The sequence below is a fragment of the Modicisalibacter coralii genome, assembly GCF_004117855.1.
Lineage (GTDB): Bacteria > Pseudomonadota > Gammaproteobacteria > Pseudomonadales > Halomonadaceae > Modicisalibacter > Modicisalibacter coralii.
Genome location: NZ_QWBW01000015.1, coordinates 56,374 through 113,394, shown reverse-complemented (window position 1 = coordinate 113,394; position 57,021 = coordinate 56,374). Strand labels below are relative to the sequence as shown.

Here is a 57,021-nt window from a genome sequence, read left to right as displayed (position 1 = left end):
TGGCAGCCCAATTGGAGCGACAACCAGAGAATCACGTCGTCATCTGGCCCCAATACGCGCTATGACTGCTATTCCATAGCAGAAATAGCAAAAATCAGGTTCTGATGACCAGAAAAAAGAGCAGGTCTCTGCCATAGACTCTCCTTGATGTCAATGGCTTTGCATGATTTAACCCTGGCTTTTAGCAAGGCCCTCCAAGGATGTTGGCATGGGGTCCACTCTTGGCCAGGCACGGCGACTGATAGCCCGTGCAAACACACAGCCATAAGGAGCCAGGAGATGCACAACCCGTTCAGACTCAAACGCCCCCTTCTGCCGGGGCCCGGGGAGTTCGATGCTGCAGTTATGGAAGGGTCGCTGTTTTGGGAAGCCACTCAAGAGCTGAGCCGCAATATACAGGTACCACCTGATATGGCTGGTCTCACTTTTCTTGGTGCTTTGGCTACCGCCTGTCAAGGCACACATGACGTGCGCATGCCCTATGGCAACCTGAAGCCACTTTCTCTGGCGATCAATATCATCGCACCACCTGGAGAGCGAAAGTCAGCACTATTAAACCGGGTGATGTCGCCTATTAATGATCTGGAACGCCAGCAGAGAAGTGAATATGCGAAGAATCTGGAGCTATACCAGGCCGAGCAAAGTCAGTGGCTTGCAGAGAAAAAATCGTTAACAGAACAAATCTATCGGAACAAAACGAAAGGCTCTCGTACCGATAAGCAAAGTCTCGAACTTAAAGAACTATACGAAAGGAAGCCGGAGAGGCCAAAGGAAATGGCGATGGTCTATGAAGATGCAACACCCGAAGCTGTTTTCAAAGGTCTTCATGAGGATTTCTCCTCAGCTAGCGTCGTTACCGATGAAGGTCATACGGCCATGAAGAGTGCTTTGTTTAGAGAGTTGGGTAAACTGAACACGCTATGGAGTGGTGGTACCATTACGACTGCGCGTGCTACATCTGGTGGTGTGACTCTGGATAACGCACGGTTAAGCATAATGATGCTGGTGCAACCAGGGGTAATGCAATCTCACTTGGAGCAGCATGGTCAGCGTGAGCGAGAATCCGGTCTATGGGGACGGTTTCTCGTGTGTTGCCCGGCTTCCCTGCAGGGGTCTCGGTTTATGGATGCGCATCATCAGGTGAGTTGGGATGCTTGGGAAATGGCTCGACAACGTCTCGCAAGCTTGGTGCTGGAAAACTTAGTTTTGACTGAGAACATTCCACATGAACGTCGTGCCCTCGAATTTTCAGCTGAGGCCCATGAGTGCTGGGTTAAGGTCCATAATGAAATTGAGGCTCAGCTCGCTTTTGGGGAGCGGTTTTTCTTAGTGCCTGATCATGCTAACAAGCTTGCGGAGAATATTGCCCGTGTCGCCGCACTTCTCCATCTTCTAGAGGAGGATGAGGAGGGGGGCGACGAGGAAGGCAAGATTGGAATTCGTTCTTTGCGGCAAGCGATAGAGCTCTGTAGCTGGTACTCAAACTACTTTCAGCAGATCTTTGTTCCACCTCCGCAAGAGGAGTTAGATGCTCAGTTGCTGAGCGAGTACTTGAATGAAGTCCGGCAGTGCCGATACCAAGTCATTCGCTACAATGACGTTCGCCAGCGTGGTCCCAATCCAATTCGCAATAAAAAGCGATTACAGGCAGCTATAGAGGTGTTGATGTCGTATGGGGAAGTAGATCTCTTCATGCAAGGTAAAACCAAGTTTATTAACCTATATCCTCAGGTACAGCCGATTCCTAGTGCCAGAGGTTTTTGAGGATTTTATTACAAAGCGCCGCTAGCAGCGGCGCTTTTTGCCGTATGGTGTCTTGGTTATTGGTCAAATGTTACGTTCATCTTAGTGATTTTGGCGAACTTGACTTTCTTGTTGGCGTTATCTTGAAAATCCTTGAGGACGTGCTCGTTTTTGAGGATGAGCTGGTGTATCTTGTCCATCAGCTTGTCCCGGTCAGTAGGCAGGGGGAAATCCTGATCTTGAATCAACGGAATTAAGTCGTCGGCGATGGTTGTGGCAGTCTCTACCGGTTCAGGCCAGCCGTTGGGCGGGCGCTTCTTCAGTTTGCTGCGTACTAAAGAGCGGAGCAGTATCGACACTTCATCCTCTTTCGCTCGCTTGGCCTCATGGGCTTTTTTAGAGCGCTGGGAATAGTCCTTATCCCGGACTTGTGTGAGAATATGAAAAGCTGACCAGTATCGATTAGCCCACTCCAAAGCGGTAAGCATCTCGCGTCCTTTTTCTTTTATCTTCTCTTCCTTCACCCTTCCGCTGTCATTGGACTCTATTAAGTCGATGTCTCGTTCGTACAAGATGCTGACATAAACTGCTTGGCAGAGGGCAGCATCGTAATACTTATCAACTAGCTGGTCTAGAGTTTCTTGTTTCTGGCTTGCGCGAAGCTCTTCTTCCCAATCTTTTTTAGGATCTATCTGACCAGTCGCCATACGCTTGACCATATCTTGCATGTTCGCCATGAAGTCGAGATGATCCATGTTGGAATGGCTTCGGCGAATCTCGGTCAATAAATCCTTACTACGACGATAGATGGTGAGAATTAGATCGTCCATGAAGGAATTCCTCTTCTATGTTGCTTGAAATGCTTGGGCTTTATGATGGGAGTCACAATTGGAAAAGTGAATCAAGCCGCATTTCAAAATTACCATGTAGAGGTGCTGTGTTTCCATGCTCGTAGGGTCTTTTGACAAGGGCGTTCCTATGACTGCGGCTATTCCGTCATCCATGTTTTTAATGGAATGTCAATGCCTTTGCTTGATGGAGCGGCGATTTTTAGCAGCCGTGCAGAGAGAGCCTCGCCGTCCTGGGATGATCTGATTGTCATCCAGCGAAGCCGCATGATGCTGGAAAATTCAACCAGGTCACCTCTGAAGTAAGGAAAGCGCAATGGCACAGCAAGCAATCAACACCCAAACCAATAGGGCTATGGCATCGGGGCATGATGTGCCGCATAGGCCAAAAAAAGTATTGAGAATCAGTGAGTTGATCCTTCGTACAGGGCTGTCGAGATCGACTATTTACAGCAAGCTGGACCCAGGGTCAGCGGCATTCGACCCCACATTTCCGAAGCAGATCAAGCTGGGCAGCCGAGCCGTGGCATGGCTAGAAGAGGAGGTTGATGCGTGGTTGTGTCAGCAAGCCGGTCAGCGGCATTGATGCCAGCGAAGCAGTGCTTGTCCGCCGAGGTGGTATGGCTCGGCAGGGCGAGTGTTAGCTGCTACTATGCTGCCTATCACTATTTGTTAGGTTGTGCCTGCTTGGGCACAGTCGCCGCCAAGGAGGCCCGCGGGTGCCCAACGCATCACACCAGCCCATCTCGCTGGCGTCGCTCTCCACGCCGCAGCGGGAGCGTCTCGCCCATATCGACTTCACCCTCATGTTCAAGGGTGAGGCGGGGCGCGGTGACCTGATGGAGCGCTTCGCCATCGCGCCGACGCAGGCCACCAAGGACTTCGCGCTCTATCACGAGTTGGCGCCGGCCAACATCGTTTATGACAAGTCCAAGCGGCTGCATGTGAGAGCTCGCTCCTTCACGCCGCTGTTCGACTACGACACCACCCGCACCCTGGCTACCCTCTGCCAGGGACATGGTGATGGCTTCCTGGGAACGCTGCCGACCTCGGTGTGCTGCGAGATGGCCGATCAGCTCAATCAGCCGGATCTGGTCCTGGTAGCGGCGGTCAGCGAGGCCATGCACAAGAGCTGTGCGCTCTCGATTCGCTATGTGTCGCTCTCTAGTGGTGAGACAGAGCGCGAGATCGTGCCGCACACCTTGGTCGACAACGGCTTACGTTGGCACGTGCGGGCCTTCGATCGTCACTCCGGTGAGTTTCGCGACTTCGTGCTCACCCGCCTTCTGACAGTGTCTGTGCTCGAGCAGAGTGCTGCTCAGGAGCATGAGAGCCTCCTGCATGACCGTCAGTGGAATCGTTTCGTGGAGTTGGAACTGGTGCCTCACCCTGGGATTCGTCATCCCCAGGCCATCGAGCGCGACTACGGCATGCAGCAAGGCAAGCTGACTGTGGAGCTGCGAGCTGCGTTGGCCGGCTACCTGCTGCGGCGTTGGAACGTCGACTGCTCGTCCGATCACTCGCTGCAAGGGGCGGAGTACCAGCTGGCCCTGGCCAACGCCCCGGCCCTGTATGGGGTTAAGAATCTTCAGCTGGCCCCTGGTTACGATCAGGCCGAGCCGGTATAACGCGCCTTCGTGCGGAGGGAACTGCATGCTGAAGCTGGAAGACATCAAGCAGGACGCTCAGGTCCGCGGTATTAGGCCCGATGAGGTGGTCCGAGTCGTGGCGGTGGTACCGGTGGGTACCGATGCGCTGACTGTCTACTTCAAGGACAGTCAGGGCGCCGTTCACGAACAGATGCTGTTCCGTGACAATGAGCCCAACCTCTCACTGGCCGAAGCCGGCCGCCCCTGGGCCTTCGATGCCCCCGGCGCCGACTTCAAGCTGGGCCTCGAAGCCTATCGCATCAGTCAGGCGGCGTTGTTCGACCCCATGATGGCGGTGCACACCTCCAACGTGGAGCCGCTGCCCCACCAGATCTCTGCCGTCTACGAGGCCATGCTGCCCCGCCAGCCGTTGCGCTTCGTGCTGGCCGATGACCCCGGCGCCGGCAAGACCATCATGGCCGGCCTGCTGATCCGTGAGCTGCTGATGCGCGCCGACGCAAAGCGCATCCTGATCGTCTCCCCAGGCGGGCTCACCGACCAGTGGCAGGATGAGCTGCTGGAGAAGTTCGGCGTGCAGTTCGAGATCTTCAGCCGCGAGAAACAGGAGCAGTGCGCCTCCGGCAACTACTTCGACGAGCAGGATCAGCTGATCTGCCGCCTGGACCAGCTTTCCCGCAATGAGCAGCTCCAGGAGAAGCTGGCCAACACCGAGTGGGACCTGATCATCGTTGACGAGGCCCATAAGCTGTCGGCCAACTACTTCGGTAACAAGATCAACAAGACCAAGCGCTTCCAGCTCGGCGAGCTGCTCGGGTCGATCACCCGCCACTTCCTGCTGATGACCGCCACGCCCCACAACGGCAAGGAAGAGGACTTCCAGATCTGGCTGTCGCTGATCGACAGCGACCGCTTCTACGGCAAGTTTCGCGAAGGCGCGCACAAGGTTGACGTCTCCGACATGATGCGGCGCATGGTCAAGGAAGAGCTGCTCAAGTTCGACGGCACCCCGTTGTTTCCCGAACGTCGCGCCTACACCGCCAACTACGACCTCTCCGACGCCGAGGCCGAGCTCTACGAGCAGGTCACCGACTACGTGCGCAACGAGATGAACCGTGCCGATGAGCTGTCGGGCAAGCGCAAGGGCACCGTGGGGTTCGCGCTGACCCAGCTGCAGCGGCGATTGGCATCAAGCCCCGAGGCGATCTACCAATCGCTCAAGCGCCGCCGGCGCAAGCTGGAAGACAAGCTCAACGAGATGAATCTGATGGCCCGCGGCCAGTCGGTCCGCGAAGGCAAGATCGCTTCCACCCTGGGCACCTATGCCGTCCAGAAGCAGATCGATCTGCCTGACAACATGGATGAGTTGGACGAGGAGCTGAGCGCCGAGGAGTACGAACTCTTCGCCGAGCAAGTGGTAGACCAGGCCACTGCTGCCGAGACCGTCCCCGAGCTGGAGGCCGAGATCCTCATCCTTAAGGACCTGGAAGAGCAGGCCCTAACGCTGGTGGATTCTGGCAATGTGAATCGCCCCAGATCTTCTAGACACCCGTCAGGCTCTGGGTATAACGCCGTTCGTCTTCTATGGATGACAAGTCATCGCTCGGACTGGTCACAAAAACCGCTCGACTACGCGACCTTGTCGAGGCAGGCGGCTTGACCTTTGGGTTGCACAAGGGTTCTAGGTTATAAGCTTAGCCAGGGTCATGGCCGAAGCGCCTGGCCGTGTATGCCGCATGCGCGAATTCCTCTCAGGCACTGAAGGAGGTGAATGCCCTTGAGTAGCGTTGCGTCAACGTCTTCCGTACAGCACAAGAAGGCCCGTATCTACCGTATGAAGACGGATGAGCACCTCTGTCCGTTTGGCCTGAAGACCGTGGATCTTCTCAAGCGCAAGGGCTATCGGGTCGAAGATCACACCCTCGCCTCGCGGGACGCGATCGAGGAGTTCAAGGAGCAGGCCGGTGTCGATACCACGCCCCAGGTCTATATCGGCGAGAAGCGTGTGGGGGGCTATGAGGAGGTTCGTGCTCACCTGGGCCTGAGTGTGCCCGGCGAGAAGGAGACCACCTATCAGCCGGTCATCGCCATCTTCGCGACTTCCCTGCTGATCGGCCTAGCGGTGAGCTGGGCGGCCAGTGGCACTCTCGTGTCGATGCGCATGCCGGAATATGCGATTGCCACCGCCATGACCCTGCTGGGGCTTCAGAAGCTGCAGGATGTCGAAAGCTTCAGCACCATGTTCCTCAACTATGACATGCTCGCCCAGCGCTATGTCCCTTACGGCTATGTCTACCCCTTCGCCGAGGCCCTGGCCGGTATCCTGATGCTGGCGGGTGCCCTGACCTGGCTGTCAGCTCCCCTGGCGCTGTTTGTCGGCACGGTAGGGGCCGTTTCGGTCTTCAAGGCCGTCTATATCGACAAGCGGGAGCTCAAGTGCGCTTGCGTGGGCGGCAACAGCAACGTGCCCCTGGGCTTCGTCTCCTTGACCGAGAACCTTGTCATGATGGGCATGGGGCTATGGATGCCGCTGAAACAGCTCATCGTATGACGATACGGAGGCATGGATGACCGATTCATCGGATCGTACACCCGAATACGAGGAGGGTAGCCTGACCCTGGTGGGCGCGGTTGCCTTGGGCACGGGGGTCATGATCGGGGCTGGTATCTTTGCCCTGACCGGCCAGATGGCACAGATGACGGGGTGGTTGTTCCCGCTGGCGTTTCTGTCGGCGGCCCTGATCGTCTCCTTCAGTGCCTACTCCTATATCCGAATATCCAGCACCTATCCCTCCGCCGGGGGGATCGGCATGTATTTGCAGAAGGCCTATGGCTCGACATTGCCGACCGCCTTTCATGCCTTGCTGATGTACTGCTCCATGGTGATCGCCCAGAGCTTTCTGGCCAGAACCTTCGGGTCCTATACCCTGCAGCTGTTCGACGTCGAGAACCGCTCCCTGCTTGTCCCGCTACTGGGGGTGGGGCTGCTGTTGGCGGCCTTCCTGATCAACCTGTCGGCCAATCGGCTGATCGAGGGTGTCGCCTCCGTGCTGGGGGTCATCAAGATCGGGGGGATCATCGTGTTTGGCGTGGTCGGGGTATTCGTCGCCGACTCGCTGAAGATGGACGTTTCATCGACAGCGCCCCAGGCTTCCCTGTCGGGCTTTCTGGGGGCCACAGCCCTGGGCATATTGGCTTTCAAGGGGTTCACCACCATCACCAACAGCGGGTCGGAGCTCCAGGACCCCCACCGCAATGTGGGCAGGGCGATCATGATCTCGATTGCCCTGTGCGTGGTGATCTACGCACTGGTGGGCTTTGCCGTCGCCAGCAACCTGTCGCTTCAGGAGATCATCAAGACCCGGGATTATTCCCTGGCGGCTGCCGCCAGGCCGGCACTGGGCGAGGCGGCGGTCTGGTTTACCGTCATCTTGGCAATGCTGGCGACGGCGGGCGGTATCATCGCCAGTGTCTTCGCCGTATCCCGCATGCTGGCCATGCTGACCGAAATGCGGCTGGTGCCTCACCGCCATTTTCATATGCCCGGCAGTATCCAGAAGCACACACTGGTCTACACGATCGTGTTTGGCTTGCTGCTGACCGCGTTCTTCGACCTCAGCCGCATCGCCGCACTGGGCATCATCTTCTACCTGATCATGGATATCGCGATTCACTGGGGCGTATTTCGCCACCTCAGGCACAAGGTCAGCGCCAGGCCCGCGATACCGATCATTGCCATCCTGCTGGATATCGTCGTGTTGGGTGGCTTCGTCTGGGTGAAGGCCACCTCCGACCCGCTGGTATTGATCGTCGCCGCCGTGGTGATGGCACTTATCCTGATCGGTGAGTGGCTGTTTCTATCGAAACGTGAAGCGCTGCCCGGCGATGATCACTCGCACACTCATTGACCCCGATCGGACATGCCTTTTCGCATGCTGGCGCATGTCGTCGTCCCGTTCGGGGACGGTCACTGGCAGGGCATGATGCCGGGTCGATGCTATCCACCACCATGCCCGGGCCGTTTTGTCTGCCCGTCATGCCGGGGCCTTCCGCTGTACGGCTACAGGTCTCGAGCCCGGTTGGATTGATGAGCCAGCCGCATCGCCTCATGCTCCTCGAGCTTGAGGAGTTCGCGAACCAGTTCGCGTGCCTCGGGGATCTCGGCCCGCCCATCCAGGTAGCGGTACAGGTCGATGACCTGATCATGCAGGGAGAAGACTTCCCGACAGATATCCTCGAAGCTCATCTCGGCATAGGGAGCGCTGCATGCCTGGTGGGGGGTGATCGGATTATGGGACAGATAGTCGTAGACCCGAGTGTGTAAGGCCTTGGGGTCGGCCTGCTTCTCAAAGCTGGCCACGGTGCGCTCCAGGGTCGCCTCGTGCGCCGCGAGGTACTCCAACAACCATTTTCCCAGGTCTTCTTCATGCTGGGAGGCACAGTGGCCGAAGCACTCCGCCAGATGGGCATGCAGCTGGCGGGTCCAGTCGATCAGGTCCTTAAAGGTTTCGATCTTCATCTACGGTTCTCCTCTTGACGGGGAGTGCTTCCCGTCCTTGCTGGAAAGTGTGCCGGTTTCAGCTCGGTCTCTCGTCTTCAGCCGGCAGGTCCCAGCCATAGAGGGCGCGAAAACCCATCTCGCACAGGCTGTCGCGGGTCGTGCCGGCAACCGACAGCGCCGCTGAGATCGTCTCGCCGATGAGCCCCTCCCACTGCCGAAAAGGATTGTCGTCGTTGAGCGGCTCCCGGGCGGGGCCTGCGACATCGGCCAGCCACTTCACGCCGCTCATCCAGGGCGCGAAACGCTCCGAGAACATCAGCCGGCTGGTGCGTGCCGGATGCAGCTGGCGCAGCGTCTCGGCTGTCCACGGATTGGTGGCCATACGGACCCAGGGCCCGGCGAAGGTCTCGTAGAGGGCCACGTTGTGCTCGGAGAGGGTGCGTACCCGGTCGAAGGCTGAGGTCTGCTTCGGATAGTTCAGATCCTCCACGCAGCGCTCCTCGAAGTGCACCTGGAACTGTGGCTTGTGACACTCGGGGTCACCGGTGGGGTTATCGATGCGCAGCTCGTAGAGGCCGGGGGCCAGGTCATTCAGCTCCCGGACGCTCTCGAGGATGGCTCGATGCTCGAGGCGCGCAACTCGGGAGGAGACGAATAGCCCCAGATGGCCGACATGGGCATTGAGCAGGTAGACGATGCGCTGGCCGGCGGCCTTGATCGCTGCCGTGTCCGGGTAGACCGCGGGGATCCAGTTGAGCGCCTGATGAGGCGGGGTGATGTTGTCGCCGCCGGAGGCGAAGATCACCAGCGGATTGCGGATCCGCTTCAGGTCGATGGTGCAGCCATGACAGACCGTGAGCTCGCCGCGTTCGAGCCGGTTGCCGACGAAGAGGTTATCGACGATGGCGGTGATCTCTTCCTTGCTCAGCGTGTAGAAGCCCGTCCACCAGCGCTCGAAGTCCAGGAAGCGTTCGCGCTGGCCGTCGATGTCGGCAAACAGCTGGTAGTCCTTCTGCCACAGGGTATTAGCCGGCTTGAGGGCCTCGAAATTGGCGACCAGATGGGCGCCATCGAAGCGGCCGTCCCCCAGGTCGGCGAGCAGGTGGGTGAGCCAGGTGCCGCCCAGCAGGCCACCGGCCAGGCGCATGGGATTGACGCCGGATTCGCCCGACCAGTAGGAGAGCGGCGATCCGTTGAGTACCGCCGGCCCCACCAGACCCTGACAGTCGGCGGAGAGCAGGGCGATGGCCCAACCCGCCTGACAGTTGCCGTAGAGCACCGGCGGCATGTCGGGATGCCGCTCGGCCACCGTTTCGACGAAGTGGCGCAGGACGTGCAGCACGTCCGCGAGGGTCTGGCCCGGCAGGGGCTCCGGGAAGAAGCTCACGAAGTAGACCGGATGGCCCTCGTGGAGCGCCATGCCAACCTCGGAATCGCGTTTGAAGCCGCCGATGCCCGGGCCGTGGCCGGCGCGGGGGTCGACGATCATGACCGGGGGCTTGCTGGCGTCGAGGCAGTCCTCCAGGCAGTCATCCCCGACCCGAGTGATGTGCAGAAGAGCATAGTTAGCGGGGCGCGACAGCCGGCGGCCATCGAGCATCATCTCGTAGTCGAAATCCAACAGTGGCGGTTTACCGGCTCGCTCGTGCTCGAGCATGTTCTCCGCGCGCTGGCGCAGGGTATCCAGATAGCGCACGCTGCGTTGCCACAGGTCGAACTGATAGGCGAGCAGCTCCGTTGCTGGATGCCCCAGGGCGTCGGCCCCGGGGGGTGACGATGAGGCGGTCGACGCGTGGCTACTCATCGCGCCCGTCCTTGTGGTCATCATGCCCGCCGCGAGATCCGTGCCCGCCATGCCTGCCGTGCATGACCAGGTGCATCAGCGGGCAGGCCAGCAGGATCAGCCAGGGCAGGGCGCCGAGCAGATGCTCCTCGTGCTCCTCCCAGAGCCAAAAGCCCATCACCGCCAGGGCGATCGCCACCATCAGCCAGAAGGTGCCCTTGCTCGGTCTGCTGTCCAGCCAATTTTTCTCGTCATGCATGGTCAGATCCTCACTCGGCGCAAGCGCAGTGAATTCATCACCACCGACAGCGACGAGGCGCTCATCGCGAAGGCGGCGAACATCGGGCCGATCAAAAGGCCGAGGAACGGATAGAGGACCCCGGCGGCGATCGGCACCCCGGCTCCGTTGTAGACCAGGGCGAAGAACAGGTTCTGTTTGATGTTGCGCATCGTGGCCAGCGACAGCTTGCGGGCCCGAACGATGCCATCGAGGTTGCCCTTGACCAGGGTGAAGCCGGCGCTTTCGATCGCCACGTCGGCGCCGGTGCCCATGGCGATGCCCACATCGGCTTGGGCGAGGGCGGGGGCATCATTCACGCCGTCGCCCGCCATGGCGACCTTGCGGCCTTCAGCCTGCAGTTCCTGGATGATGCGTGCCTTGTCCTCGGGCAGCACGTCGGCGCGGATCTCGTCGATACCCAACCGACCGGCTACCGCCTTGGCCGTGCGTTCGTTGTCGCCGGTGGCCATGATGATGCGGAATCCTAGCCGGTGCAGCGCCTTCAGGGCGTCGGGCGTGGTCTCCTTCACCGGGTCGGCCACGCTGACCAGGCCGGCGATCTGGCCGTCGAGCACCACGAACATCACCGTTTCGCCCTGATCGCGGCGGGCGTTCGCGGTCTCGGCTATCCGACCGCCGTCCAGGCCCAGTTCGGCCATCAGCTTGGCGTTGCCAAGCGCCACCGCGTGGCCGTCCACCATGCCCTTCACGCCCATGCCGGTCACGGCCTCGAAATCGCGGGCCTCGGCGAGGGAGACGCCGCGCGCCTCGGCGCCGGCGACGATGGCCTCGGCCAGCGGGTGCTCGGAGCCCTTTTCGAGGCTGGCCGCCAGGCGCAACACCTCGGTCTCGTCATGGCCTTCCTCGGGCAGCACCGCCACCAGCTTCGGCTTGCCCTCGGTCAGGGTGCCGGTCTTGTCCACCATCAGGGTGTCGACCTTGGCGAAACGTTCCAGCGCCTCGGCATTCTTGATCAGCACGCCGGCCTGGGCGCCGCGCCCGGTGGCTGTCATGATCGACATCGGGGTGGCCAGCCCCAGGGCACAGGGGCAGGCGATGATCAGCACCGCCACTGCCGAGACCAGCGCATAGGACAGCGCCGGCATCGGGCCCCAGATCGCCCAGGCGATGAAGGAGAGGATGGCGACACCGATCACCGCGGGGACGAACATGCCCGCTACCTTGTCGGCGAATTTCTGGATCGGTGCGCGGGAGCGCTGGGCGGCGGCCACCATCTCGACGATCTGGCTGAGCATGGTGTCGGCGCCGACACGGGTGGCCTCCATGATCAGGCTGCCCGTGCCGTTGATGGTAGCTCCGGTGACCTTGTCGCCCGCGACCTTCTCCACCGGCACCGGCTCGCCCGAGATCATCGACTCGTCGACCGAGGAGCGACCCTCGACCACCTCGCCGTCCACCGGCACCTTGTCACCGGGGCGTACCCGCAGGTGATCGCCCACCTGCACCTCTTCCAGCGGCACCTCCTCCTCGCTGCCGTCGGGTCGGATCACCCGCGCGGTCTTGGCGGCCATGTCGAGCAGCGCCCGGATCGCCTTGCCGGTACCCTCGCGGGCGCGCAGCTCCATTACCTGACCCAGCAGGACCAGGGTCACGATCACCGCTGCGGCCTCGAAGTAGACCCCGACGCTGCCGTCTTCCCGGCGGAAGCCTTCTGGGAAGATGCCAGGCACGAGCAGCGCGACGATCGAGAACAGATAGGCTGCACCGACCCCCATGCTGATCAGGCTGAACATGTTGAGGTTCCAGGTGCGAAAGGAGTTGATGCCGCGCACGAAGAACGGCCAGCCGGACCACAGGATGACTGGCGTGCTCAGCACCAGCTCGATCCACATCGCCGTGCGTTCGCCGAAAAACTCGCGGATCGCAGTGAGGCCAAGAAAGGGGCTCATCGTCAGCACCAGCACCGGCAGCGTGAGCACGGCCGAGACCCAGAAGCGGCGGGTGAAATCGATTAGCTCGGGATTCGGCCCTTCATCGCCGACCGTCGCCGATTCGAGTTCTAGCCCCATGCCGCACAGTGGGCAGGCGCCGGGGGTAGTCTGTCGCACCTCGGGGTGCATCGGGCAGGTGTAGACGGCGCCCGCATGCCCCGCCGGCACCTTGTCGTACTGGCCGCCGCGCACCGGGGTACTCGCCTCATGGCCGGCGTGATGGGCGTGCCCGTGGCACTGGCCATGAGCGGAGGGAGCCTGAGCCTCACTGCCTTCCTGGGGCACGAGGTGCATGCCGCACTTCGGGCAATCCCCCGGCTGCTCGGAGACGACCTCGGGATGCATTGGGCAGGTGTACTGGGCAGCGCCTTGATCGCCGGCGCTCATGGAACCGGCATCGATACCTTCGTTCAGCGTATCGTGATGCGAGTGCTCACGCCGCTTGCTGTGCTGCTGAGTCATGAAGCCGTCTCCGTTTCGTGCGTCGGCTGAGGGGATCTCAGACGATTCCTTTCCGTGAATGAGGGACGTCACGGTCCCTTTGCCGCGTCTTCATCGCTTCAGATCGCGTCTGCGCCGCTCGTATTCCTGCTGGTCGATCTCGCCACGGGCGTAGCGTTCTTGCAGAAGTTCTAGTGCGGTTGGCCGCTGGTGCGCGGCCTCGCTCCGTCCTCGGGTCAGGCCGCGCACCAGCAAAACGGCCAAGGCAATGACGGCGCCCCAGAACAGCACCATCATGAGTCCGCCGAAGAGCATATGCCCCCAACCAACATTTCCCATATACGCCATCATGTCGCCCCACATGGTCGGATCTCCTTTCGTGTTGAGTCACCCTGACGTCAGGCTAAAACCTGCGGGTAACCCAAAGGTCAAGATACGGTAGAAATGAAAGCGAGCGTTTCTTGATCCCGGTCAGCTTTCATCGGTGGAATAGAATCAACGCCCCACGCATGCGTTGATGTGTGAATCCACGTTAGTGCCCCCCCCGGCTCATCCTGAGGGTTGCGTGAAGTATCCGTTAGCTTCCGCCACTGTGCCCAGCGAGGAATAAGCAACGGTACTCGGCGCTGATAGGCGCGAGATGTCGCTTACGCTGCCAATGCTTTGGCAAGCTAGAATATGGCTGAACAAGATGAAATGACCCTGAGCGGCTGATTGCCGCGTGACATGCGATGCTCATGGGGCTTGCTTCCCGGCGATTCTCCGTCCAAAGCGTGTGACAAAGAAGTTATAGAGCGGCCCGAAGACCAGGGCGACGTACCAGCCGTAGCCGAAGCTTTCAGCCAGTCCCAGGAAAAAACTTGGCCAGCTCAACCAGGTGAAGCCAGGCAGCAGGCGCAACCAGCTCTCATACATCGCTTGGTCGGGAAACAGCAGGTCGAAGCCGACGCATAGGATGAAGGTTACGGCCAGAAACAGCCCCAGGCTCATCCCGAGCGCGATCACGGGAATCCGAGGCGTGGCCTGAACCGGCAAGCGGGTTCCGTAATGCGGCTTGGCTGTCGACGGAATATCGGCATCAGGCATCTTCATTCTCCGGTTGGGAAGGTAAGACCTTTGTTACAGGTGCGAGATACTGTTCGGGCGCGGCCTCGAAGCGCTCCCGGCAGTCACGAGAGCAGAAGTAAAAGACATGGCCATCAAGGACGCTCGGCTTAGCTCTTTCCGTGATGACGGTCTTGCCACAGACGGGATCGACGTCCTCGGCTGGTGGGATCCACTTCAGCCCCTCGGTTGCGTGTGGATCCTCTGGGCTATCGTCGCCATGCTGGGCCTTGCCATGGCGATGCCCCATGACGTGAGCACCACAGCCAAAGCGCATCATCAAAAAGAAGATCGCCGCCCAGAGCAGGAAGTAAAACAGTGCGTTCATAAGTGCCTCAATGTGACATCCACTAAGCCATATCCGACACGGAAGCCGTGATCGTGCTGTGAATGTGTATGCTCTTGCCTTGACGATAGCCGCGTCACAGGCACAGTGGCTCCTCATATCGGCGCCTGGGGCAATGCGGGGGGCAAGGGAAACGGGGTGCTTCAAGCCCTGAAGCGTTGAGTCAACAGGTAGACTGCAGTCGGCGATGGAACGGGAAGGGCACTTGGCGTGCCGCAGGCGGTGGCAACTCGAGGTGCCATGGCGGGGATCACCATGCTGGAGGGAAGGGGCTTGAACTCGGGGTCCTGGCGCTCCAGGCGCAACAGGGCGCTGCCGATATGGCGAGCGCCATGGCCATGGTGGCAGTGAGGTCGAGGGTGTTCCGTGTTGATGAGCGAGGTATTCGAGTGCGTGTCCGAGAGAAGCTCGACGCCAACCTGGCCAGACGCGGTGGAGGAGGGCACATCCGCCATCGTGCCGGCACTGAAGAGCACCACCATGCCCAGCAGGATGACCCACCCAAGGCGAGACCATGCGGTGGCAATCCGCATGGAAGGTCTGGGAGACGGGGCGTGCCTGGACATTCGGCAGAGCTCCTAGGGAGGAGGTTTCCTTCAAAATAGTCCAGAACCGAGGCCTCGCCATTGACTCACATCAAGCCGGATGGCGCCGTTAACCTCGGTGCAGCATCGAGGTTGTGGCCTGTGCTGGTAGCGTGAAATACTCCGACCAAGATCCGTGCTTCCTGAACAAGGCGACGCCTATGCCGCGCTCTGCCATGACATGGCTGTTGTGTATCCTGCTGGGTATCAGCGTAGCCTTGCCTGGTGTCGTCATGGCGGCCGGACATCACGCCGGTGATCCATGTATTGTCGAGTCGGCCTCGGATCTAGCATTGGTATCTCCCGTGTTGGAGACAACCGATGAGCAGGGCGGGCTGACAATCTGCAGTGCGTTCTGCGGGCACTGCGACGCCGTGATGTTAGACACCCAACCCCTGTCTACTGTCTCCCTGCCGACAGGCCTGGTCCCGGGTGCAGTCTGGCCGCTGACACTTCTCGAACGCCTCGATCGCCCTCCGCGCGCCTGAGCGGCCTCCTTGGGCGTCTGCCCGTTCCCCCTCGTCGATATCCCATGGCACCGGATAGGCGGGGCACCACGCCAAGTGTTACTGATGATGACTTGCCGATGGGCCCTCCCATGCCGATGTGGCGGTTGACTCCCCCTTTCCACACAGGGATGGAAACAAAATGATGCAGTATCCTCAGATCGATCCGATTGCCATCGCCATCGGGCCGGTGCAGGTCCACTGGTATGGCCTGATGTACGTTGTCGGCTTCGTCGCGGCATGGCTGCTTGGTCGCTATCGCGCTCCTCGGCTGGGCTTGAGCCAGGACGACATCGGTGACTTGATCTTCTACGGGGCATTGGGCGTCGTGCTCGGCGGACGCCTGGGTTATGTCCTTTTCTATGGCATTGACCAGTTCCTGGCCAACCCGTTGTGGCTGTTCAGGCTCTGGGAGGGGGGCATGAGTTTCCATGGCGGCCTGACTGGTGTCCTGGTCGCTGCCCTGCTGTTTGCCCGCAGGCACCGTCTTGGCTTCTTTCAGCTCACTGACTTCATCGCGCCGATGGTGCCGATTGGTCTAGGGGCCGGGCGCCTCGGCAACTTCATCAACCACGAACTGCCGGGGCAGATCAGCGACCTCCCTTGGGCCATGGCATTCCCACACATGGGGTCGGCGCCACGCCACCCCTCGGCGCTCTATGAATTTGCTCTGGAAGGCTTGGTGCTGTTTGCGGTGCTCTGGTGGCTGTCGCGTCGGCCGCGCCGCCGGGGACTGATCTCGGGGCTCTTCCTGCTGCTGTACGGCGTCTTCCGCTTCGCCGTGGAATTTGTCCGGTTGCCCGATCCCCATCTAGGGTTCATCGCCTTCGGTTGGCTGACCATGGGTCAGTTGCTGAGCCTGCCGATGCTGGTGGCGGGAGTGGCGCTGGTGGCGTGGTCACGTCGCCAACCTCGCCCGGTGGGCAAGGCGCGAGAGCCGGAACGCCCCATATCGACTCCCTGATCACAGAGGACTTTGGCATGACGATCGACACCGATTGGCCTGGCCGCACAGGAGTGAGTCAGGCTCTGCGTTGCCTGCAGGCTGCGGTGGTACTGCTAGCCGCTGGGAGCTCCACCCTCCAGGCGGCTGAGATGCCAGCCGACTGGCCCAAGGGCCACTACCCATTGCCCAGGGGGGGCGACCTCATCGGGCAGAACTACACCGTCGAAGCGGATGCCGAGGAAACGTTGCTCGACCTCGCCCGCGAGCACAACCTGGGGTACGAGGAGATTCGTCGCGCCAATCCCGATCTCAGCGTCTGGATGCCCGGGGAGGGTACCGAGGTAGTGATCCCGGCGCAGCGCCTGCTGCCGCCGGTAGACCGCGAGGGCATCGTGATCAACCTCGCCGAACTCCGCCTCTACTACTACCCGGCGCTGGAGGAGGGGGAATCGCCGCGGGTCGAGACCTATCCCATCGGCATCGGTCGTGAAGGTTTCGACACCCCGCTCGGCAAGACCGTGACGACCATGCGCATCGAAAACCCTGCCTGGTACCCGCCTGAGTCGGTGCGGCAGGAAGCGGCGGCGCGTGGCGAGGAGGCCCCCGCGGTGGTCCCCCCGGGGCCGGACAATCCCCTCGGCGACTATGCGATCCTGCTCGGCTTCGACGGCTATCTCATCCACGGCACCAACCGGCCGGGCGGCATCGGCATGCGTGCCAGCCGTGGCTGTATTCGCATGTTCCCGGAAGACATCGAATCGCTCTTTACACGGGTTCCCGAAGGCACTCAGGTCAACATCATCGATCAACCGATCAAGGCCGGCTGGCACGCGGGCACGCCCTACGTGCAGGCCTACCAGCCGCTGGAGGTGCAGGCGAACGGCATGGCGCAACTGCTGGAGGCATTAACGTTGCTGGGTCAGTCTGCCGATGGGGAATCCATGGCCCTCGACTATCAACAGCTACGCGGCGTGGTGGATGATCCCGATGGCCAGGTCGTCGCCATCCGACCGGCGCCGGAACCCGAACCCGTGGTGGCGGATGCGGAGAGCGAGGCCGGCGGTATCTACGAACACCTAGGGGGGCTGTAGGACTTTATCGAAGCCCCTGAAGTGTGACGCCGCCAGCCAGGCATCTCCTGATTCTCGGCCAGACCGGGGACCACGCCCGGTGGCGGGCGCTGGGTCGTTTGCGTCGCGGCAATCCCGCCATGGCCTTCAGCAATGTGTCGGCCGAGCCGGGCGCCATGGCACGGAACAGGCCGTCATGGAGGATGGCGTTACGTCGAGACATCGTAGGAGACTCGACGATTGGATTCCGATCGGCGTCCTCAGCCGATTGTGGCCAGGGACGGGAACCAGTCCACCAGGATGCTCGAAAGCCGGGTGAGCGTCCCGGAGACGATCAGCAGGCCCATGAGGACCAAGATCACGCCCGCCACCGGTCGGGCATAGGCACTCCACTTGCCGAGACGGCCTCGGTAGTGGCTGAACCTGTTGAGCAGCAGGGTGCTGGCCAGGAAGGGCAGGGCCAGGCCCAGAGAGTACGTCGCCAGATAGAGCATGCCGGCCTGGGCGTTGGCGGTGGTCGAGGTGGCCATCAGGATCGCCCCCAGAATCGGCCCAATGCAGGGCGTCCAGCCGATGGCGAAGGAGACACCGAAGAAGGTCGCCGCCATGGGAGACCCCCCTCGCAGCTCCGGCGACCACTGAAAGCTGCGCTGCAGGACAGGCAACCGGAACACGCCAGTCATGAACAGGCCGAGCACTATGACGACGCTTCCGGTGATCCAGTTGAGCTCCTGGCGATAACCGCGCAGGAGTTGGCCGATACTTGTGATTCCCAGGCCCATCAGGATGAACACCACGCTGAAGCCGAAGACGAAGAAGGTGCTCAGCAGCATCGCCTCGAAGCGCCGATCCGCCTTGCCGGCACTCCCGCCGGTGACTACCGAGAGATAGGCGGGCAGCAATGGCAGGGTGCAGGGTGAGAAGAACGACAGCAGCCCGCCGAAGAGAGCGCCGATCAGGCCGATGGAGGAGAGCGTTTCCACTGGGGTTCTACCTGACTGTCATGCAGTGAAAAAGGATTGCCCGGGCAGCAGCTGGTTCAACGGGCATGCGACGCCTCGAGCGATATCTGGTGACCGATGCCCCCCAGTTCCACGGTCTTCAAGACCTCAAGGGAATCCGGGGCCAGGATCCACAGCACGGGGTTGGCGCGGCTAGTGATCAGCACTCGTCCATCGCTGGGCGCCACGGCGAGATGGTAGGGGGCCGGAGCCAGGTCGGTGCTGTGTCGTGTGCCGTCCTCGAGGGAATACGTGACCAGGCGGTTATCGCCTTGACTCGTGGCATAGAGCGTCTGGCCATCGGGACTCAGGTCGATGCCGTGAGGCGCCGCGCCGATCTCGTATTCTGCGGCCACACTCCCGCTCGCGCTCGCAAGATCCAGCGCCAGGGCTCTCCCCCCGGTATCATCGTTGACGTACAGGCGTTCGCCGTCATTCGAGAGCACCATATGCTCTGGGCTGCCACCCACGCGCATGTTCCGTCGCACGAACCAATGCTGGGGATCCACCTCGCTGATGGTGCCGTTACCGGCGTTGCTGACGAATATGCTCCCTCCCTCCTCATTCTGAACCAGGTAATTCGGGTTCGGCCCCGTGGCGACGGAGGCGATCACCTGGCCGCTGTCCAGCGACACCACGCTGATGCCTCCGCCCATGGGGTGGGTCGAGACGGCATGACGCCCGTCCTGCGTGACCAGCACATGATGCACGGGTCCAGGCACCTCCAGTGTCCTGACGACTTGGCTCGTGACCGTGTCGGCGACGTAGAGCAGGCCAGTACTCGCGGCTTCCCGGGAGACCGTTCCGCCATCGCCATGGTGGGCAGCGTGCTCGTCTTCCGTTACACCCTCAGGGCGTGCGATCTCAGTGCCGGGCTCATGAGGAGTGAGACTGCCAAGAATAAGTTGCTGACCGTCGGGAGTCAGGGCGGAGCCGTGCGTATTGAGCGTACCTGTCACGGTCGATATTACCTCCTGACGCTCCAAGTCGATGATACCCGCGGCATCTGCCGTCCCCATCGGCACGAAGGCCCGGTCGCTGGCCGCCATGGCGGCAGTCGAGGCGCCGAGGGCGATGCCAGCCACGAGACTGGCCAGCCATGGTCGCTGCAGAGAGTTTGTCATGAGAGGTGTCTCCTAAGCATTGAGGCCCCTTATGGGCATGTGCGACCGACGTCATGTGGTCGGACTATCTTGGACAACGTTCATGAGACCGTTGTTGATCCAGGCCATGTTCAGACGTCATCGCTCACGGCGTGTCACCAGATAGCGCATCGATGTAGCACTGCTCGCCGAGGTTGATCAGCCGCCTGGATCGGTGTGGGTGGCGAGACCAGGCGCGATACGGTGCGCTGTATCAATGGTCGTGGTTCTCGTGGCCATCGTCGTGGCTCGTAGTGTCCTGGGCCGTCATGTCGCTCATGTCGCCGTGCTCGTGATCGTGACCGTCGTCGGCGGTTGCCGGCTCGGCTTCTTGCTCCTGATGGGTGTCGGTCATGGCGCTCATGTCGCCATGCTCGTGATCATGGCCGTCGTCAGCGGTTCTCGGCTCGGGCGCGCTTTCGCCGTGAGCGTTGGCCATGGGGCTCATGTCGCCGTGCTCGTGATCATGGCCGTCATCGGCGGTTGCCGGGTCGTGAGCGTCCCGCGCCATGGTCATTCCGCCCATATCGCCGTGCTCATGATCGTGACCGTCATCGGCCGCCGGGGGCGCGTCGTTCGAGGCGAGCGCCATGCCCTGACGCTCGCCGCTCACCAGGGCGTTGTACTGCGGCTCCGAGAGCGACGGCATCTCCTGCAGGAAGGCGACGAGCTCCCACAGCTCTTCGTCGTCATGGGTCGCGCCCCAGCTGGGCATGCCGGTCATCTTGATGCCGTTCTTGATGATCCAGAATTGCTGGGCGGGATTCTGGTGAGCAGACTCTGAGAAGGTCGGTGGCAAGGGGTTGAGCCCGGCGCGAAGGACAGTGCTCTCAAGACCGGGTTTTAGGTGACACGCGACACAGAGGTCGTTATAGGCTTTAGCTCCGGCTTGAATCATGCTGTCACTGTTCAGGTCGGGGACTTCGATGTCTTCCGCACCGGCCTCCACGGATGCATGCATGGTGGAGTGTAGTATTGGCTCGACAAATGGAAGGTGTTCTTCCGTTGCGGCTACATTGTAAATGCCGCTGAAAACAACAGTTGCTCCTCCGGTGATGAGGAGTAGCATGGTGATGATTCCACCCAGCACCATCTTAAACATTTTTTATCCATCCTGTTTGATTTTTCAGCATCATGTCGGCTAGTAGCCTAATAGGTGAGTTGATGGAAGATGTTGTGCATTTCGTTATAAATCGTTCGGCTTTAATGTTTGACGTCTCTCGCCTTGCAAGTTTGATTCTTTAGCTTCCGCTGGACTATCAAGTTGTTGTGGGTGTGCTAGTTGTTGCCAGAAAGCGTTTGATCCGGCTTCTGCATCAATTCCTAAGGTGGCTCGCTGCTATAAGCGTTACGAAACTGTAAGAAAGGGAAAAAGGGTGTCAGCATGGTAAAGAATTGATAGTTGTGTGAATGTTGTTGTCCTGATTTGGCAGTGGCCGCTCAGGTGTCTTTATATTTACCTTTCCAAAGCTTCATATCCTGCCGAGTTTCTCCAGCACAATCAAGCCTAGCCCTGATACCTCAGAGGCTATCCATCAGGAATCTTTCCGGGCATATAGAGGTGCTCCCTCACCATGCTTCAAGTGGCCCGGATGAAGACCTATATGGATGCCCATCTCATACCGCATGGTCGAGCCCTGTTGTCGAACGTCTCCAAGAGGGGGGCTTCGGACAGAGAAAATCGGCCAGGCTCATTACCTATCTGCGGGTGGTCTACAGCTGGGTGCTCCGTTGACCGGGAAGAAGGCAATGGATGTCAGCAGCCATCCAGGGCATCCAAGTGGAGGCAGTGAGCAGATCATACCAAAGCCAGAACGAGGTTATTGTCTAACCCTGCCCAACGCTGTATGCTCCTCAGCCTACTCAAGGTTGTGTGCTCGTCTTCATGACACTCGTTCGCCGTATAGTGTTCATTTTGTTCGCTTTCGTCCTGATTCCCGTCTCGGGTCAGGCGAACCTCATCGCGGACATTGAAGAATGCAGCCACGCCGCTCAGGCAGCGTCGGTGGCAGAGCAGGGTGGCGCCTCCTGTGACATGCCTGACACCTCGAGTCAGCCAGACTGCAGCGGGGAAATGGACTGCCATTCCAGTGCCATCTTCGAGCTCTCTGCCAGCAAGACGCTGCCGACCCTGGCCCGTTCATCCATGATCCAGCTCATGGACGGCTTTTTCCCGCTGCGATTCACCCGGCGTGATCTGGCACCCTCCCAAAGCCTGATTCCCTCGTTCTCTTAGCTTTTGCGAGTCAACACTCGCGGGCGACTTGTGCGGCGGCCGCCGCGTCAATGAACGTGCAGGAATCCATCCATGATGTACCAACTTTGGTTCAGGCGCCCTGTGGCGGCTGTCCTGGCTTCCCTTGTGCTTGCCTCCCCCGGCGCCATGGCGTTGTCTCTGGAGGGCACCCTCGAGGCAGCCCTCGACCGTTCCCCCTCGCTCGGCGCGCGCACCGAGCTTGTTGACGCTGCCGAGCACGCCATCATTCCCGCTGGCGAGTTGCCGGACCCCAAGCTGAACCTCGGTCTGCGAAACATCCCGGTGGAAGGTCCCGATCAATGGCGCCTTCAAGAGGACCGGATGTCGATGCAATCCATCGGCCTGGTCCAGCCGGTACCCAGCCGGGCCAAGCGTGATGCCCGAGTGGACCAGGCGGAAGCCGGCCTCTCCGTGGCCAGGGCGAATCGTGAACTCGCCGAACTCGACATTCGCCTGGGGGCCGCCGAGGCGTGGATTCGCGGTTTCGCCGTGAAGCAGCGCCTGCGGCTGCTCGATGAGCTGTACCGGGAAAATCGGCTTCTCAAGGAAGCCACGAGAGCCCGGCTTTCCGGCGGAGGTGGACTGGCTGCCGAGAGCGTCATTCCCGAGCAGGAGAAGTTGCTCCTGGACGAGCGGCAGGATCAGCTTGAACGCAATCGCGCCGTATCGAAGCTCAATCTCGCGCGATGGCTCGGCGAGGACACCGATCTATCCGTAACCGGTGAATGGCCCCGTTGGACCATTGCGGATGACCAGATCCTCGATGCCTTGCCCAGCCACCCCCAACTGAAAGTGGTGGAAGCCCGTCAGGGGGCGGCCGCGGCCGAGCTGGCGCTGGCCACTGCCGCCAAGTCGCCGGATTGGTCATGGGGGGTGGACTACCAGCACCGGGATGATGCGTTCGGGGACATGGTAAGCCTCCGCGTGTCGGTCGACCTGCCGTTGTTCTCCCGGTCGCGCCAGGATCCGATGATCGACGCCCGCGAGCGAGGCCTGTCATCGGTGCAACACGATTATCAGGACACTCGCCAGGTCCTCCTGGCAAGCGCCAGAACCCAGCTTGCCGAGCATGACCGCCTCGTTCGCGCGATCGAGCGTCTCGATAGTGGCCTGCTCCCTCTCGCCGAAAGGAAGGTCAGTCTCACGCTGGCCGACTACCGGGCAGCCAGCGGGACGCTCCAGAGCGTCATCAACGCTCGCCGTGAACTGATCGATCTGCGCATGCGGCGCATTGACCTGCAAGAGCAAAAGGCTCTCGTGGCGTCGTCGCTGTACCTGACCTATGGAGGGGCCTTCCAATGATGAAGTCCATGAAACGCCTTGCCGTCCTGGTGGCCACAGCAGCTGCGTTGGGGGCAGCGGGCATCCCTACCGCACTGGCGACAGTCGATGATGCCGGGCGTGAGGTGCTCTACTGGTACGACCCGATGTACCCGCAGCAGAAGTTCGACGCCCCTGGCCCATCGCCCTTCATGGACATGGACCTGGTGCCCCGCTATGCGGATGAGTCCACCGGGGCGAGTGTCAACATCGATGCCTCCATCGTTCAGAACCTCGGCATTCGTACCGGCAAGGTCGCCCGGGAGACGCTGGACGATACCACTGAGGCCACCGGCATCCTGGCATTCAATGCCCGTGACCTGGCCATTGTGCAGACCCGTAGCGGCGGGTTTGTCGAGCGCGTCTACGGGCTGTCCCCTGATGACGTCGTGGAGAAGGGCGCCCCCCTGGTTGATCTGCTGGTTCCCGAGTGGCTGGCCGCACAGGAGGAGTACCTCGCCATGCGGCAGCTCCAAGAGCCGGAGCTGACGGCCGCGGCTCGCCAGCGGATGCGGATTGCCGGCATGCCGCTGGACCTGATCGAGCGTCTGGAGCGGACAGGGATGCCGCAGACCACCTGGACCATCACCAGCCCGGTCGACGGCGTCATCACCTCGCTGTCCGTGCGGGAGGGGATGACCCTTGCCCAGGGCAGCCCCGTCGCCGAGATCAATGGGCTGAACACGGTCTGGCTGGAAGTGGCGGTGCCGGAGGCGCAAGCCGGTGCACTGGCGGCGGGTGGCAGCGTTGAAGCTCAGCTCCCAGCGTTTCCCGGGGTGTCGTTCGACGGGGTGATCCAGTCCGTCCTGCCCAGGACCAATGCCGACAGCCGCACCGTCCGTGTCCGGGTCGAACTCCCCAACGCCGAACAGCGCCTGCGCCCGGGAATGACGGCCAATGTCGCGCTCAATCACCACGCCAGCGAGGCGCTGGTCGTGCCCGGCGATGCGGTCATCCGCACCGGCCACAGGACCCTGGTGATGCTGGCCGCTGGGGACGGTCGCTATCAGCCGGCCGAGGTCCTGGTTGGCCGCGAGGGGGTCGGCAAGACCGAGATCATCGAAGGCCTCCAAGAGGGGCAGGAGATTGTCACGTCAGGGCAGTTCCTGCTCGACTCCGAAGCCAGCCTGCGTGGACTGGAAGCCCGTTCCCTGGAGGAGGGGAAAGCGATGCAGCTCCATGAAGCGGAGGGCGTCATCGAAGGGATCATGGGCGACATGATCACGCTCAACCACGGGCCGTTCGAGTCCCTCAACATGCCGGGCATGACCATGCCGTTCATGGTGGGCAACCGGGCCCTGCTTGAGGATGTGCCGGTGGGCGCGCAGGTCCGAGTGGGCGTCACCCAGACGGATCTTGGCCTCATCGTCGAGAAGATCGAGCTCCTCGACAGCCAGGCCCATTCCGGCCATGGAGGGCACTGAACATGCTTGCCATGCTGATTCGTTGGTCGGTGTCCAACCGCTTCCTGATTCTCCTGGCCACGGTCTTCTCGGTGGCCTGGGGCGTCTGGTCCGTCAAGCAGACCCCGGTGGATGCCCTTCCGGATCTCTCCGACGTCCAGGTCATCATCCGCACCCCGTTCCCCGGGCAGGCTCCCCAGATCGTCGAGAATCAGGTGACCTACCCTCTGGCCACCACCATGCTGTCGGTGCCCGGCGCCAAGACGGTGCGCGGCTTCTCCTTCTACGGGGACAGCTACATCTATGTCTTGTTTGAGGACGATGCCGATCTCTACTGGGCGCGCTCTCGGGTCCTTGAGTACCTCAACCAGGCCCAGGGGAAGCTGCCTGACGGGGCGGTGCCGACGCTCGGACCGGACGCGACCGGCGTGGGCTGGGTCTATCAATATGCTCTTGTCGATCGCACCGGCAAACATGACCTGGCGCAGCTGCGCTCCCTGCAGGACTGGTTCCTGAACTACGAACTGAAGAACCTCCCCAACGTGGCCGAAGTCGCCACGGTAGGCGGGATGGTCAAGCAGTATCAGGTCGTCCTCGATCCGGTACGGATGGCCAATCTCGGCATCCCTCAGCAGGTGGTTACCCAGGCTATCAAGAACGCCAACCAGGAGGCCGGCGGTAGCGTCCTGGAGATGGCGGAAGCCGAGTACATGGTCCGGGCCTCGGGCTACCTGGAAAGCCTGCAGGACTTCCGTGACATCCCCCTGCGTCTGGATGGCGACGGCGTCCCGATCACGCTGGGGGACATCGCGCATATCCAGATCGGGCCCGAGATGCGCCGCGGCATCGCGGAGCTGGACGGGGAAGGCGAGGTGGTCGGTGGCGTTGTCGTGCTTCGCAGCGGGAAGAACGCTCGCGAGACCATCAGGCTCGTCAAGGAGCGGCTCGATGAGCTCCAGGGGAGTCTCCCGGAAGGGGTGGAGGTCGTCACCACCTACGACCGCAGCCAGGTCATCGACAGGGGGGTGAGCAACCTCACGCAAAAGCTGGTGGAGGAGTTCATCGTGGTGGGGCTGGTGTGCCTGCTCTTCCTGTGGCACTTCCGCTCCTCGCTGGTCGTCATCATGACGCTGCCCATCGGGGTGCTGATCTCCTTCGTGATCATGCAGCAGCAGGGGATCAACGCCAACATCATGTCGCTGGGCGGTATCGCCATCGCCATCGGGGCCATGGTCGATGCGGCCATTGTCATGATCGAGAACGCGCACAAGCACATCGAACGGTGGCACGAGAGGCATCCGGGCAAGACGCTGAAGGGGGCCGAACATTGGCAGGTCATTACCCAGGCCTCCATCGAGGTGGGGCCGGCGCTGTTCTTCAGCCTGCTGATCATCACGCTCTCGTTCATTCCGGTGTTTACCCTGGAAGCCCAGGAGGGACGCCTGTTCGGCCCCCTGGCCTTCACCAAGACCTATGCGATGGCCGCGGCGGCGGGCCTCTCCGTCACCCTGGTGCCGGTGCTGATGGGCTACTGGATTCGCGGCAAGATCCCGTCCGAGTCCCGCAACCCACTGAACCGAGGGCTGGCTCGCATCTATCGTCCTGCCCTGGACGGGGTCCTGCGGTGGCCGAAGACCACCGTGGCAGTGGCCATGATGATGTTTCTCTCCAGCCTGTGGCCTGCCACGCAGCTGGGGGGCGAGTTCCTCCCGCCAATGGATGAAGGAGATCTGCTCTACATGCCCACGGCGCTGCCCGGGCTGTCGGCACAGAAGGCCTCGGAGCTGCTGCAGCAGACGGATCGCATGATCAAGTCGGTCCCCGAGGTCCACCGGGTATTCGGCAAGGCGGGCCGCGCCAACACGGCCACCGACCCGGCGCCGCTGGTGATGTTCGAGACGACGATCCAGTTCAAGCCCAGGGATCAGTGGCGTCCCGGCATGACCCCGGAAAAGCTGGTGGAGGAGCTGGATGCCGCGGTACAGGTTCCCGGCCTCGCCAACATGTGGATTCCGCCGATCCGCAATCGTATCGACATGCTGGCGACCGGCGTGAAGAGTCCCATCGGTGTGCGAGTCTCGGGAAGCGACCTGACGGCCATCGACGAGATCACCCAGGAGATCGAGCGCATTGCCCGCGATGTCCCGGGGGTCAACTCGGCCACCGCGGAACGTCTTGCCGGCGGGCGCTACATCGACGTCGATATCAAGCGATCCGCGGCGGCGCGGTATGGCCTCAACATTGCCGACATCCAGGCCGTGGTGGCAGGCGCGATTGGCGGAAAGACGGTCGGGGAGACGGTAGAGGGGCTCGCCCGCTACCCGATCAACCTCCGCTATGGTCGTGAGTGGCGTGACAGCCTGTCGGATCTGCATAACCTGCCGATCTATACGCCCCAGGGCAGCCAGATCACGCTGGGCACGGTTGCCGACATTCATGTGGAGAGCGGCCCGCCGATGCTCAAGAGCGAGAACGCCAGGCTGTCGGGGCTGGTCTTCGTCGACGTGCGTGGTCGTGATGTGGCCTCCGTCGCCAACGAGCTGAGGGCGACGCTGGGTCAGAAGCTCTCGCTGCCCGCGGGGATGAGTGTCAGCTACGCCGGCCAGTTCGAGTACATGGAGCGGGCCAATGAACGGCTGCAGCTGGTGATCCCCGTCACGCTGATGATCATCCTGGTACTGCTGTACCTGACCTTCCGCAGCGTCACTGACGCCTTGCTGATCATGGCCATGCTGCCCTTCGCGCTGACCGGCGGGGTCTGGTTCCTGTATCTCCTCGGCTACAACCTCTCGGTGGCCACCGGGGTCGGGTTCATTGCCCTGGCCGGGGTCGCTGCGGAGTTTGGCGTCATCATGCTGCTCTACCTGAAGAACGCCTGGCATGAGCGGCTGGCCTCTGGGCATGGCGGCGAGGCCGGCCTGCTGGAGGCCATCCGCACAGGCGCCGTCCAGCGGGTGCGCCCCAAGGTGATGACCGTCGCCGTGCTGATTGCCGGTCTGGTTCCGATCCTGTGGGGCAGCGGAACCGGCAGTGAAATCATGAGCCGGATCGCCGCCCCGATGATCGGCGGCATGGTGACGGCGCCGCTGCTTTCCCTCTTCGTCATGCCGGCAGCCTACCTGCTGATGCACCGACGCCAACTGCGTGCAAGCGCAACCCACCGCAACACCCTCGAAACCTCGAAAGGAGTCAACGCATGAAAACCCTGCTTCTCGCCTCAGCTATCGCACTGGTGTCGCTCTCCGCCCAGGCCAACGAAATGACCGGCCACGGCTCCCAGGAGCAGATGGCGGACATGGGGCATGACCAGGCTCAGGAACAGCAGCTGACGACGGCCACCGGCGAGGTCCGCAAGTTGGATCGCGACAAGGGGGTGGCCATCATCGCGCATGAACCGGTCCCGGCGCTTGGCTGGCCGGCGATGGTCATGCCGTTCAAGATGTCGGAAGAGGCCATGGCCAGCCTGGCAGAGGGCGACACCATCACCTTCGATTTCTCGCCGGACAACACCACAATTCAAGCGATTCATTGACCGGATGGACCCCAGCGGTGGACGGCGGCAAAGAACCGTCTGCATGGGGTGGCGCGTGATGAGAATGGCCTGGCGGCCGGATATCTCGGTTGCCAGGGAAACAAGCCACCTGAAATGTGGCTGAACTCAAAGCAGCTTGACCTTGAGGCGGCACTCAGGTTTTAAGCTTATAACGCAATCTTGTCCTATTCCCTGTGGCAGGGAATAGATTCTGCCATCGGAAAGTCGAGGAGAGGGGATATGATCAAGCACAAGCAGGTACTCGCAGTTGCATTGGCCGCTGGTCTTGGTATTGCCGCCAGCGTCACCGCCTCTGCACAGGGCATGCAGCAGGGCGGTATGGGGCCCGGCATGATGGGCTACGGCCAGGGAGGCATGGGGCCCGGCATGATGGGTCACGGCCAGGGAGGCATGGGGCCCGGCATGATGGGCTACGGCCAGGGAGGCATGGGGCACGGCATGATGGGCTACGGCCAGGGAGGCATGGGGCCCGGCATGATGGGCTACGGCCAGGGAGGCATGGGGCACGGCATGATGGGCTACGGCCAGAGCGGCATGGGCCCGGGCATGATGCCCTGTCCATTGATGGCGAAGGGCATGAGTATGATGCAGCAACTTTCGCCCGATCAGCGTAGCCAGATGCGTGAGCTGATGCAGCAACAACGCCCTGCCCATTTCGAGCGCATGGGGAAGATGATGGACTTGCGCATGGAACTGATGGAAGTGATGCATGCCGAGTCCCCTGACCCCGAGCAGGTCAAGACTCTGCATGGCCAAATGGGTGAGCTTCGCGGCGAGATGATGGCCGAGATGGTGCGGATGCGCAGCCGCATGCTCGACCTGCTCACCGATGAGCAGCGTGAGCAGTTGCATCAGGGGGCTGCTTCTCCCGAAAGCACGCAGTGAATCGTCCCTCTTACATGCATAACAGCCCGCTGTATGGATGTCACTGACGCGACTCGGCCCCAGTCCGCTGATGCGCGTCAGTGACTCAATGCTGGGCCACGGACGGCCCTCGATGATGTCGTCGGCACGGGCTGGGCCGTCAGTGGGGAGTGCTTCCAGTCGCTCGGCCGAGTCGCTGTTAAGGTCGATGCAGCGAGCGCCTTTGCAAGACAAAGGATCAGCGCTCGACGTGGGGGCATGCCCGGGAGTGCAGAAATTGGTGAGTGAGCTGTTCACCCTCTAATTCATCGCATTTTGTGTTTGAGACCAGCGTACTAGCTAGGTGCTGCTGATGAAGTCAGCCCAGTCCTGCATCATCGCCCTCCGCTTCTCGAATAGGTCACCGCGGCGATAGGCCGCTTCCACTTTGTTTTCAATGGTGTGAGCGAGAGCCATCTCTGCGACGTCGCGGGGATAGCTGGTGACTTCGCCCGTCCAGTCGCGAAAGCTCGAGCGGAAGCCGTGGGGTACGTAGTCGCCACGTTCGCTGCCGACACCGTACCCCATGCCGCGCATCAGCTGCAGCATGGCCATATTGGAGAGAGGGCGACCATAGCGAGCGCCGGGGAATACGTGTGTATTGCCTTGTACCTTCGGCAGCTGGGCCAACAGCTCCACCGCTTGCCGTGACAGCGGCACACGGTGTTCGCGGCGTGCCTTCATCCGGTCAGCTGGGATCGTCCAGGTTTCATTGTTGAGGTCGATCTCCAGCCAATCAGCGCGCAGGACCTCTGAAGTGCGCGTAGCTGTGAAGATCAGGAATTGCAGTGCCTTGGAGGAGATGCTGGTATAGCCCTGAAGCTCTGACATGAAGGCAGCGACATCATCGTAGGGCATGGCGGGGTGGTGGGTCACTTTCTTGACCCTTGCCGGCTTGGCCAGCAGCTTGTCGAGGTGGCCACGCCAGCGGGCAGGATTTACGGGGTCTCGGTAGCTGTGCGCTGCGGCGTAGTCGAGAACGTTCTCAATACGGCCTTGCACACGCTTGGCTGTCTCGGTTTTGTTGGTCCAGATCGGCGACAGGATCTTTAGGACGTCCTGGGTGGTGACCTCATCCACTGGCATGGAACCGATCACCGGTCGGGCATACGCCTTGAGCGTGCTGACCCACTGCCGCGCGTGCTTGGCGTTCCGCCAGCTACGGCGGTGAGATTTGATGTAGCGAGCGGCACAGCTGGTGAAGGTGGGAGTCGTCTCGTCTGCTTGTTCTTCCTCTACCTTGGCCTCAAGGGGGTCAACGCCCTCCTTGACGAGACTACGGTTTTTTCCGGCACGAGCACGCGCTTCAGAAAGGCTGACGTCCAAATAGCTACCAAGGCCCATGTCGCGAAGCTTGCCATTTCGCCGGAACCGATAGATCCAGCTAGCTCCCCCTTTCTTGCCGATCTTGAGGTACAGGCCTTCGCCATCGTTGGTCAATCCGGGCTTGGCCTCCCTGACCAGTTTCTGTACCCCGCGTGTGGTGAGCTTTCCCATGGCAGCCTCCTCGTTGCTTGAGAAGCAGCGTACCATACCTGAGCCCATACTCCAGCCCATACTTTGATTCTGCAATCGGCGATACAGCTTCGGATGTCTCTGGACGAAAAAGCCAAAAAAATATATATAAAACAGTTAGTAAAAGTTTGAAGATAGACTTCCCTGTATTTTAATCAAGCGGACTCCCCCTCCGCCAAGAATATTGAAAAAGCCGCTGATTTCAGCGGCTTTTTCTTTGTCTGTATCTTTTTGACCCACACCTGACACCTGACTTCCATAGGCTCCTTCAAGAGGTCTTTGGACGGCCTTTCTACCCGTGCTGTCGCTCTTCTTGCCGCCATGCCTCATCTAGGCAGTCATTTCCTAATTCAGGCATGACAGCCGTTCAGGCTTTCGGTACTGTCGTCCTAAGTGTTGTGAGCAGCCATGAGCTTGGGAGTGGTGACATAGTGTTTCTAGCTATCTCTTCGGATACACCCACGCAGCTGACACGGTGGGACTGGTGTTGGTGTCTCGGACAAGATTACGAGCTGAAGCCGCGATCCGCACCCGGAAGGGGTGTTCCTGCTGCTCGTGCACGGTGAGCGGCGCGTGCAACGCGTGGCCGGCGGCGCCTGGCTGCTGATCAGCGACAACCCGCGCTATGAGAAAAAGATGATCAAGCCGCAGGAGATGAAAGACGTGGAGATCTTGGGGCGGTGTGAGATTCGAATTGGGCGGGTTTTGTAGTCAAGGGGGGAATGTGAGCTTATTTAGTCAACTCGAGCAAGAAAGAAGAAAGGTAGACTACGATACGTTTGATATATCGGTAAGAGAACTTGTGAGCATGGCTGTTGAAGATATTATAGACATTGCTCCAGCTTACCAAAGGCACTTTCGGTGGGAGCCCGTAAATCAATCTAGATTCATTGAATCTGTCTTTTTAGGCATTCCTATACCCAGTCTATTTGCTGCAACTAACTTGGATGGGTCTTGGGAGTTGATCGATGGTGTTCAGCGTCTCAACACCTTGATCCATTTTGTTTGTAATGAGGAGCAGCTTGAGAAATTTGGTTTGCCTGGGCCACTTAGAATCACTGGTCTGGAAACTCTTACTGAGTTGAATGGGAAAAATTTTGATGATCTAGATAAAGGTGTTCAATATAAGCTTCTTCTTCGCCCTGTAAAGATTACCAATCTTAGTGATAAGAGTGACCATAAAGTTAGGTTTGATCTTTTTGAGAGGTTGAATACTGGCGGCGTTATCCTGACTGATCAAGAAATACGTGCTTGTGTTTTTAAAGGGCATTTCAATGATTTTATTGAAGAGATGTCCAAGAGGGATAGCTTTAATAGCGTGGTAAACTTTCCTCGCCAGAGAGTTAAGGATGGTACGCCAGAAGAGTTTGTTTTAAAGTTTTTCGCTTATTTTTGTGATAGGGATAGCTTTCAGCACAGCGTTTCGGGGTTCCTTAATGAGTTCATGCGAAAGTCAGAGAAAAAATTCAACTATAAAAAAATGGAATCTCTTTTTGAGAGAACGTTTGATAAGTTGTCTCGAGAGTTGCCAAACGGAATCCGAAGAGGTAGAGCGAGTACAACGCCTGTAAATTTGTATGAGGCTATAACCGTTGGGGCTGCTACTGCACTGAATAATGGGCATGAAATCGAAGGTAAAAGTGTGGCTGAGTGGATCGAAGATCCGGAGCTTACAGCGTTGACTTCTGGCGGAGGTACTAATTCTCGAACTAAGCTAAATGCTAGAGTGGACTATTGCGTCCGTAGGTTTTCTGCATGATATTCGAGCATCTCTTTCCAGGTTACGAGGATCGTTTAAGACAGGCAAAGATTTTTTTGTCTCAAGTCGAAGATCTGGAAGGTCGGGGAGAGTACTCGGAGTTAGCGCTTTCTCGGGATAGTTCAAGATCTTTGTTGGCAAAAAACTATAAAGGATTCTTTTTTGTTGCTGCATATGCGGCTTTGGAGTTTACGGTTACCAAGTGTTGTTCAGAGTTTGTTTCTCACATCAAAAATAATGGTTATCCCTTGAATTCTCTTGAGTGTAATTTGCTGGCTTTTGTTCTTGAGCCGGAATTTCAAGCTGTCTATTCTTGTAAAGAAGAGGATAGGTTGAAGAAGAAGGCTTCTTTGGTTCGCCGTGTATATTCATCCGAGACAGCCAGGGTGGCAGACTCTTCGTTTCCTGGTGAGGGTATGAATGTTGGTAGGCAACAGCTAAGGGACCTATGGGATGTGATGAACATTCCAGGTAGACCTTTTCCAGAAAGGTGTAACGGGGATTATTTGGATGAAATAAAGAATAATCGAAACGCTGTCGCTCATGGTAGAGAAACTGCGCATGATATAGGTCGCCGCTATACATTGGAAGAACTTGGGGAAAGGCTCGAGGAGGTTAAAAATGTCTGTGAGCACGTTTTCTCCTCATTTGCGCAGCATGTGCAGGATGAGCCATTTCTCGTGAATAGATTCTGAGGTTATAGTGTACAGTGTGTACAGTGATGGTATTCGCCTGACACATGCCCCCGTGGGCTCCCTATAGTTAAGCAGTGTTTTCTGCCGTTTTCCTGGGCTCCTTCTTCGTCGCCTTAGGGAGTCCCTTCTTGAAGACGGCATAGGGCGTCGCCCCCTTCATGTTGCGGCCCTGATGCGGCCGTTTCGTGTTGTAGATGACCAGATAATCGTCCAGGTCCTCCTGCATCTCTTCCAGGGCCTCGTACCACTTGGTGCGCCCCTGGATGCGGAAGTGCTCGTCCAGCAGGGTACGGTGCAGCCGCTCGACGAAGCCGTTGCTCTGCGGTCGCCGAACCTTGGTGGTGCGATGCTCGATCTCTTCGAGCTGAAGGAACAGCTCATACGGATGCTGATCCTTCCGGCCGCAGAACTCTCGGCCGTTGTCGCTGAGCACCGTGCTGACTTTGGCGTTGTGGGCCTCGAAGAAAGGCAGCACGTCGTTGTTGAGCACATGTACTGCCGTGATGGGCAGTTTGCTGGTGTAGAGGCGCCCTAGGCGTAGCGGCTGAAGCAGTCGATCACGGACTGCAGGTAGACCTTGCCGACCCCCTTGAGCGTGCCGACGAAGAAGGTGTCGACGGCCACCAGTTCACCGGTGTGGTGGACCTCGATATGGCGTTCGCGGAACTCAGGGCTGAAGCGTTCCAAGTGGTGAACCTGATCTTCGGTCAGCTCGATCTTCTGCTCGCGTGTGGCCTTCTCGAGCCGCAGCAGGCGCTCATGACGGGTCAGCAAGTCATGGCGTCCCCAGACGCCTCGGATGCCCGTAGAGCTGACCTGAACACCACGTAGCGCCAGTTCTTGAGCGACGCGAACCGGACCGTGGGTGGGGAAGGCCAGGCTGTGCTCGAGAATGGCCGTTTCGATCTCTTCGCTGACGCGGTTGGGGTGTGGTCCCCGCGGCCCGGGAAGCTTGTCGACGAGCCCCTCGGAGCCGAACGTCTGATAGTTGCGACGGATCTCATAGAACTGCTGCCGGGAGTAGCCCATGACCTTGCAGGCCTTGCTGACGTTCTGCAGATCCTTGGCCAGTTCTAGGAGACTGAGCTTGCGTCGTGCTACCTTTTCTTCGGTGGTCATAGTCGTTTCCTCATGGTGTTACAGCCGAGCGTCAGACACTCGTTCTATAACCCACGGGGAGCACTATGGCCACTTTGCTTTTCAGCGACTGACTGTCAGGTAAATACCGTCACACCTCAAACAGCGGTTGTTCCACACGTTCCGGATCGGCGGGGGCTTGATGCTGATCCCGCCGCGGGACCGGAGCGGGGCGATCCGGGCGCGGCGGGAGCTGTTGTGCGGGGTGGTGATGAGTCAGGTGCGGCGGTATGGGTGGTGCTAGACCACCTCAGCGGGAACGATGCTCCAGCTCGTGGAGCGCGGCGGACGCCAGAAAGGCGGAGCGGCTCTTGATGCCGTGGAGGCTGACGTAGTCGTCGATCCGCTTGACCAGTGTCCCGGGCAGGGTGACGTTGACCTTCTCGGTCTTGCCCATGTAGGGGGTGACGTCGATCTCGACCAGCCCCCAGCCCCAGCCCTCGAAGTCGGGGTTCTGGCGGTGCTGTTCGATGCTGCCCGGCTTGGGGATCGGCTGGCCGGCGCTGACCAGCTCCTCGAGCTGAATATGGGCGACCTCCACCGCCAGCTCGTAGGCTTGGGCGACGCTGTCGCCGGCGGTGATGGCACCGGGGATGTCGGGGAAGACGATACCGGTGGCGTGGGTGTCGTCGCCCCACTCGATGGCGATCGGATACTGCATGTTCGTTCCTCCTGGGCGGTGAGTCGCAGCTGGCCGGGCTACTTGAGCCCGGCTTGTTTCCTGATGGCGTTGACCGTGCCGATCTTCATGTCCTTCTTGGGGTGAGGGACCGGCACGGCCCCTGGCTTCGTCGGATGTTTGAAGACGTGGTGGCTACCTCTGATGCGGTCCAGCACCCAGCCATCGGCTTCCAACTCCTTGATCAGGTCTCTGCTCTTCACCTCCTGCCCCTGTTGCGGTGTGTATGGGACATAAATTATAACTCTGGGCGCACCTTTTCAATTGTTTTGTGCGCCTGGGGTTATGTATCAAGGCGCAGGCCTACGCCTTCACCTCACACCGGATCCGGGTGGTGTAGCCGTTGTCGTCGAGGATGCCCTCGACATCGGTGATCAGCCAGTCGGTGTCATCGATCGGGGGCTTGAAGCCGCTGACGGTCACGGGTGTCTCGGCGACGGGTTCATGCGTAGGCGCCCTTGAGCACGGCCTGCGAATACCGATCTTGCCCAGCAACAGTGGACACCTGGTTAAGGGGGGCTCTGAAACGAGGTGTCCACTGGCAAGGCAAGCCACATCGACGAACAGACCCGCACCCGCTGGGCCAAACCGATAAGGATGAAGTCCGAGTGAGCGCTTACATCGGTGTCCACGATGGCTGGGTAGGATCCGCTTCCGGCTTGATCCCGAACCAGCGCGAATCGTTACGATTGCCCGGGTCAGCTCAACCCGTTGCCATCAGATGCTTCACCTCCTGGTAGGCGGCCAGTCCCCAGGGGCCCAGTTCACGGCCGATGCCGCTGCGCTTGACGCCGCCCCAGGCGGCTTGTGGCGGGGCGATCTGGTCGGTGTTGACCCACACGTTGCCGGCTTCCAGGCGGCGGGCGACCCGGGCCGCGCGCTCGGGGTCGCCACCCACCACGCTGGCCGCGAGCCCGAAATCGCTGTCGTTGGCCAGCGCGACCGCCTCGGCGTCGTCGGCCACCTGGCGGGCGCAGAGCACCGGGCCGAAGATCTCCTCCCGCCATAGCCGGCTGTGGGTGGGTACGTCCCGGTACAGCGTCGGGGCGATGAAGTAGCCGTGCTCGGGAAGATCGCGATGGCGAGCGTCGCGCAGCGCCGTCAGGCCCTCGTCGCGAGCGACGGCCAGATAAGCCGCGATCCGTTCGCGCTGACGCCGGTTCACCTGCGGGCCCTGGGTCGTGGCGGGGTCCAGCGGGTCGCCGAGCACCAGGGCGTCGATGCGTCTTGTCAGGGCGGCGTAGAGTGGCTCGGCAATCGCCTGGTGGACCAGCAGTCGCGAGGTGGCCGAGCAGACCTGGCCGGCATTGAAGAAAAGCCCATTCATCACCCGCTCCGCGGCCCGCTCGGGGTCGGCATCGTCGAGGACCAGGATCGGCGACTTGCCGCCGAGTTCCAGGGAGACGTTGCGCGTGCCTTCGGCGGCGGCGCGCATCACCGCTTCACCGGCGGGGTTGCTGCCGGTGAAGGAGAGCTTGTCGATGCCGGGGTGCCGGCTCAGCGGAATACCCACGCCGTCGGCATCGCCGTTGATCAGGTTGAGTACCCCGCGGGGCAGCTCGATGGCGGCGGCGATCTCGGCGATCGCCTGCTCGGGTAGCGGCGCCACCTCGGAGGGCTTGAAGACCACCGTGCAACCGGCGGCCAGAGCCGGTGCCAGCTTCCAGGCGCTGGTCACCAGCGGGAAGTTCCAGGGGGTGATCAGGGCCGCCACGCCGACGGGGTCGCGATAGCAGCGCGCCCGGACAGCGTCGTTGTCGAGAGTCACGCTGGCGCCCTGGCGGGCGTCCAGCTCGCGTGCCTGGACGGCATAGTAGCGGTAGCAGGCCACGGCGTCGTCGATGTCGAAGGCGGCCTCGGCGAGCGGTTTGCCGCCGTTGCGGGCGATCAGCGGCATCAGCGCGCCACGGCGCCCTGCGAGATCGTCGGCCAGCCGGTCGAGCCAGGCGCCCCGTTCGTCGCCCGGGCGGTCCCGCCAGTCGGGCAGGGCGCGCCGCGCCGCCGCGACGGCGGCATCCACGTCCTGGGCATCGCCGGCGGTGACGCGGCCCAGCGGTACCTCGTGGTAGGGGTCGACGATCGTCAGGGTCCGGGTGGCTCGGCTGGCCACCCAGCGGCCATCGATGAATTGATGCAGGGAATCGGGCATGTCGGGCTCCGTGGGTCAGCCGGGCAGCAGGCGTCGGCGGCGGGGAGCCGCCGGTCGCGCCCCGGGGAAGCGGTGTTCGACGACACGCATCACGCCGGTGAGGATCAGCGTCAGGGCGATGTAGATGCCGGCGATCAGCAGCAACGGTTCGTAGACCAGGAAGGTCTCGTCGCGCACCAGGTTGGCGGCCTTGAGCAGATCCATCATGGCGATGGTCGAGACCAGCGGCACCGACTTGAGCAGCAGGATCGCCTCCCCGGTCAGCGTCGGCAGGCACAGCTGGATGGCGCGCGGCAGCCACAGGCGGTGAAGGACCTGCCAACGGCTCAGGCCGAAGGCACGACCCGCGGCCAGCTCGCCGTCGGGCACGCTGAGCAGGGCGCCGCGAAGTACCTCGCCGGTGTAGGCGCCGACGCTGATGGTGAAGGTCAGGGCACCGTAGAAGAACGGATCGCGCAGCAGTGGCCAGATCAGGCTGTCGCGCACCCCGGGGATCTCGGGCAGCAGGCGGCCGACGCCGTCGTAGAAGAAGAACAGCTGGACCAGCAGCGGCGTGCCGCGAATCACCGTGGTGAAACCGCGCACCGCCATCGCCAGTGGACGGGGGCCCCGGATCTGCGCCAGGGCCAGGGCGATGGCCAGCGCCAGGCCGAGCGTGCCGGAGACCGCCACCAGCCACAGGGTGTTGACGAAACCCGTCCACAGGTACTGCTGATAGAACGGATCGGTGAGCCAGGAAAAGTTCATCGACGCATCTCCTAGAGACCGGGCTGGCCACGCCGCACGTAGCGTTCGGCCCGGGCGAACAGGGCGTTGGAGCCCAGCGTCATCACCAGATAGAGCGCCCCGGCGATGGCGTAGAACAGGAAGTAGTCACGCGTGCTGGCCGCTGCCTGCTGGGCGGTGAAGAACAGCTCCTCGAAACCCACCACGCTGATCAGGGCGGTATCCTTGACCAGGATCAGCCACAGATTGGACAGCCCCGGCAGCGCGTTGGGCAGCATGGCGGGCACCGCGATGCGATGGAACCGCGTCCAGCGGGAGAAGCCGTAGGCATCGGCGGCCTCGAGCTGGCCTCGGGGGATGGCCAGGATGGCGCCGCGGAACACCTCGGTCATGTAGGCGCCCTGGACGAAGGCCAGCACGCCCACCGCACAGACGAAACCGCCGATCTCGACGTGGGCGTCGTCGCCGAGGGCGGATAGCACGGCGTTGAGCGCCTGGGTGCCGGCGTAATAGAGCAGGATGATCAGCAGCAGTTCGGGAATGGCACGTACCAGCGTGGAGTACACGGTACCCAGGGCGCGCAGGGGCGGCCAGGTACTGAGTCGCGCGCCGGCACCGACAAGACCCAGCCCCAGGCCGATGGCGTAGGCCAGCAGGGCGATCTCGACGGTCATCAGGGCGCCGTGCAGGATCGGCGCCGCCCAGTCGAGCGGCCCGGCGTTCGGAGGATTGGACATGATGGCAGCCTCGGTCGATGAAGGGAGGCCCGCCGCCGGGCGGGCCGGGAGCCGGGGCGTTCGCCCGGCGGTCGCCTTCAGTCGCTGCAGATGTCGGTGCCGAAGTACTTCTGCGAGAGCGAGGCGCACTGGCCATCCTGCATGACACTGGCGATCGCCGCGTTGAGCTTGTCGCGCAGCGTGTCATCGTCCTGGCGCAGGCCGATGCCCACGCCGTCGCCGAAGGTTGGGTCGTGGGGCGCGGTGGCGCGGATCTCGTAATCCTGCGCCTCGTCACGCTTGACGAACTCGCTCATGGCGATCTTGTCGGCGAGGATGGCATCGACGCGGCCGGCGAGCAGGTCGCGATTGGCCTGTTCCTGACGGTCGTAGATCTTCAGTTCGACGCCGGTATCGGCCAGCTTGCGCCGGGCGAAGGTGGCATTGGTGGTCGAGCCCTGCACGCCGAGGATCTTGCCGTCGAGCCCCTCGGGAATCTGCAGGTCGTTACCCTTGGCGGTGACGTAGGCCGCGGGGGTGTAGTAGTAGGGGTCGGTGAAGTCGATGACTCGCTTGCGCTTGTCGGTGATCGACAGCGAATTCATGATCATGTCGATCTTGCCGCTGTCGAGCGCCGGGAAAATGCCGCTCCAGCCGGTGGGCGCGATCTCGCAGTCGGCCTGCATCTGCGCGCACAGGGCCTGGCCGAGCTCCACTTCGAAGCCGGTCCAGCCACCGTCGGCGTTCTTGTAGGTGAACGGCGGGTAGGGCTCTGCCGAGATGCCGATCCTGAGCGGTTCCTCGGCCAGGGCGGCGGTGGCGGAAAGGATCAGCGCGGCGGCGCCGGCAGTGTGGGTCAGGGTCTGGATCAGAGTCTTGGTCGTCATGATGTTTCCCATCGTTGTTGTGACGGACCGTCGCGGGCCCGTGTCGCTTGCAGGGTGTCGCCGGCATCGCCCGGGTCAGGCCACGCTGGTGACGAATTGCCGGCAGCGCTCGCTGGCGGCGTTCTCGAAAACCTCGCTGGGGGTGCCGGTCTCCTCGATGAGCCCCTGGTGAAGGAACACCACCTGGTGAGAGACGTCGCGGGCGAAACGCATCTCGTGGGTGACCAGCAGCATCGTGCGGCCCTCCTCGGCGAGGCCCCGGATCACGCTCAGCACTTCGCTGACCAGCTCCGGGTCGAGCGCCGAGGTCGGCTCGTCGAACAGCAGCACGCGCGGTTCCATGGCCAGCGCCCGGGCGATCGCCACGCGCTGCTGCTGGCCGCCGGAGAGGTAGGCGGGATACTGGTCGCGCTTGTCGGCCAGGCCGACGCGGTCCAGGTAGTGTTCGCCGATCGCCACGGCCTCGCGTCGGCGCAGTCCGCGCACGCGCATCGGTGCCTCGATGACGTTGCCGAGCACGGTGAGGTGGGGCCACAGGTTGAACTGCTGGAAGACCATGCTCACCCGGGCCCGCAGGCGCTGGAGCTGGCGACGGTCGAGGCCGATGTTGTGGCCGTCGGCGTCGTGGCGGAAGCGGATGGCTTCCCCGGCGATGGCCAGCTCGCCGCGGTCGGGGCGCTCGAGCAGGTTCATGCAGCGCAGCAGGGTGCTCTTGCCGGAGCCGCTGGAACCGATGATCGAGACCACCTTGCCCTCGGCCACGCCCAGCGAGATGTCGTCGAGGACCGTCAGATCGCCGTAGCGCTTGACCAGGTGGCGGGCCTCGATGGCCAGATTGTCGTTGTCGATGTGATCAGTCATGAACGGTAGCGGGGGTGGAGTGTCGAGCTAGCCATACCCCTCCTGTTGCCGGTGAAAAGATCGCGGCCCGGCGGCTGTCGCCGCCCGCGGCCGCCCGTGGTGCTCAGTCGCTGGTGACCAGGCAGGCCGCCGCGCAGCGCGCCACGCGACGACAGGCTTCACGCAGGCGTTCGGCATCGACCGTCAGGCTCAGACGCACGAAGCCGGCCGCCGAGGGGCCGAAGGCCTCCCCCGACAGCACCGAGACGCCCTGCTCGTCGAGCAGGCGGTCGGCGAACGCCTGGGCGGAAAGGCCGGTGCGACGGATATCGATCATCATGAACATGCCGGCCGAGGGACACAGCACGTCGAGCGTCTCGCTGTCGGCGAGCGCCGCCAGCACGGCATCGCGTCGCGCGCGATAGGTATCGCGCATGGTGGCGAGCTCGGCCGGCGGATTGGCCAGCGCCTCGCAGGCCGCGTCCTGGATGAAGTCGGGGCTGCCGTAGAGCATGCACAACGCCAGGTTGCTGAGATGGCCGATCAATGTCTCGGGGCCGATCACCCAACCCAGCCGCCAGCCGGTCATGGCATGGGATTTCGACAGGCTGCCGATCACCGCGGTGCGCTCGGCCATGCCGGGTAGCGCATCGGGAGAGTGATGCACCGCGTCGAAGGTCAGTTCGGCGTAGACCGCGTCGCACAGCAACCAGAGGTCGTGCTCCCGGCACAGCGCCGCCAGTGCCTGCCAGTGGGCGGCGCCGAGTACCTGGCCGGTGGGATTGTGCGGGCTGTTGAGCAGCATCGCCCGGGTGTGCGGCGTGATGGCCGCGGCGAACTCGGCCGGGTCCGGCTGGAAGGCGTTCGCGGCGCGCAGCGGCACGCGCACCAGGCGGGCGCCGGCGGCCTGCAGGGCCGCCTCGTAGGTGACGTACATCGGCTCCGGCACCAGTACCTCGTCACCCGGCTCGAGCACGCACTGCGCCACGGCATACAGGCCGCACTGGGCACCGGCCATGACCGCGACATTGGCCGGGGAGGTCGAAGCCGCACCGCCCTGGCGGCGATGGGTGTCGGCGATCAGCTCGCGCAGGCGCGGCTTGCCCTGGACGTCGGCGTAGTGGGTGGCGCCGCCGCGCAGGCTGTTCACGGCGCTCTCGATGATCGGTTCGGGCGTGGTGAAGTCGGGGTCGCCCACCGACAGCACGATCACGTCGTCGCCCCGTGACTGGCGCTCGAGCGCGCGGTAGTGGATGTTCCAGGCGGCGGCACCGTCACCGGCGATGCGTTCGGTCAATCGGGAATAGTGCATAGGGGCTCCTCGGGCTATCGCGTCGGGACGGCGCAGTGCGACCCGTCAGGGGCGGGCGGAAGGTGTTTGCGTGCGTCCGTCACAGGCTGGCCTCCACGACGGGGAGCGCCGGCTCGCCGTCGCGGGTGGTGACGCCCTCGAGAAACGTGGCGAGTTGCTGGGGATGGGCTTTCAGCCATTCGTGGGCGACATCCTCGAGGTCGCGTTGCTCGAGCCCGAACTGGCGGATGAACTCGCTCTGCTCGTCGGCGCTGAAGACGATCTGGTCGAGCAGCCGGACGAGGTTGGGATTGGCCTCGCTGAACGGCTTGGCGGCGATGGTGCGTACGTCGCTGCGTCCCTGATCGTCGCCGTAGACGCCGGCGGGGTCGTCGAGGATGTGCATGTCGAACTCGGGGACCATCCAGTGCGGCGTCCAGCCGTAGAAGGCGATCCAGCGATGATCCTCGTAGGCGGCGCGGACTTCGCTGAGCATGCCGGGGGTGGAGGATTCCATCAGTTGCCAGTCCCCCAGGCCGTAGGTGTCGTCGTCCTTGGCCTGATGGATGAAGTCGCTGACCGTGGAGCCGGTCTCGATCGAGTAGTAGCGCGCGCCGAAGCGCTCGCGGTTGGCCGGCTCGTCGAGATCCTCGGCGCTGGTCACGCCGGCCGCGTAGACGTAGCCGGGGACCGCGAAGCCCATCCGCGCGCCGTTGACGTTGTTGCCCAGATCGACGATGGCCCCGGCAGCCATGGCGGCATCGAAGCTCTGCTGCTGGGCGGGCAGCCAGCCGGCCAGGAAGACGTCGCTGTCGCCGGTCTGCAGGGTCTTGTAGCCGACCGTGCTGCTCAGTTCCTGGCGATCGACGCGATAGCCCAGCGGTGTCAGTAACTGGGCGACGATCTCGGTCTTGACGGTCACGCCGGGCCAGGGCGGGACGATGAAGCGGACGCTGTCGTCGCGGTCTGCGGCCCGTACCGAGGCGCTCAGTGCCAGTGTCGCCAGCAGGGGGAACGTCCAGTAAGCGTACGCTTTCATGTCATCTCCTCATCAGTATCGGTCAGGGGTCGTCTTCTCGTTGTCAGGCGGTTCGCCAGTTGTCGGCGTCGATCTCGATCAAGGTGGGCCGGTCGCACCGGCTGGCGAGGATCAGTGCCTCGCGCAGCGTGCCGGTCGAGCCGACGTGTCGGCCGTGGCAGCCGAAGGCCTCGGCCAGGCCGACGAAGTCCGGTGCCGGCAGGTCGACACCGAGCCGGGCCACGGCGTTGGCGTCCATGTAGCGCCGGATCTCGCCGTAGCCCTGGTTGTTCCAGATCACCACGATCAGCGGCACGCCGGCGTCGCGTGCCGTGGCCAGTTCGCCGAGGGTGAACATCAGTCCGCCGTCGCCGACCAGGGCCACCACCGGCCGTTCGGGCACGCCCAGCGCGGCCCCCAGCGCGGCGGGCAGGCCGTAGCCGAGGGTGCCGTAGCCGGTGGCGGCGTTGAACCAGCGCCGGGGCGCGGGCATCTCGACGAGAAAGTTGCCGGCGTAGACCGCGCCGGTGGAGTCGCCGACCAGCGTGGCCTCGGGCAGGGCGTCGCGCAGGGTGTCGAGCAGCCCGGCATAGGGGGCGACGTCGTCGGCCTCGCGCAGGGCCAGGGCCGCCCTGACGCGCGCGACCCGCTCGGCGCCCCCGCGCGTTGCCGTGGCGGGCAGGCGGACGAGCAGGTCGCGGGCCAGTTCGCCGACGTCGGCGAGCAGGGCGAGATCGGCGGCCTGGTTGCGGGCCAGTTGCTGGGGGTCGATGTCGACCCGGATCAACCGCCCGGTGAGCTGGAAGCCGCCGTCGAAGACCAGGTCGTAGTCGGTCTCGCCGAGCTCGGTGCCCAGCGCCAGGATCACGTCGGCGTCACGGGCCAGCTCGCGGCCCGCCGGCAGGCTGGCGCAGGCGCCGAGATCCAGCGGATGGGCGAGCCCCAGCACGCCCTTGGCGTTGATGGTGGTCAGCGCCGGGGCGTCGAGACGCTCGACCAGAGCGCGCACCGGTTCTGCGGCATCCGCGCACCCGCCGCCGAGCAGCACCAGCGGGCGCTCGGCGGCGGCCAGCCAGTCCGCCGCCCAGGCCAGCGCGGCATCCGGCGCGGCGGGCGGGAAGACGTCGGTGACGCCGGGCCGCGTGTCGTCGGGGGCCGGTTGGGTCATCACGTCGAGGGGAATCTCGATGTGTACCGGGCCGGGGCGAGCGCTGGCAAAGATCGCGAAGGCGCGCGCCAGTACCTCGGGCAGGGCGTCGATCGTCTGCAGGGTGTGGCTGAACACGCTGACACCGGCGAGGGTACCGCGCTGATCGGGCAACTCGTGCAGGCGCCCCTGGCCGCGGCCCAGGGTGTCGCGGCGGTTGACGCTGGAGATCACCAGCATGGGCACCGAATCGGCCAGGGCCTGGGCCATGGCGGTGGCGATGTTGGTCATCCCCGGGCCGCTGATGATGAAGCAGGCCGCCGGCCGTCCGGTGGCCCGGGCATAGCCGTCGGCCATGAATCCGGCGCCCTGCTCGTGACGCGGCGTGACGTGGCGCAGCCGGCTGCCCGCCAGGTCGCGATAGAGCTCCACGGTGTGTACCCCGGGGATGCCGAACACGGTGTCGATGCCATGGGCGTCGAGCAGATCGATCAGGTAGCGCGAGCCACTGGTCATGGCGTTGCCTCGACGGTCTGTGTGGCGCCGAAGGGCGCGCGCGAGAAGATGCGCTCGACCATCGGCACGAAGGCTTCGAGCGGCCGGGTCGGGTAGTCGGGGTCGAAGGCGCATTGGTCCCATTCGTCGCAGAAGCGCACGGTGCGCGCGTAGGCCGGATGGTCGCGATAGGCCTCCCGGGCCAGCGGATCGAGACCGTAGAAGGCGCGGTAATGATACCCCTGAAACAGCTCGTGGTGGCGGATCATCCAGACGTTGAGCGGATCGACGTAGGGTTCGAGGATCGCCGCGGCGATCTCGGCATGGTTGGCCGGGGCCAGGTCGTCGCCGATGTCGTGGAGCAGGGCGCAGACCACGGTTTCCTCGTCGGCGCCGGCCTCCAGCGCGCGGGTGGCGGTCTGCAGGCAGTGGGTGTAACGATCGACGGGATAGCCGTGGGTGTCGCCCTTTAGCCGCAGCAGGTGTTCGAGCACGCGCCGGCTGGCGTCGTTCTGGTAGACCTGGAAGTGCGCATCGATGATCGCCCAGTCGTCGTGGGTGCTCTCGTCGAAGCGCTTGAAGCGTGCCTGACTCATGACGTGGCTCCCTGGCGGGTGACGGAGGCGTCGGGCGCGTGCCGGGCGCGCAGGACGCGGCGGCGGCTGGCGGTACTGTCGCGGTCGACGTAGCCCTGGCGGAGGTGTCGCACGCCGCCCTCGAGCTGGAAGGGGGTGCGGCCGTGGAGCAGGCGGTAGTTGTCCATGATCAGCATTTCGCCGGGGGCGAGCTTGAGGTGCACGGTCAGCGCCGGGTCGGTGATCAGGCGGTAGAAGTGCTGGCGGGCCGCGTAGTAACGCGTCAGCAGCTCGGGATCGTGGGCGGGGATACGCTCGGTGCGGTTGGAGTAGCGTACCCGGGCCAGGCGGCCGTCGCCGTCGAGTTCGATCAACGGGCCTTCGCTCTCGAGATCGGTGGTGGCGTCGGTATAGCGGAAGGTCGACGGCAATTCGGTGAGACACGCGAAGTGCTCGGGGGCTTCCTCGCGCAGGCGCAGCGCCGCCATGAAGCCGTCGACCAGGGTGCTGTCGCCGCCGTCCGCGGCGTTGCTCAGACAATGCAGCCAGATGTAGCCGGGGATCGGGTCGCGATAGGGATTGTCGGTATGCGGCTCGAGACCGCGCTGGGTCATGGTCAGGTCGTAGGCCTCGGCCACCGACTTGACGTCGGCGATACCGCCCCAGTTGGTACGGCGCAGCGGCCCGATGCGATCGATCAGGGGCTGCATGCCATCCTCGCTGACCGGTACCCCGGCGACCTTGACGAAGCCATGGCGTTCGAGGTCCTCGAGCATGGCCAGCAGCGCGGCGTCGTCGTCGAGCGCGGCCGCGAAGTCGGCACCGGGCAGCGACTCGAGCGTGGCGTCCCACAGTGCCAGCCCGTCGGCGACGCTGGCCGGGGGCGGCGCGTCGGCGAACAAGGTATCGAGGCTGAAGCGGGTGTGGTGACCGTCACTGAAGTGCAGCTCGAGGGCCGCGGCGTCGATGTGCGCCGCGGTCACGGCGATGTCGAGCGGCAGCAGGGCGGCCTCGATCAGGCGCTGGCCGGTCTGCGGGTCCAGGGTGGCCGCATCCGGGGCCCGTTCGCGCAGCCACAGGGCGGCGAAGTCCCGTTCGCGGCCCGCCGCGCCAAGCGTCAGGCGGCGGCCGTCGTCCTTGATGACGACATCGGCGGATGGGGGCATGGACGATTCTCTCTCCACGGCTGACTGAATGGGGCGCCGGGGCGCCAGCGCTATCTACCCTAGGGGCTGGCGGTGAGCAGGGTTTGCAATTAGTCGCCATATATTTGACTATTTTGGCCATGAGCGATGTCACGCCACGGGATTGGCCCTACCCGCGACCCCATCAACCGCCGGTTCCCCGCCCCGGCGAAGCCGCGCACACGGTGAGTGTCTGGCTGGTCCCCCGGTTCTCGATGCTGACGCTGTTCTGCCTGCTGGAGCCCTTGCGCGTCGCCAATCGCTTCGGGCGTGAACTCTTCGCCTGGCAGCTGCTCTCGGCGGATGGCGGGGCGGTCGTCGCCAGCAACGGCGTGCGCATCGACGTCGACGCCGCGCTGGGCGAGGCGGACGTCGGCGAACTGCTGATGGTGATCTCCTCCTACGAGGCGGAAGCCGAGGTGACTGCCGCGGACCATGCCGCCTTGCGGCAGGCGGCGGCCCACGGCGCGCGGGTCGGCGGGCTGGACACGGCGCCCTTCATCCTCGCCCGCGCCGGGCTTCTGGAGGCGCAGCGGGTGGCCCTGCACTGGGAGAGCGTGCCGGCGTTTCGCGAGGAGTTTCCGCACATCGCGCTCAGCGAGGCGCGCTTCGAGTTCGCCGGGCGGCGCTTGACCGGCTCCGGCGGTGCGGCGGGGATCGACATGATGCTGCAATGGATCGAGCACGATTACGGCCCGGCGCTGGCGAGTGCCGTGGCGCGCCAGCTGGTGCACCAGCGGGTCAGCGAGGACGAGACCTGGAACGCCGGGTCGGCGCGCACCCTCGACAACCTGCCGCGTCCGGTGGTGCGCGCCCTGGCGATCATGGAGGCGCATCTCGATCAGGCGCTGCCGATTCCCGAGGTCTGTCGGCTGGCCGGGCAGTCGCAGCGGCAGCTGACCCGGCTGTTCACCGAGGCCTTCGGCGAGACCCCCAAGCAGTGCTATCTGGGCATGCGCCTCGATCAGGCCCGGCGGATTCTCGCCGACAGCCGCTGCCGGGTGACCGAAGCGGCACTGGCCAGCGGTTTCATGCAGCTGGCCCACTTCTCGCGGGCCTATCAGGCGCGTTTCGGCGAACCGCCGAGCCGGACCGCCGAGCGAGGTTCGGCCTGATGGCGGTTCAGGAGGCGGGAGCTTAGGCGTCGCGCGCCGCCACGCGGCGCTGGCGTTCGGCACGCCTGAGCATGCGCAGCCGCGAGCGCACCTCGTCGCGCTCCAGATAGCAACCCTGCAGCCAGCGGTGCCCGGAGCGGCCCTCGAAGGCGTCCCGGGCGTGCAGCAGGCGCCGATTGTCGAAGATCACCAGATCCCCCGGACGATAGGTGAAGCGCATGGCGAAGTGCGGTTCACGGAGCATCCGCTGCAGGGTCATCAGCGCCTCGTAGGCGGGTTCCACCGCCTCGAACGGCGCCATCAAGGGCCCGCGCAGGAAGTCGGCGATGCGCACCTCCACCAGCCGGCCGGCGGCGTCGAGCTGGATCATCGGCGCGTGCCAGACATGGTCGGTGGTGCGCGCGGTATTGGCATAGCACCAGGTCACCGTGGTCAACGTCTCGAAGGCGCGCGGGTCGCGGTCGCGCAGCGCATCGGCGACGGCGAAGCCGTCCATCATCACCGCCTGGCCGCCCTCGACGCTGTTTTCCAGGCAGTGCAGCAACTGCAGCCCCGGCTGGTATTCGCGGGTGGGCAGGTCGACGTGGGGCGGCAGGGCGATCGAGGTATAGGCGTTGGAGTCCGGCTCGGGCTTGGCGCGGACGTCGAACAGGCTGCCGAAGTTGGTCGGCCTTACCGGACCGATGCGCTCGGCGATGCGCGCCAGGGTGCCCGGCTCGGTGGGCAGGTTGCGCAGCCGTACCAGGCCATGGCCGAGCACCGCTGTGAGGGCCGCGTCGAGCAGTGCCCGGGCGTCGCGATCGTCCGGGTCGCGCGCCAGCCAGTCGCCGGCATCGAGACTCTGCGGCACGGCGTGGGTCTCGCCGGTCCAGCGGATGACCGGCACCAGCGGGGCGTCGAATTGCCGGGCGTTGGAATAGTCGTGAGCGCGCAGCCAGCCCGGATGGAAGCGCAGCGTGCGGTCCTCGGGGGCGAAGGTCACGTTGAGGGCGCCGGCGTCATCCAGCCAGGCCGCCGCGACGCTCGGCCAGGCGGCGAGACGCGACAGATCGAGGATGCGCTCGCGGGTCGCCGGATTGACGGTGCTGTCGTCGGCGGCATTCTCGCGCAGCCAGATACCGTGGTAACGGCTGCGGCGGCCGTCGGCCCAGACCAGGGTGACCTGACCGGCGGTGTGCTCGACCCGCTCGGGCATCACCTCGATGGGCCAGGCATCGTAATCCGGCGTGATCGGTAGCGGCGGGGTATCGGTGGGCATCTCGGCATCCTCGGCATCGGTGAATGATGGCTTCGAGGATGCCGCGACGAGGATACCGGACATTCACACGACACGACACTCGCTTGACGCGAGTCGTCGTGTCAGTCGGCCGCGCCGCGTCGCGACTCGCGGGGGCTCTCGCCGTAGTGCTGGCGATAGGCCCGCGAGAAGCTGGAAGCCGAGGTGAAACCGCAGGCCAGGCCGATGCCGAGAATCTCGTGGTCGGTTTCCTGGAGCAGCTGGCGGGCCCGCGCCAGGCGCAGGTGCCGGTAGTGGTCGCGGGGGCGGACGCCGAGCTCCTGCTCGAAGTGGCGCTGCAGCTGACGCAGCGAGATGCCGACGCGCTCGGCGATGGTCTGGATGGCCAGCGGGGTCTCGAGGTGGCGTTCCATCAGCGCGACCGCCGCGATCAGCGCCGACTTGTGGCTGCCCAGCCGCTGGACCAGCGCCATGCGCTGGCTCTGCCGGGGCGTTCGCCCCTGGTCGTGGATCAGCTGTTCGGTCACCGCCGTGGCCAGTGCGGGGCCGTGGCGGCGGGCGATCAGGTCCAGCGACATGTCCATGGCGGCCGCGCCGCCGGCGCAGGAAAACCCCGTCTCGGCGATTTCATAGCGCGACTCCACCGCCTCGATGGCCGGAAAGCGTTCGCGAAACGCCGGCAGGCTTTCCCAGTGCAGGGTGACCCGATGGCCTTCGAGCAAGCCGGCGCGGGCGAGGATCACGCTGCCGGTATCGATGCCGCCGAGCACGCAGCCCTCGCCGGCCAGGCGGTGCAGCCAGCGGATCGTGCGGCGGTGCAGGGCGGCCTCGGGGTCGAAGCTGCTGCAGACGGCCAGCGTCGGCAGGCGCGGGGCGCTGTCCAGGGAGGCATCGGCGAGCAGGGTCATGCCGTTGCTGGCGCTCACCGGTTCGCCGTCCTGGCTGATGACGTGCCAGACGAACAGCTCGCGGCCGGCGATGCGGTTGGCGATTCGCAACGGCTCGACGGCTGAAAAGAAGGCCATCATCGCGAAGCGTGGCAGCAGCAGAAAGCCGATGGGTTCCGGCAGGGGGGCGGTATAGGTCAGGCGCATGGCGGTCCCGGCACGGCATCAAGAGTTCGCAAGTCGACAGGAGGCATCGGTCGGCGTCAAGTGGCTCCCGCGATGACGCCGGCCCGGCGCACGGCGCGCCGGGCTGTCAGGGCAGGTCGTGATGACGGTCGTCGTTGCCGTTCAGCGGACCGAGTGGTCATGCCTCGTCGATTTCCATGCCGCCGGGCGTCGTGGGCCCATGGGCCCGGCCCCCCGCGGCCATCCTGTCGGCGAGCCAGTCGATCGGGCGGCCTTCCCGCCGGCCCGTCTCGATCATTTCGTGAAGCACCTCGTGGCGGATACGGCGCTGATAATCCCGCAACTGAGGGTCGGCCAGCAGTTCGGAGGCCGTGATGCCGAACGTTTTGGCCAGACCCAGCACGTGCCGGTGGCCGATCTGCTTGATCACACCTCGCTCCCAGTAGGCGACCGTCACGTCGGAAACCTCGAGGCGCCGCGCCAGCCCGCTCTTGGTCAGGCCGGCCCGGAGCCGCTGGTCTTGAATTCTCTGGCCCAGGGTCGAGTCGGGGGACAGAGATCCGGTGTCGTTTTTCGGGTCCGTCATGAGCGTGTTCCTGCGTCGGTGGCAATCGGGAGGATCCCCGCTCCGATTCTTGCGCCTGCGAGCCGTCGCGTCTGCTGTATGGCGCGACTTGTCACGATGTTTTGCGTTTTACATCGCGACTCCAGGCGGTGCCGAGTACGGGTTCGGGGGCGGCATGGTGGCCGCGAGGGGCGGGGGGAGAGGCGTCACCCGGCAGCGTGGCAAAAAGTCGCTCGTCCCGCTGGTCAGTGGCGGCCGAGTTGACGTATCGTTGCCCCGGACCGTCATGGTCGGCGCTCGGTGAGCGGAGGCGTTCGGTCACGGTCCGCCTTTTTTACCGATCCGCGTTACCTCCCGTCATCGAGCAGCGTTGCCTCGGTCGCCTCGACCGGCGACAAGACGCGGTATCAGCAAGGGGAAACGATGAGGCGAATACTCTGCACCTGGATCCTGGGGCTCCTGCTGGCGATGCCGGCACTGGCGCAAGCGGTCACCGAACGGGAGGCGGTCTGGGTGCTGGTCGATCATGCGAGTTCGACGCTGACCATCTACCGTGGCGACCGCGAACTCGAGCGTTTTCATCCCATCTCGGTCGGCCGGCGGGGGGTGGCCAGCCAGCGGTTGCGCGGCGACATGACCACGCCGTCGGGGGAATTCCGTATCACGCGCATCAATCGAGACAGTAACTTTCACATCTTTCTCGGTCTCGATTACCCCAACCTCGCTCAGGCGCGCCAGGCCCAGGAAGACGGCACCTTCAGCGACAGCGATTTCGCTCGTTACCTGAGCTATTACCGGCGTCATGGACGCCCGCCCCAGGACACCATTCTCGGCGGCAGCATCGGTATCCATGGTCTGGGCGAGGCCGATCCCGAGCTGCATCGGCGCTTCAACTGGACCCAGGGCTGCGTGGCAGTGACCAATCGCCAGATCGACCGCTTGACCCAATTGGTGCGACTTGGCACCAAGGTCATCATCCGCTAATTTCTAGGGTGGAAGTGATGCCAATTAACTTGCATCATAGACGGGGTTTCACGGACGACGACAAGGTCGCCTTGAATGCCTGCCAAGCAGGAATCCAAACCAAAGCACCAAGGAATGTTGTTAAAGGAGAACATGATGGCTAACAGCTTCAGCAACGCTCTCAAGCTTTCCGCTATCGGCGCGGCCATGCTGGTGATGGCTGGCTGTGCTTCACAAGGCGGCGAACAGCAAGGCAAGTGGGATCAAATGGATTCTGACGTATCAGAAGCCCGTAGCATGGCCAGCGAAGCGCTCAACACGGCCAACAAGGCCGAGCGTGACGCGCAGTCTGCTCTGCAGATGGCCCGTGAAAACCGGCAGGCAATGGATCGCATGTTCCAGAAATCCATGCAGAAGTAATGAGGTCGTGAACCCTCGCCCCGGTGGGGCGAGGGCCGCGCTCATGAGGGCCCTGCTTCCGGCAGGGCCTTTTGCATTTCGTCCCACCAGTACGGGCCGGCGATCTGGTAGACCTGACCGTACAGGGAATCGCTGCCGGCGAGGCGATCCGGGGCGGGCGAGTCGGCCACGAACCGCAGGGCCACCGGCATGCCACTCGGCGCCTCGACCTCGCGGCGCAACGCCTTGTAGTCGACCGGGTAAGTGCGGTCGCGAACCGCCGTCGAGACCGCATCCAGCGCTTCGGTGACGCGCTGGATGGGCGTCTCGCGGGTCTCCTCCAGGCCCGGATAGGACTGGATGTAGAGCACGCCGTCCGACCAGCCCAGCTTGAGGATATCGTTGATCAGGCGTACCGGGGTGCCCTCGGGCACGCGGGGAAAGAACTGGGCGATGTCCTCGGGCAGCATGCGGATGCAGCCATGGGTCACCCGCATGCCCACGCCCTCGGGCTTGTTGGTGCCGTGGATCAGGTAGCCGGGAATCCCCAGGCGCATCTTGAAGGCGCCCAGCGGGTTGTCCGGCCCGGGCGGAACCGCCTTGGGCAGGGGATCGCCGTTCTCGGCATGTTCACGGATGATCGAGTCGGGCGGATACCAGTAGGGGTTCTCGATCTTGTCGATGACCCGGGTGGTCCCCAGCGGTGTCTTCCAGTCCATGCGGCCGACGCTGATCGGGTAGGTTTCCACCTGCCGCGGCTCGCCCTGCCTGGCGGGCGGGTAGTAGTACAGGCGCATCTCGGCGACGTTGACGACGATCCCTTCCCGCGGCCCCGGCGGCAACACGAAGCGGGTGGGCACCACGACCTCGCTGCCTGCTCCCGGTAGCCACATGTTGAGCTCGGGATTGGCGCGATGCATCTCCTCGTAACCGACGCCGAAGCGGTGGCCGATCGCGATCAGGGTATCCTGCTGCCGGGCCGTCACCGTCTGAATCCGGCCGATAACGTCGCCGTTCTCGGGGAGTCGATAATGCCCGGTGGGCGAGGTCTCGGCCTCGTCGGGGGGCGCTTCGGCGTGAAGTGCGGGAGAGAGCCCGAAGGCGAGCAGGGCGACCAGACGCAGGGCGCGCTGTGTGGATAAGGCAATCGGCATGGATGTGGGACCTGTGTGAAATGCCGTGGGGCGGGGCTGGCGACAACCGCGGGACGTCATGGCAGCCGACCGCGGCACGGGCTCGGCCTGCGAGCCCGTGCCGCGATCTCGTCGCCTACCTCGCATTCTGGCGAAATTGACGCCCAAGGCAAGCACCCGCCGTGCCGGGCGCCCGGGGCGTTCAGGCCGCCTCGGCCTTGCGGTTCAAGGTCTCGATGAGCGATTCCACGGCGGTGAAGCGCGCCGTCTCGTCGCTCATGTCGGCTTCGAAGCGCAGGATCTCGGCGCCCTCGAGGCGATAGCGGTCGGGTTGCTGCTGGATCAACTGGACCAGCGTCATGGGGTCGACGGCCGGGTTGGCGCCGAAGATGACCCGGCCCCGTTCGTCCCCGGCCTCCAGGCGGGCGATTCCCAGCCGTGCGGCACGCTGGCGCAGGCGGGTCTGGCGAAACAGCGTCTTGACCGGCGCCGGCAGCAGGCCGAAGCGGTCGATCATCTCGACCTGGAGTTCCTTGAGGTCGGCCTCGTTCTCGGCGTTGCTGATGCGCTTGTACATGATCAGCCGCTGCTGGACGTCATGCAGGTAATCGTCGGGAATCAGCGCCGGCAGGTTGAGGCTGATCTCGACGCCTTCATCGAGCGGGGCCTCGATGTTGGGCGTCTTGCCGGCACGGATCGCCTTGACCGCCCGGTCGAGCATCTGCATGTAGAGGCTGTAGCCGATGGTCTCCATCTGCCCGCTCTGCTCGTCGCCGAGCAGTTCGCCGGCGCCGCGGATCTCCATGTCGTGGCTGGCCAGGGTGAAGCCGGCGCCCAGGTCCTCGGCCTGGCCGATCGCCTCGAGGCGCTTGACGGCGTCCTTGGTCATCGCCCTGGGGTGCGGGGTCAGCAGGTAGGCGTAGGCCTGGTGGTGGCTGCGGCCCACGCGCCCGCGCAACTGGTGGAGCTGGGCGAGGCCGAACTTGTCGGCGCGCTCGATGACGATGGTGTTGGCGCTGGGCACGTCGATGCCGGTCTCGATGATCGTCGAGCACACCAGCACGTTGAAGCGCTGATGGTAGAAGTCCGACATGATCCGCTCCAGCGAGCGTTCCGGGAGCTGGCCGTGGGCCACGGCGACCCGCGCCTCGGGCACCAGGTCGCGGATCTTGTCGGCGGTCTGCTCGATGGTCTTGACCTCGTTGTGCAGGACGTAGGCCTGGCCGCCGCGCAGGATCTCGCGCAACAGGGCTTCCTTGATCACGCCGTCGTCGCGCTGCTGGACGAAGGTCTTCACCGACAGGCGCCGGGCCGGCGGGGTGGCGATGATCGACAGGTCGCGGATGCCGCTCATCGCCATGTTGAGCGTCCGCGGGATCGGGGTGGCGGTCAGCGTGAGGATGTCGACCTCGGCCCTCAGGTTCTTGAGGCGCTCCTTCTGGCCGACCCCGAAGCGGTGTTCCTCGTCGACGATCAGCAGCCCCATGTTGGGGAGTTTCATCGAGCGGGACAGCAGCTTGTGGGTACCGATGACGATGTCGGCGCGGCCCTCCTCGATGCGCTTCAGGGTCTCGGCCTGACCCTTGCCGCCGGTGAAGCGCGAGATCAACTCGACCTGGACGGCGGTGTCGGCGAAGCGGTCGCGGAAGTTGTCGTAATGCTGCTGGGCGAGCAGGGTGGTGGGCACCAGCACCACCACCTGACGCCCGGAGTGCACGGCGAGGAAGGCCGCCCGCATGGCGACCTCGGTCTTGCCGAAGCCGACATCGCCGCAGACCACGCGGTCCATGGGCCGGGGCGCGGTCATGTCGCCGATCACCGCGTGGATCGCGGCGCGCTGATCGGGGGTCTCCTCGAACGGGAAACTGGCCGCGAAACGCAGGTACTCCTCGCCGGGCGCCTCGCAGGCGAAGCCCTCGCGTGCCTCGCGCCGAGCATAGACGTCGAGCAGTTCCGCCGCGGTGTCGCGGATGCGTTCGGCGGCCTTCTTCTTGGCCTTGTCCCAGGTATCCGAGCCCAGCTTGTGCAACGGGGCGAGTTCGTCGCTGGCGCCGGCGTAGCGCGAGATCAGGTGCAGGCTGTCGACCGGGACGTAGAGCTTGGCGCCGTCGGCATATTCCAGGGCGACGAATTCGGCGGCCTGGCCGCCCGCCTCGAGGGCTTCCAGCCCCAGGTAGCGGCCGACGCCGTGGGTCTGGTGGACCACCGGGGCGCCGGGGCGCAGTTCCGAGAGGTGGCGCACCGCCAGTTCGTTGTCGTCGGTGGCCTTCTCGCGGCGCCGGCTCTGGCGGACCACCTCGCCGAACAGTTCGGTCTCGGTGATCACCGCGATGGCTGGTTCGTCGAGGGTCATCCCTTCGTCGAGCAGCCCCTCGGTGATCGCCAGGGGCGCATCGCTCTCGACGAAGGCCCGCCAGCCCGCGACGTGGGGCATGTCGAGATGCAGCACCTCGAGGGTTTCTTCCAGGGCCTCGCGTCGGCCCCGCGATTCGGCGACGAACAGTACCCGGCGCCGCTCCTCGGCATCGAGATAGGCGCTCAGGGCAGCCAGCGGTTTCTGGGCGCGGGCGTTGATCGCCACCGCCGGCGGAGCCTGGGTCAGCGGTGTTCGGGCGTGCGGGTGGTCGACGTCCCGGACCAGTTCGAGGCGCGGGCGCTGCTTGATCGCGGCGAACACCTCGGGGACCGGAATGAAGGCTCGCGACGGCGGCAGCAGCGGGCGGGTCGGGTCGACCCCGAGGTTCTCGTAGCGGCTCTGGATCGCCGCCCAGTGGTGTTCGGCGGCCTCGAAGACGCCGGGCATCAGGGCGACCCGCGTGCCCTCGGCGAGGTGGTCGAAGAGCGTGGCGGTTTCCTCGAAGAACAGCGGCAGGTACTGCTCGAGTCCCGGCGAGGGAATGCCCCTGATGGCGTCGTTGTACAGCGGACACTGACGCGGGTCGACGTCGAACAGGGTCTCGAAGCCTTCGCGGAAGCAGGCGATCGCCGAGCGCGACAGCGAGTATTCGTGAGCCGGCAGCAGCTCGACCGACTCGACCTTGTCGCCGCTGCGCTGGGTGTCGGGATCGAAGCGCCGCAGGGTGTCGATCTCGTCGTCGAACAGGTCGATGCGCAGGGGCGTGTCGCTGCCCATCGGATAGAGATCGATCAGCGCGCCGCGCAGGGCGTACTCGCCGGGCTCGTAGACGGTCTCCACGGCGCGGTAGCCGGCCCGCGAGAGGCGTTCGCGAAAGCCCTCGCGGTCGAGCGTCATGCCGACTTCCAGGGTCATCACCCGGCCGGCGATGTAGTCGCTGGGCGGCAGGCGCTGCATCAGGGTGTTGACGGGCACCAGCACGATGCCGTCGCGGGCCTCCTGGAGGCGGCGCAGGGTGCGCAACCGCTCGGAGACGATGTCCTGGTGCGGCGAGAAGCTGTCGTAGGGCAGGGTCTCCCAGTCCGGAAAGGGCAGGACCGGGACCTCGGCGAAGAAGCGCAGGGCGTTCTCCAGACGCTGGGCGGCGGCGGTATCGGCGGTGACCACCAGCAGTGGCCCTTCATCGGCGAGCCGGGCCAGCGTCAACGGCGTGGCGGCGCCCTGTGGCGCCAGACAGAAGAGCGTGTCGCGATGGCCGCCGGGTGTCGGCGGCGCGAGCGGGGAGAAGTCAGGCATGGTCCAGGCAACGTTTCGACGGAACGACGGTAGGGCGAATCATAACAGGCGCACGAGTCCGGCGGGAAAACGACCCTGAAGGCGCGGTCGGCGCGCCGCGCCTGCCGTGGCGCAACACGCCCAATTCGGGTTTGTAGTCAACCCCGGATTTCTGTAATTGCCCTACAGCGAGTGCGACCATACAGCGATTGCGGTCCTCGTGAGTCGGCAAGGATAATGAACGCATCATTTTCAACGCGATTCCGTGAGAGGCGACTACGTGAGTCAAGACATGCTCGATACCTGTTTTCAGGAATGGCAGGACAGCGAGGCGCTGGCCGAAGAGATGATCCCGCTGCTCGGTCAGCTGTATCGCAAGTACAACGTGGTGCCTTCGCTGTATGGCCGTTCGCTGATCATTCGTTCGGTGATCCGTATTCTCAAGAACCACCGTTACGTGAAGAAGGTCGAGGGTACCGAGCTGTCCGTGCGCGATACGCTGCCGATGGTCCGGGCCATGCTCGATCTGGAGCTGGCCCCGGCGCACATCGACCTGGGCAAGCTGGCGGTGGCCTTCAAGCGCAGCGGTCGCAGCGATGTCGAGGCGTTCCTGCGCGAGGAGCTCGCCGAGATCGTGGGGGGCCACGAGACCAACGGCATGGGCGGCGAACCCAAGGACGTGGTGCTCTACGGCTTCGGGCGCATCGGGCGTATCCTGGCGCGCATCCTGATCGAGAAGGCCGGCGGCGGCAACCTGCTGCGTCTGCGCGCGATCGTGGTGCGCGGCGGCGGTGACGACCTC

51 protein-coding genes and 1 pseudogene (1 of these 52 only partly in view) are annotated in these 57,021 nt (G+C 63.4%); 21 read left to right on the top strand and 31 right to left on the bottom strand.

Going from position 1 to position 57,021, the window contains the following annotated elements:
- Positions 1-279: 279 nt before the first annotated feature.
- Positions 280-1,764, top strand: coding sequence for a YfjI family protein (locus tag D0901_RS09985; protein WP_162500850.1), 1,485 nt, complete (start codon positions 280-282; stop codon positions 1,762-1,764).
- A gap of 56 nt (positions 1,765-1,820) precedes the next feature.
- Here the strand turns inward: D0901_RS09985 and D0901_RS09980 are convergent, their stop codons facing one another.
- Positions 1,821-2,573, bottom strand: a complete 753-nt coding sequence (locus D0901_RS09980; protein WP_129140157.1) for a hypothetical protein — start codon at positions 2,571-2,573, stop codon at positions 1,821-1,823.
- Between the two features lie 334 nt (positions 2,574-2,907).
- Between D0901_RS09980 and D0901_RS09975 the strand changes: the two genes are divergently transcribed.
- The 5 genes from D0901_RS09975 (at position 2,908) to D0901_RS09955 (ending at position 8,106) form a co-directional block, all read left to right on the top strand.
- A complete protein-coding gene (locus D0901_RS09975; RefSeq protein WP_233440393.1) occupies positions 2,908-3,177 on the top strand; it encodes a helix-turn-helix transcriptional regulator in 270 nt (89 codons plus the stop codon).
- 133 nt (positions 3,178-3,310) lie between these two features.
- Positions 3,311-4,219 carry a WYL domain-containing protein gene (locus D0901_RS09970; RefSeq protein WP_233440392.1) on the top strand — a complete coding sequence of 303 codons (909 nt, stop codon included), beginning with the start codon at positions 3,311-3,313 and terminating at the stop codon, positions 4,217-4,219.
- Between the two features lie 25 nt (positions 4,220-4,244).
- Positions 4,245-5,858, top strand: a complete 1,614-nt coding sequence (locus D0901_RS09965) for a DEAD/DEAH box helicase (protein ID WP_203234849.1) — start codon at positions 4,245-4,247, stop codon at positions 5,856-5,858.
- A 111-nt stretch (positions 5,859-5,969) separates the two neighbouring features.
- Entirely contained in the window at positions 5,970-6,749 is a 780-nt protein-coding gene (locus D0901_RS09960) for a glutaredoxin (protein WP_129140156.1), read from the top strand.
- Positions 6,750-6,765: 16 nt separating this feature from the next.
- The gene (locus D0901_RS09955; protein ID WP_129140155.1) at positions 6,766-8,106 is read left to right on the top strand and encodes an APC family permease; all 1,341 of its coding nucleotides are present in this window, start codon (positions 6,766-6,768) and stop codon (positions 8,104-8,106) included.
- Between the two features lie 152 nt (positions 8,107-8,258).
- Here the strand turns inward: D0901_RS09955 and D0901_RS09950 are convergent, their stop codons facing one another.
- The 8 genes from D0901_RS09950 to D0901_RS09915 all read right to left on the bottom strand — a co-directional run bounded on the left by D0901_RS09950 (position 8,259) and on the right by D0901_RS09915 (position 15,138).
- Positions 8,259-8,717: an ATPase gene (locus D0901_RS09950; RefSeq protein ID WP_129140154.1), complete on the bottom strand. Its 459-nt coding sequence runs from the start codon at positions 8,715-8,717 to the stop codon at positions 8,259-8,261.
- A 58-nt stretch (positions 8,718-8,775) separates the two neighbouring features.
- Entirely contained in the window at positions 8,776-10,503 is a 1,728-nt protein-coding gene (locus tag D0901_RS09945) for a DUF3141 domain-containing protein (protein ID WP_203234848.1), read from the bottom strand.
- Positions 10,496-10,741, bottom strand: coding sequence for a DUF2933 domain-containing protein (locus D0901_RS09940; RefSeq protein ID WP_129140152.1), 246 nt, complete (start codon positions 10,739-10,741; stop codon positions 10,496-10,498). Before D0901_RS09940 ends, D0901_RS09945 begins: the two co-directional genes overlap by 8 nt.
- A 2-nt stretch (positions 10,742-10,743) precedes the next feature.
- Positions 10,744-13,176: a copper-transporting P-type ATPase gene (locus D0901_RS09935; protein ID WP_233440391.1), complete on the bottom strand. Its 2,433-nt coding sequence runs from the start codon at positions 13,174-13,176 to the stop codon at positions 10,744-10,746.
- Positions 13,177-13,266: 90 nt separating this feature from the next.
- A complete protein-coding gene (locus D0901_RS09930; RefSeq protein ID WP_129140151.1) occupies positions 13,267-13,518 on the bottom strand; it encodes an SHOCT domain-containing protein in 252 nt (83 codons plus the stop codon).
- A 372-nt stretch (positions 13,519-13,890) separates the two neighbouring features.
- Positions 13,891-14,241, bottom strand: a complete 351-nt coding sequence (locus tag D0901_RS09925) for a DUF5676 family membrane protein (RefSeq protein WP_129140150.1) — start codon at positions 14,239-14,241, stop codon at positions 13,891-13,893.
- Positions 14,234-14,587 carry a YHS domain-containing protein gene (locus D0901_RS09920; RefSeq protein WP_129140149.1) on the bottom strand — a complete coding sequence of 118 codons (354 nt, stop codon included), beginning with the start codon at positions 14,585-14,587 and terminating at the stop codon, positions 14,234-14,236. The genes D0901_RS09925 and D0901_RS09920 overlap by 8 nt, the downstream gene beginning before the upstream one ends.
- Positions 14,588-14,748: 161 nt before the next feature.
- Positions 14,749-15,138 (bottom strand): hypothetical protein, encoded by a 390-nt coding sequence (locus D0901_RS09915; RefSeq protein WP_129140148.1) that lies wholly within the window; start codon positions 15,136-15,138, stop codon positions 14,749-14,751.
- Between the two features lie 699 nt (positions 15,139-15,837).
- Between D0901_RS09915 and lgt the strand changes: the two genes are divergently transcribed.
- A complete protein-coding gene (gene lgt / locus D0901_RS09910; RefSeq protein WP_129140147.1) occupies positions 15,838-16,659 on the top strand; it encodes a prolipoprotein diacylglyceryl transferase in 822 nt (273 codons plus the stop codon).
- Between the two features lie 131 nt (positions 16,660-16,790).
- The gene (locus D0901_RS09905; protein WP_233440390.1) at positions 16,791-17,732 is read left to right on the top strand and encodes a L,D-transpeptidase family protein; all 942 of its coding nucleotides are present in this window, start codon (positions 16,791-16,793) and stop codon (positions 17,730-17,732) included.
- Positions 17,733-17,971: 239 nt separating this feature from the next.
- Here the strand turns inward: D0901_RS09905 and D0901_RS09900 are convergent, their stop codons facing one another.
- The 3 genes from D0901_RS09900 to D0901_RS09890 all read right to left on the bottom strand — a co-directional run bounded on the left by D0901_RS09900 (position 17,972) and on the right by D0901_RS09890 (position 20,956).
- Positions 17,972-18,694, bottom strand: a complete 723-nt coding sequence (locus D0901_RS09900) for a cytochrome c biogenesis CcdA family protein (RefSeq protein WP_129140145.1) — start codon at positions 18,692-18,694, stop codon at positions 17,972-17,974.
- A gap of 56 nt (positions 18,695-18,750) precedes the next feature.
- On the bottom strand, positions 18,751-19,836 hold the full coding sequence (locus tag D0901_RS09895) for a beta-propeller fold lactonase family protein (RefSeq protein WP_129140144.1): 1,086 nt from the start codon (positions 19,834-19,836) through the stop codon (positions 18,751-18,753).
- Positions 19,837-20,068: 232 nt separating this feature from the next.
- Positions 20,069-20,956 carry a c-type cytochrome gene (locus D0901_RS09890; protein ID WP_129140143.1) on the bottom strand — a complete coding sequence of 296 codons (888 nt, stop codon included), beginning with the start codon at positions 20,954-20,956 and terminating at the stop codon, positions 20,069-20,071.
- A gap of 783 nt (positions 20,957-21,739) precedes the next feature.
- Between D0901_RS09890 and D0901_RS09885 the strand changes: the two genes are divergently transcribed.
- The 6 genes from D0901_RS09885 to D0901_RS09860 all read left to right on the top strand — a co-directional run bounded on the left by D0901_RS09885 (position 21,740) and on the right by D0901_RS09860 (position 29,272).
- The gene (locus D0901_RS09885) at positions 21,740-22,090 is read left to right on the top strand and encodes a hypothetical protein (protein ID WP_129140142.1); all 351 of its coding nucleotides are present in this window, start codon (positions 21,740-21,742) and stop codon (positions 22,088-22,090) included.
- 72 nt (positions 22,091-22,162) lie between these two features.
- Positions 22,163-23,413 (top strand): TolC family protein, encoded by a 1,251-nt coding sequence (locus D0901_RS09880; RefSeq protein ID WP_129140141.1) that lies wholly within the window; start codon positions 22,163-22,165, stop codon positions 23,411-23,413.
- Entirely contained in the window at positions 23,410-24,855 is a 1,446-nt protein-coding gene (locus D0901_RS09875) for an efflux RND transporter periplasmic adaptor subunit (RefSeq protein WP_129140140.1), read from the top strand. The genes D0901_RS09880 and D0901_RS09875 overlap by 4 nt, the downstream gene beginning before the upstream one ends.
- A gap of 2 nt (positions 24,856-24,857) precedes the next feature.
- Positions 24,858-28,034 (top strand): efflux RND transporter permease subunit, encoded by a 3,177-nt coding sequence (locus D0901_RS09870; RefSeq protein ID WP_129140139.1) that lies wholly within the window; start codon positions 24,858-24,860, stop codon positions 28,032-28,034.
- Positions 28,031-28,366 carry a copper-binding protein gene (locus D0901_RS09865; protein WP_129140138.1) on the top strand — a complete coding sequence of 112 codons (336 nt, stop codon included), beginning with the start codon at positions 28,031-28,033 and terminating at the stop codon, positions 28,364-28,366. Before D0901_RS09870 ends, D0901_RS09865 begins: the two co-directional genes overlap by 4 nt.
- 240 nt (positions 28,367-28,606) lie before the next feature.
- On the top strand, positions 28,607-29,272 hold the full coding sequence (locus D0901_RS09860; RefSeq protein WP_129140137.1) for a Spy/CpxP family protein refolding chaperone: 666 nt from the start codon (positions 28,607-28,609) through the stop codon (positions 29,270-29,272).
- 318 nt (positions 29,273-29,590) lie between these two features.
- On the opposite strand, the gene D0901_RS09855 is transcribed toward D0901_RS09860, so the two are convergent.
- Positions 29,591-30,787: a tyrosine-type recombinase/integrase gene (locus D0901_RS09855; protein WP_129140136.1), complete on the bottom strand. Its 1,197-nt coding sequence runs from the start codon at positions 30,785-30,787 to the stop codon at positions 29,591-29,593.
- A gap of 558 nt (positions 30,788-31,345) precedes the next feature.
- On the opposite strand from D0901_RS09855, the gene D0901_RS20890 reads away from it, so the two are divergent.
- The 3 genes from D0901_RS20890 to D0901_RS09845 are packed head-to-tail and all read left to right on the top strand — an operon-like array spanning position 31,346 to position 33,259.
- Positions 31,346-31,516 carry a S24 family peptidase gene (locus tag D0901_RS20890; RefSeq protein WP_162500849.1) on the top strand — a complete coding sequence of 57 codons (171 nt, stop codon included), beginning with the start codon at positions 31,346-31,348 and terminating at the stop codon, positions 31,514-31,516.
- 13 nt (positions 31,517-31,529) lie between these two features.
- Entirely contained in the window at positions 31,530-32,564 is a 1,035-nt protein-coding gene (locus D0901_RS09850; protein WP_203234847.1) for a DUF262 domain-containing protein, read from the top strand.
- Positions 32,561-33,259 (top strand): MAE_28990/MAE_18760 family HEPN-like nuclease, encoded by a 699-nt coding sequence (locus D0901_RS09845; RefSeq protein WP_129140135.1) that lies wholly within the window; start codon positions 32,561-32,563, stop codon positions 33,257-33,259. The genes D0901_RS09850 and D0901_RS09845 overlap by 4 nt, the downstream gene beginning before the upstream one ends.
- A 67-nt stretch (positions 33,260-33,326) precedes the next feature.
- Here the strand turns inward: D0901_RS09845 and D0901_RS09840 are convergent.
- From D0901_RS09840 to tmpA, 13 genes and pseudogenes are all read right to left on the bottom strand, one after another.
- Positions 33,327-34,378, bottom strand: a pseudogene (locus D0901_RS09840) (IS481 family transposase).
- Positions 34,379-34,646: 268 nt separating this feature from the next.
- Positions 34,647-35,057 carry a type II toxin-antitoxin system HicB family antitoxin gene (locus D0901_RS09835; RefSeq protein WP_129140134.1) on the bottom strand — a complete coding sequence of 137 codons (411 nt, stop codon included), beginning with the start codon at positions 35,055-35,057 and terminating at the stop codon, positions 34,647-34,649.
- A 38-nt stretch (positions 35,058-35,095) separates the two neighbouring features.
- Positions 35,096-35,278 (bottom strand): type II toxin-antitoxin system HicA family toxin, encoded by a 183-nt coding sequence (locus tag D0901_RS09830; RefSeq protein WP_129140133.1) that lies wholly within the window; start codon positions 35,276-35,278, stop codon positions 35,096-35,098.
- A 500-nt stretch (positions 35,279-35,778) separates the two neighbouring features.
- Positions 35,779-37,224: an aldehyde dehydrogenase family protein gene (locus D0901_RS09825; RefSeq protein WP_129140132.1), complete on the bottom strand. Its 1,446-nt coding sequence runs from the start codon at positions 37,222-37,224 to the stop codon at positions 35,779-35,781.
- Between the two features lie 15 nt (positions 37,225-37,239).
- Entirely contained in the window at positions 37,240-37,971 is a 732-nt protein-coding gene (locus D0901_RS09820; protein ID WP_129140131.1) for an ABC transporter permease, read from the bottom strand.
- A gap of 11 nt (positions 37,972-37,982) precedes the next feature.
- On the bottom strand, positions 37,983-38,687 hold the full coding sequence (locus D0901_RS09815) for an ABC transporter permease (protein WP_129140130.1): 705 nt from the start codon (positions 38,685-38,687) through the stop codon (positions 37,983-37,985).
- Positions 38,688-38,764: 77 nt separating this feature from the next.
- On the bottom strand, positions 38,765-39,553 hold the full coding sequence (locus D0901_RS09810; RefSeq protein ID WP_129140129.1) for a transporter substrate-binding domain-containing protein: 789 nt from the start codon (positions 39,551-39,553) through the stop codon (positions 38,765-38,767).
- Positions 39,554-39,628: 75 nt separating this feature from the next.
- Positions 39,629-40,414 carry an ABC transporter ATP-binding protein gene (locus D0901_RS09805; RefSeq protein WP_129140128.1) on the bottom strand — a complete coding sequence of 262 codons (786 nt, stop codon included), beginning with the start codon at positions 40,412-40,414 and terminating at the stop codon, positions 39,629-39,631.
- Positions 40,415-40,517: 103 nt separating this feature from the next.
- Positions 40,518-41,705, bottom strand: coding sequence for a pyridoxal phosphate-dependent aminotransferase (locus D0901_RS09800; protein ID WP_129140127.1), 1,188 nt, complete (start codon positions 41,703-41,705; stop codon positions 40,518-40,520).
- 79 nt (positions 41,706-41,784) lie between these two features.
- Positions 41,785-42,723: an ABC transporter substrate-binding protein gene (locus D0901_RS09795; protein ID WP_129140126.1), complete on the bottom strand. Its 939-nt coding sequence runs from the start codon at positions 42,721-42,723 to the stop codon at positions 41,785-41,787.
- A gap of 43 nt (positions 42,724-42,766) precedes the next feature.
- Positions 42,767-44,365 (bottom strand): 5-guanidino-2-oxopentanoate decarboxylase, encoded by a 1,599-nt coding sequence (locus tag D0901_RS09790; RefSeq protein WP_129140125.1) that lies wholly within the window; start codon positions 44,363-44,365, stop codon positions 42,767-42,769.
- A complete protein-coding gene (locus D0901_RS09785) occupies positions 44,362-44,940 on the bottom strand; it encodes an HD domain-containing protein (protein WP_129140124.1) in 579 nt (192 codons plus the stop codon). The genes D0901_RS09790 and D0901_RS09785 overlap by 4 nt, the downstream gene beginning before the upstream one ends.
- Positions 44,937-46,085 (bottom strand): 2-trimethylaminoethylphosphonate dioxygenase, encoded by a 1,149-nt coding sequence (tmpA, locus tag D0901_RS09780; RefSeq protein ID WP_129140123.1) that lies wholly within the window; start codon positions 46,083-46,085, stop codon positions 44,937-44,939. Before tmpA ends, D0901_RS09785 begins: the two co-directional genes overlap by 4 nt.
- Positions 46,086-46,204: 119 nt before the next feature.
- Between tmpA and D0901_RS09775 the strand changes: the two genes are divergently transcribed.
- Positions 46,205-47,218, top strand: coding sequence for a GlxA family transcriptional regulator (locus tag D0901_RS09775; RefSeq protein WP_129140122.1), 1,014 nt, complete (start codon positions 46,205-46,207; stop codon positions 47,216-47,218).
- A gap of 22 nt (positions 47,219-47,240) precedes the next feature.
- Here D0901_RS09775 and D0901_RS09770 read toward each other — a convergent pair whose 3' ends face one another.
- The 3 genes from D0901_RS09770 to D0901_RS09760 form a co-directional block, all read right to left on the bottom strand.
- Complete coding sequence (locus tag D0901_RS09770) at positions 47,241-48,476, bottom strand: TauD/TfdA family dioxygenase (protein ID WP_129140121.1); 1,236 nt, start codon at positions 48,474-48,476, stop codon at positions 47,241-47,243.
- A gap of 101 nt (positions 48,477-48,577) precedes the next feature.
- Positions 48,578-49,549, bottom strand: coding sequence for a GlxA family transcriptional regulator (locus D0901_RS09765; protein ID WP_129140120.1), 972 nt, complete (start codon positions 49,547-49,549; stop codon positions 48,578-48,580).
- 157 nt (positions 49,550-49,706) lie between these two features.
- Entirely contained in the window at positions 49,707-50,114 is a 408-nt protein-coding gene (locus D0901_RS09760; RefSeq protein WP_129140119.1) for a helix-turn-helix domain-containing protein, read from the bottom strand.
- Positions 50,115-50,516: 402 nt separating this feature from the next.
- On the opposite strand from D0901_RS09760, the gene D0901_RS09755 reads away from it, so the two are divergent.
- The gene (locus D0901_RS09755; RefSeq protein WP_129140118.1) at positions 50,517-51,077 is read left to right on the top strand and encodes a L,D-transpeptidase family protein; all 561 of its coding nucleotides are present in this window, start codon (positions 50,517-50,519) and stop codon (positions 51,075-51,077) included.
- A gap of 75 nt (positions 51,078-51,152) precedes the next feature.
- Entirely contained in the window at positions 51,153-51,476 is a 324-nt protein-coding gene (locus tag D0901_RS09750) for an Lpp/OprI family alanine-zipper lipoprotein (protein ID WP_224417455.1), read from the top strand.
- A 41-nt stretch (positions 51,477-51,517) separates the two neighbouring features.
- Here the strand turns inward: D0901_RS09750 and D0901_RS09745 are convergent, their stop codons facing one another.
- Together D0901_RS09745 and mfd are read right to left on the bottom strand one after the other, a co-directional pair.
- Positions 51,518-52,609, bottom strand: coding sequence for a L,D-transpeptidase family protein (locus D0901_RS09745; RefSeq protein WP_129140117.1), 1,092 nt, complete (start codon positions 52,607-52,609; stop codon positions 51,518-51,520).
- A gap of 181 nt (positions 52,610-52,790) precedes the next feature.
- Positions 52,791-56,240, bottom strand: a complete 3,450-nt coding sequence (gene mfd / locus D0901_RS09740; protein WP_129140116.1) for a transcription-repair coupling factor — start codon at positions 56,238-56,240, stop codon at positions 52,791-52,793.
- 259 nt (positions 56,241-56,499) lie between these two features.
- Here mfd and D0901_RS09735 point away from each other — a divergent pair, with 259 nt between their 5' ends.
- Positions 56,500-57,021, top strand: partial view of a glyceraldehyde-3-phosphate dehydrogenase gene (locus tag D0901_RS09735; protein ID WP_129140115.1) — the 5' portion only. 933 nt of this gene lie beyond the right edge of the window; only the first 522 of its 1,455 coding nucleotides appear in the window; it begins with the start codon at positions 56,500-56,502; the stop codon falls past the right edge of the window.

Coding starts and splice junctions, on each gene's coding strand:
- D0901_RS09895 (WP_129140144.1), bottom strand. CDS start 19,836: ATGACAAACTCTCTGCAGCGACCATGGCTGGCCAGTCTCGTGGCTGGC.
- D0901_RS09960 (WP_129140156.1), top strand. CDS start 5,970: ATGCCCTTGAGTAGCGTTGCGTCAACGTCTTCCGTACAGCACAAGAAG.
- D0901_RS09805 (WP_129140128.1), bottom strand. CDS start 40,414: ATGACTGATCACATCGACAACGACAATCTGGCCATCGAGGCCCGCCAC.
- D0901_RS09775 (WP_129140122.1), top strand. CDS start 46,205: ATGAGCGATGTCACGCCACGGGATTGGCCCTACCCGCGACCCCATCAA.
- D0901_RS09790 (WP_129140125.1), bottom strand. CDS start 44,365: ATGACCAGTGGCTCGCGCTACCTGATCGATCTGCTCGACGCCCATGGC.
- D0901_RS09940 (WP_129140152.1), bottom strand. CDS start 10,741: ATGCATGACGAGAAAAATTGGCTGGACAGCAGACCGAGCAAGGGCACC.
- D0901_RS09890 (WP_129140143.1), bottom strand. CDS start 20,956: ATGTTTAAGATGGTGCTGGGTGGAATCATCACCATGCTACTCCTCATC.
- D0901_RS09925 (WP_129140150.1), bottom strand. CDS start 14,241: ATGCCTGATGCCGATATTCCGTCGACAGCCAAGCCGCATTACGGAACC.
- D0901_RS09930 (WP_129140151.1), bottom strand. CDS start 13,518: ATGTGGGGCGACATGATGGCGTATATGGGAAATGTTGGTTGGGGGCAT.
- D0901_RS09845 (WP_129140135.1), top strand. CDS start 32,561: ATGATATTCGAGCATCTCTTTCCAGGTTACGAGGATCGTTTAAGACAG.
- D0901_RS09975 (WP_233440393.1), top strand. CDS start 2,908: ATGGCACAGCAAGCAATCAACACCCAAACCAATAGGGCTATGGCATCG.
- D0901_RS09980 (WP_129140157.1), bottom strand. CDS start 2,573: ATGGACGATCTAATTCTCACCATCTATCGTCGTAGTAAGGATTTATTG.
- D0901_RS09945 (WP_203234848.1), bottom strand. CDS start 10,503: ATGAGTAGCCACGCGTCGACCGCCTCATCGTCACCCCCCGGGGCCGAC.
- D0901_RS09985 (WP_162500850.1), top strand. CDS start 280: ATGCACAACCCGTTCAGACTCAAACGCCCCCTTCTGCCGGGGCCCGGG.
- D0901_RS09810 (WP_129140129.1), bottom strand. CDS start 39,553: ATGACGACCAAGACTCTGATCCAGACCCTGACCCACACTGCCGGCGCC.
- D0901_RS09920 (WP_129140149.1), bottom strand. CDS start 14,587: ATGAACGCACTGTTTTACTTCCTGCTCTGGGCGGCGATCTTCTTTTTG.
- D0901_RS09905 (WP_233440390.1), top strand. CDS start 16,791: ATGCCAGCCGACTGGCCCAAGGGCCACTACCCATTGCCCAGGGGGGGC.
- D0901_RS09760 (WP_129140119.1), bottom strand. CDS start 50,114: ATGACGGACCCGAAAAACGACACCGGATCTCTGTCCCCCGACTCGACC.
- D0901_RS09795 (WP_129140126.1), bottom strand. CDS start 42,723: ATGAAAGCGTACGCTTACTGGACGTTCCCCCTGCTGGCGACACTGGCA.
- D0901_RS09885 (WP_129140142.1), top strand. CDS start 21,740: ATGACACTCGTTCGCCGTATAGTGTTCATTTTGTTCGCTTTCGTCCTG.
- D0901_RS09855 (WP_129140136.1), bottom strand. CDS start 30,787: ATGGGAAAGCTCACCACACGCGGGGTACAGAAACTGGTCAGGGAGGCC.
- D0901_RS09765 (WP_129140120.1), bottom strand. CDS start 49,549: ATGCGCCTGACCTATACCGCCCCCCTGCCGGAACCCATCGGCTTTCTG.
- D0901_RS09755 (WP_129140118.1), top strand. CDS start 50,517: ATGAGGCGAATACTCTGCACCTGGATCCTGGGGCTCCTGCTGGCGATG.
- D0901_RS09875 (WP_129140140.1), top strand. CDS start 23,410: ATGATGAAGTCCATGAAACGCCTTGCCGTCCTGGTGGCCACAGCAGCT.
- D0901_RS09800 (WP_129140127.1), bottom strand. CDS start 41,705: ATGCACTATTCCCGATTGACCGAACGCATCGCCGGTGACGGTGCCGCC.
- D0901_RS09825 (WP_129140132.1), bottom strand. CDS start 37,224: ATGCCCGATTCCCTGCATCAATTCATCGATGGCCGCTGGGTGGCCAGC.
- D0901_RS09745 (WP_129140117.1), bottom strand. CDS start 52,609: ATGCCGATTGCCTTATCCACACAGCGCGCCCTGCGTCTGGTCGCCCTG.
- D0901_RS09935 (WP_233440391.1), bottom strand. CDS start 13,176: ATGACTCAGCAGCACAGCAAGCGGCGTGAGCACTCGCATCACGATACG.
- D0901_RS09915 (WP_129140148.1), bottom strand. CDS start 15,138: ATGCGGATTGCCACCGCATGGTCTCGCCTTGGGTGGGTCATCCTGCTG.
- mfd (WP_129140116.1), bottom strand. CDS start 56,240: ATGCCTGACTTCTCCCCGCTCGCGCCGCCGACACCCGGCGGCCATCGC.
- D0901_RS09870 (WP_129140139.1), top strand. CDS start 24,858: ATGCTTGCCATGCTGATTCGTTGGTCGGTGTCCAACCGCTTCCTGATT.
- lgt (WP_129140147.1), top strand. CDS start 15,838: ATGATGCAGTATCCTCAGATCGATCCGATTGCCATCGCCATCGGGCCG.
- D0901_RS09750 (WP_224417455.1), top strand. CDS start 51,153: ATGCCTGCCAAGCAGGAATCCAAACCAAAGCACCAAGGAATGTTGTTA.
- D0901_RS09950 (WP_129140154.1), bottom strand. CDS start 8,717: ATGAAGATCGAAACCTTTAAGGACCTGATCGACTGGACCCGCCAGCTG.
- D0901_RS09955 (WP_129140155.1), top strand. CDS start 6,766: ATGACCGATTCATCGGATCGTACACCCGAATACGAGGAGGGTAGCCTG.
- D0901_RS09835 (WP_129140134.1), bottom strand. CDS start 35,057: ATGCAGTATCCGATCGCCATCGAGTGGGGCGACGACACCCACGCCACC.
- D0901_RS09860 (WP_129140137.1), top strand. CDS start 28,607: ATGATCAAGCACAAGCAGGTACTCGCAGTTGCATTGGCCGCTGGTCTT.
- D0901_RS09815 (WP_129140130.1), bottom strand. CDS start 38,687: ATGTCCAATCCTCCGAACGCCGGGCCGCTCGACTGGGCGGCGCCGATC.
- D0901_RS09880 (WP_129140141.1), top strand. CDS start 22,163: ATGATGTACCAACTTTGGTTCAGGCGCCCTGTGGCGGCTGTCCTGGCT.
- D0901_RS09770 (WP_129140121.1), bottom strand. CDS start 48,476: ATGCCCACCGATACCCCGCCGCTACCGATCACGCCGGATTACGATGCC.
- D0901_RS09785 (WP_129140124.1), bottom strand. CDS start 44,940: ATGAGTCAGGCACGCTTCAAGCGCTTCGACGAGAGCACCCACGACGAC.
- D0901_RS09820 (WP_129140131.1), bottom strand. CDS start 37,971: ATGAACTTTTCCTGGCTCACCGATCCGTTCTATCAGCAGTACCTGTGG.
- D0901_RS09965 (WP_203234849.1), top strand. CDS start 4,245: ATGCTGAAGCTGGAAGACATCAAGCAGGACGCTCAGGTCCGCGGTATT.
- tmpA (WP_129140123.1), bottom strand. CDS start 46,085: ATGCCCCCATCCGCCGATGTCGTCATCAAGGACGACGGCCGCCGCCTG.
- D0901_RS09865 (WP_129140138.1), top strand. CDS start 28,031: ATGAAAACCCTGCTTCTCGCCTCAGCTATCGCACTGGTGTCGCTCTCC.